The 57,671-nt window shown below is 67.4% G+C and carries 47 protein-coding genes and 1 riboswitch (1 of these 48 running past the window's edge); of the genes, 35 read left to right on the top strand and 12 right to left on the bottom strand.

Annotated features, from left to right (window positions below; all coding sequences use genetic code 11):
- A protein-coding gene (locus BT98_RS24745; RefSeq protein ID WP_019461821.1) for an HPr kinase/phosphorylase crosses the window boundary here: on the bottom strand, positions 1-460 show its 5' portion. It extends 95 nt beyond the left edge of the window; only the first 460 of its 555 coding nucleotides appear in the window; the start codon lies at positions 458-460; its stop codon lies beyond the left edge, outside the window.
- A gap of 174 nt (positions 461-634) precedes the next feature.
- Here BT98_RS24745 and BT98_RS0116415 point away from each other — a divergent pair, with 174 nt between their 5' ends.
- The 5 genes from BT98_RS0116415 (at position 635) to BT98_RS0116395 (ending at position 7,620) form a co-directional block, all read left to right on the top strand.
- A complete protein-coding gene (locus BT98_RS0116415; RefSeq protein ID WP_019461820.1) occupies positions 635-1,231 on the top strand; it encodes a DedA family protein in 597 nt (198 codons plus the stop codon).
- Positions 1,232-1,396: 165 nt separating this feature from the next.
- Positions 1,397-3,496: a YjbH domain-containing protein gene (locus BT98_RS0116410; protein ID WP_115359291.1), complete on the top strand. Its 2,100-nt coding sequence runs from the start codon at positions 1,397-1,399 to the stop codon at positions 3,494-3,496.
- A gap of 99 nt (positions 3,497-3,595) precedes the next feature.
- A complete protein-coding gene (locus tag BT98_RS0116405; protein WP_019461818.1) occupies positions 3,596-4,417 on the top strand; it encodes a formate/nitrite transporter family protein in 822 nt (273 codons plus the stop codon).
- A gap of 135 nt (positions 4,418-4,552) precedes the next feature.
- Entirely contained in the window at positions 4,553-6,253 is a 1,701-nt protein-coding gene (gene ade, locus BT98_RS0116400) for an adenine deaminase (RefSeq protein ID WP_115359289.1), read from the top strand.
- A 116-nt stretch (positions 6,254-6,369) separates the two neighbouring features.
- Positions 6,370-7,620, top strand: coding sequence for a D-amino acid dehydrogenase (locus BT98_RS0116395; RefSeq protein WP_019461816.1), 1,251 nt, complete (start codon positions 6,370-6,372; stop codon positions 7,618-7,620).
- 18 nt (positions 7,621-7,638) lie between these two features.
- On the opposite strand, the gene BT98_RS0116390 is transcribed toward BT98_RS0116395, so the two are convergent.
- From BT98_RS0116390 to BT98_RS26230, 3 genes are all read right to left on the bottom strand, one after another.
- Positions 7,639-8,106 (bottom strand): hypothetical protein, encoded by a 468-nt coding sequence (locus tag BT98_RS0116390; protein WP_019461815.1) that lies wholly within the window; start codon positions 8,104-8,106, stop codon positions 7,639-7,641.
- 204 nt (positions 8,107-8,310) lie between these two features.
- Positions 8,311-8,742 carry a fluoride efflux transporter CrcB gene (gene crcB, locus BT98_RS0116385; RefSeq protein ID WP_019461814.1) on the bottom strand — a complete coding sequence of 144 codons (432 nt, stop codon included), beginning with the start codon at positions 8,740-8,742 and terminating at the stop codon, positions 8,311-8,313.
- 82 nt (positions 8,743-8,824) lie between these two features.
- A riboswitch (Fluoride riboswitch) is annotated at positions 8,825-8,887 on the bottom strand.
- A 65-nt stretch (positions 8,888-8,952) separates the two neighbouring features.
- Positions 8,953-9,684 (bottom strand): GntR family transcriptional regulator, encoded by a 732-nt coding sequence (locus BT98_RS26230; RefSeq protein WP_019461813.1) that lies wholly within the window; start codon positions 9,682-9,684, stop codon positions 8,953-8,955.
- A gap of 197 nt (positions 9,685-9,881) precedes the next feature.
- Here BT98_RS26230 and BT98_RS0116375 point away from each other — a divergent pair, with 197 nt between their 5' ends.
- Genes BT98_RS0116375 through BT98_RS0116350 form a run of 6 tightly spaced genes read left to right on the top strand, consistent with a single transcriptional unit; the run spans position 9,882 to position 16,396 of the window.
- Entirely contained in the window at positions 9,882-11,441 is a 1,560-nt protein-coding gene (locus tag BT98_RS0116375) for an ABC transporter substrate-binding protein (RefSeq protein ID WP_027297299.1), read from the top strand.
- A gap of 4 nt (positions 11,442-11,445) precedes the next feature.
- The gene (locus BT98_RS0116370) at positions 11,446-12,405 is read left to right on the top strand and encodes an ABC transporter permease (protein ID WP_081798628.1); all 960 of its coding nucleotides are present in this window, start codon (positions 11,446-11,448) and stop codon (positions 12,403-12,405) included.
- Positions 12,405-13,235 (top strand): ABC transporter permease, encoded by an 831-nt coding sequence (locus tag BT98_RS24735; RefSeq protein WP_019461810.1) that lies wholly within the window; start codon positions 12,405-12,407, stop codon positions 13,233-13,235. Before BT98_RS0116370 ends, BT98_RS24735 begins: the two co-directional genes overlap by 1 nt.
- Positions 13,232-14,236 (top strand): ABC transporter ATP-binding protein, encoded by a 1,005-nt coding sequence (locus tag BT98_RS0116360; RefSeq protein ID WP_079253416.1) that lies wholly within the window; start codon positions 13,232-13,234, stop codon positions 14,234-14,236. The genes BT98_RS24735 and BT98_RS0116360 overlap by 4 nt, the downstream gene beginning before the upstream one ends.
- Positions 14,229-15,038: an ATP-binding cassette domain-containing protein gene (locus tag BT98_RS24730; RefSeq protein ID WP_115359181.1), complete on the top strand. Its 810-nt coding sequence runs from the start codon at positions 14,229-14,231 to the stop codon at positions 15,036-15,038. Before BT98_RS0116360 ends, BT98_RS24730 begins: the two co-directional genes overlap by 8 nt.
- A gap of 11 nt (positions 15,039-15,049) precedes the next feature.
- Positions 15,050-16,396, top strand: coding sequence for an LLM class flavin-dependent oxidoreductase (locus BT98_RS0116350; protein WP_019461807.1), 1,347 nt, complete (start codon positions 15,050-15,052; stop codon positions 16,394-16,396).
- A 73-nt stretch (positions 16,397-16,469) separates the two neighbouring features.
- Here BT98_RS0116350 and BT98_RS0116345 read toward each other — a convergent pair whose 3' ends face one another.
- Positions 16,470-17,375, bottom strand: a complete 906-nt coding sequence (locus BT98_RS0116345; RefSeq protein WP_019461806.1) for a LysR family transcriptional regulator — start codon at positions 17,373-17,375, stop codon at positions 16,470-16,472.
- A gap of 385 nt (positions 17,376-17,760) precedes the next feature.
- On the opposite strand from BT98_RS0116345, the gene BT98_RS0116340 reads away from it, so the two are divergent.
- The 10 genes from BT98_RS0116340 (at position 17,761) to ligD (ending at position 28,769) form a co-directional block, all read left to right on the top strand.
- Positions 17,761-19,032 carry an ABC transporter substrate-binding protein gene (locus tag BT98_RS0116340; protein WP_019461805.1) on the top strand — a complete coding sequence of 424 codons (1,272 nt, stop codon included), beginning with the start codon at positions 17,761-17,763 and terminating at the stop codon, positions 19,030-19,032.
- Between the two features lie 12 nt (positions 19,033-19,044).
- Positions 19,045-19,920 (top strand): branched-chain amino acid ABC transporter permease, encoded by an 876-nt coding sequence (locus BT98_RS0116335; RefSeq protein WP_019461804.1) that lies wholly within the window; start codon positions 19,045-19,047, stop codon positions 19,918-19,920.
- Positions 19,920-20,954 carry a branched-chain amino acid ABC transporter permease gene (locus tag BT98_RS0116330; RefSeq protein ID WP_019461803.1) on the top strand — a complete coding sequence of 345 codons (1,035 nt, stop codon included), beginning with the start codon at positions 19,920-19,922 and terminating at the stop codon, positions 20,952-20,954. Before BT98_RS0116335 ends, BT98_RS0116330 begins: the two co-directional genes overlap by 1 nt.
- Positions 20,938-21,666 (top strand): ABC transporter ATP-binding protein, encoded by a 729-nt coding sequence (locus BT98_RS0116325; RefSeq protein ID WP_026033315.1) that lies wholly within the window; start codon positions 20,938-20,940, stop codon positions 21,664-21,666. The genes BT98_RS0116330 and BT98_RS0116325 overlap by 17 nt, the downstream gene beginning before the upstream one ends.
- Positions 21,653-22,354 carry an ABC transporter ATP-binding protein gene (locus BT98_RS0116320; RefSeq protein WP_019461801.1) on the top strand — a complete coding sequence of 234 codons (702 nt, stop codon included), beginning with the start codon at positions 21,653-21,655 and terminating at the stop codon, positions 22,352-22,354. The genes BT98_RS0116325 and BT98_RS0116320 overlap by 14 nt, the downstream gene beginning before the upstream one ends.
- Positions 22,355-22,368: 14 nt before the next feature.
- Positions 22,369-24,432: a hydantoinase/oxoprolinase family protein gene (locus BT98_RS0116315; protein WP_019461800.1), complete on the top strand. Its 2,064-nt coding sequence runs from the start codon at positions 22,369-22,371 to the stop codon at positions 24,430-24,432.
- Between the two features lie 5 nt (positions 24,433-24,437).
- Positions 24,438-26,066: a hydantoinase B/oxoprolinase family protein gene (locus BT98_RS27850; protein WP_027297297.1), complete on the top strand. Its 1,629-nt coding sequence runs from the start codon at positions 24,438-24,440 to the stop codon at positions 26,064-26,066.
- Between the two features lie 291 nt (positions 26,067-26,357).
- Positions 26,358-27,203, top strand: a complete 846-nt coding sequence (locus tag BT98_RS0116305) for a VOC family protein (protein WP_019461798.1) — start codon at positions 26,358-26,360, stop codon at positions 27,201-27,203.
- Between the two features lie 52 nt (positions 27,204-27,255).
- Complete coding sequence (locus tag BT98_RS28170) at positions 27,256-27,855, top strand: DNA polymerase ligase N-terminal domain-containing protein (protein WP_019461797.1); 600 nt, start codon at positions 27,256-27,258, stop codon at positions 27,853-27,855.
- Entirely contained in the window at positions 27,852-28,769 is a 918-nt protein-coding gene (gene ligD, locus BT98_RS28165) for a non-homologous end-joining DNA ligase (RefSeq protein ID WP_019461796.1), read from the top strand. Before BT98_RS28170 ends, ligD begins: the two co-directional genes overlap by 4 nt.
- Before the next feature lie 373 nt (positions 28,770-29,142).
- Here the strand turns inward: ligD and BT98_RS0116290 are convergent, their stop codons facing one another.
- The 3 genes from BT98_RS0116290 to BT98_RS27295 all read right to left on the bottom strand — a co-directional run bounded on the left by BT98_RS0116290 (position 29,143) and on the right by BT98_RS27295 (position 30,926).
- On the bottom strand, positions 29,143-30,039 hold the full coding sequence (locus tag BT98_RS0116290; RefSeq protein WP_027297296.1) for a DMT family transporter: 897 nt from the start codon (positions 30,037-30,039) through the stop codon (positions 29,143-29,145).
- A gap of 125 nt (positions 30,040-30,164) precedes the next feature.
- Positions 30,165-30,368, bottom strand: coding sequence for a VOC family protein (locus BT98_RS26225; protein WP_019463284.1), 204 nt, complete (start codon positions 30,366-30,368; stop codon positions 30,165-30,167).
- Positions 30,369-30,746: 378 nt separating this feature from the next.
- Entirely contained in the window at positions 30,747-30,926 is a 180-nt protein-coding gene (locus BT98_RS27295; protein WP_115359178.1) for a hypothetical protein, read from the bottom strand.
- 1,174 nt (positions 30,927-32,100) lie between these two features.
- Here BT98_RS27295 and BT98_RS0116270 point away from each other — a divergent pair.
- The 9 genes from BT98_RS0116270 (at position 32,101) to BT98_RS0116240 (ending at position 46,022) form a co-directional block, all read left to right on the top strand.
- A complete protein-coding gene (locus BT98_RS0116270) occupies positions 32,101-33,462 on the top strand; it encodes a tyrosine-type recombinase/integrase (protein WP_027297295.1) in 1,362 nt (453 codons plus the stop codon).
- Between the two features lie 117 nt (positions 33,463-33,579).
- A complete protein-coding gene (locus BT98_RS26695) occupies positions 33,580-34,173 on the top strand; it encodes a DUF6088 family protein (protein ID WP_058454399.1) in 594 nt (197 codons plus the stop codon).
- Positions 34,166-35,203, top strand: coding sequence for a nucleotidyl transferase AbiEii/AbiGii toxin family protein (locus tag BT98_RS0116265; RefSeq protein WP_027297294.1), 1,038 nt, complete (start codon positions 34,166-34,168; stop codon positions 35,201-35,203). Before BT98_RS26695 ends, BT98_RS0116265 begins: the two co-directional genes overlap by 8 nt.
- A 101-nt stretch (positions 35,204-35,304) precedes the next feature.
- The gene (locus BT98_RS24720) at positions 35,305-36,111 is read left to right on the top strand and encodes a restriction endonuclease (protein ID WP_037251215.1); all 807 of its coding nucleotides are present in this window, start codon (positions 35,305-35,307) and stop codon (positions 36,109-36,111) included.
- 15 nt (positions 36,112-36,126) lie between these two features.
- Entirely contained in the window at positions 36,127-36,906 is a 780-nt protein-coding gene (locus BT98_RS0116255) for a Hachiman antiphage defense system protein HamA (protein ID WP_027297292.1), read from the top strand.
- Positions 36,890-40,408 carry a DEAD/DEAH box helicase gene (locus BT98_RS0116250; protein ID WP_027297291.1) on the top strand — a complete coding sequence of 1,173 codons (3,519 nt, stop codon included), beginning with the start codon at positions 36,890-36,892 and terminating at the stop codon, positions 40,406-40,408. The genes BT98_RS0116255 and BT98_RS0116250 overlap by 17 nt, the downstream gene beginning before the upstream one ends.
- A gap of 157 nt (positions 40,409-40,565) precedes the next feature.
- Entirely contained in the window at positions 40,566-41,318 is a 753-nt protein-coding gene (locus BT98_RS26690) for an ImuA family protein (protein ID WP_058454232.1), read from the top strand.
- Complete coding sequence (locus BT98_RS0116245; RefSeq protein ID WP_027297290.1) at positions 41,233-42,753, top strand: Y-family DNA polymerase; 1,521 nt, start codon at positions 41,233-41,235, stop codon at positions 42,751-42,753. Before BT98_RS26690 ends, BT98_RS0116245 begins: the two co-directional genes overlap by 86 nt.
- The gene (locus BT98_RS0116240; RefSeq protein WP_027297289.1) at positions 42,750-46,022 is read left to right on the top strand and encodes an error-prone DNA polymerase; all 3,273 of its coding nucleotides are present in this window, start codon (positions 42,750-42,752) and stop codon (positions 46,020-46,022) included. Before BT98_RS0116245 ends, BT98_RS0116240 begins: the two co-directional genes overlap by 4 nt.
- A gap of 22 nt (positions 46,023-46,044) precedes the next feature.
- On the opposite strand, the gene BT98_RS0116235 is transcribed toward BT98_RS0116240, so the two are convergent.
- The 4 genes from BT98_RS0116235 to BT98_RS24715 all read right to left on the bottom strand — a co-directional run bounded on the left by BT98_RS0116235 (position 46,045) and on the right by BT98_RS24715 (position 50,071).
- Positions 46,045-46,749 carry a hypothetical protein gene (locus tag BT98_RS0116235; protein WP_027297288.1) on the bottom strand — a complete coding sequence of 235 codons (705 nt, stop codon included), beginning with the start codon at positions 46,747-46,749 and terminating at the stop codon, positions 46,045-46,047.
- Positions 46,749-47,615, bottom strand: a complete 867-nt coding sequence (locus BT98_RS0116230; protein WP_027297287.1) for a GIY-YIG nuclease family protein — start codon at positions 47,613-47,615, stop codon at positions 46,749-46,751. Before BT98_RS0116230 ends, BT98_RS0116235 begins: the two co-directional genes overlap by 1 nt.
- 3 nt (positions 47,616-47,618) lie before the next feature.
- Entirely contained in the window at positions 47,619-48,044 is a 426-nt protein-coding gene (locus BT98_RS0116225; RefSeq protein WP_027297286.1) for a hypothetical protein, read from the bottom strand.
- A gap of 152 nt (positions 48,045-48,196) precedes the next feature.
- The gene (locus BT98_RS24715) at positions 48,197-50,071 is read right to left on the bottom strand and encodes a bifunctional diguanylate cyclase/phosphodiesterase (protein WP_072492860.1); all 1,875 of its coding nucleotides are present in this window, start codon (positions 50,069-50,071) and stop codon (positions 48,197-48,199) included.
- Positions 50,072-50,331: 260 nt separating this feature from the next.
- Here BT98_RS24715 and BT98_RS24710 point away from each other — a divergent pair, with 260 nt between their 5' ends.
- The 5 genes from BT98_RS24710 (at position 50,332) to BT98_RS0116195 (ending at position 57,607) form a co-directional block, all read left to right on the top strand.
- A complete protein-coding gene (locus BT98_RS24710; protein WP_081798625.1) occupies positions 50,332-51,108 on the top strand; it encodes an ArdC family protein in 777 nt (258 codons plus the stop codon).
- 154 nt (positions 51,109-51,262) lie between these two features.
- Positions 51,263-52,654, top strand: a complete 1,392-nt coding sequence (locus BT98_RS0116210; protein WP_027297285.1) for a tyrosine-type recombinase/integrase — start codon at positions 51,263-51,265, stop codon at positions 52,652-52,654.
- The gene (locus tag BT98_RS0116205; RefSeq protein ID WP_027297284.1) at positions 52,651-54,438 is read left to right on the top strand and encodes a hypothetical protein; all 1,788 of its coding nucleotides are present in this window, start codon (positions 52,651-52,653) and stop codon (positions 54,436-54,438) included. Before BT98_RS0116210 ends, BT98_RS0116205 begins: the two co-directional genes overlap by 4 nt.
- A complete protein-coding gene (locus BT98_RS0116200; RefSeq protein WP_027297283.1) occupies positions 54,435-56,660 on the top strand; it encodes a site-specific integrase in 2,226 nt (741 codons plus the stop codon). The genes BT98_RS0116205 and BT98_RS0116200 overlap by 4 nt, the downstream gene beginning before the upstream one ends.
- Before the next feature lie 44 nt (positions 56,661-56,704).
- Complete coding sequence (locus BT98_RS0116195; RefSeq protein WP_027297282.1) at positions 56,705-57,607, top strand: ArdC family protein; 903 nt, start codon at positions 56,705-56,707, stop codon at positions 57,605-57,607.
- The last annotated feature ends 64 nt before the right edge of the window (positions 57,608-57,671 follow it).

The raw sequence follows: 57,671 nt of genomic DNA, 5'->3' as shown, positions 1-57,671 counted from the left end.
GTGCCGAGGCGTCGAGGGGATGCAGTGCCACCAGGGGCACCGCACCGCCGGGCGGGATGGCCGCGGCGGCCTGTCCGGCCACAGCGGGGGGACTGGCAGGCCTCCAGAGCCGTGGCAGCGGCAGCCGCGGCACCTGCCGACGCGGGACGCAGGCCACCGCGAGGCCGACCGTCACCTGGTCCAATGTTTCGAAGCCTTCCAGAACACCCAGCCCACGAACCTCCAGCATGCCCTTCAGGGCGGGCGGCGCCTGGGCGAGCAGGACACCGTCACGGTGACGCAGCAGAAGCTGGTCGTCGGCGACCAGCTTCCATCCTTCCCGGTCCAGGAGCCGCAGGAGAAGGTCCGACTTCCCGGCCCCAGGCGGGCCGAGCAGGAGAACCCCCATGCCCCGGTAGGCGGCGCAGCCGCCATGCTGGAGCCGCCACTCCCCATCCTCGTCCATCTGGAAGCCGATCATGGCGAAAAGGACAGGCGGCGAAAAGGGCCTCGCGGCCGGCCCGGCCCCGGTGCCCTCACCGTCGTCCCTTGTCCTCTCCTGCGGCGACCGGGAAGCGGCGGGAGGATGGGAGGATTTCCGGACAGGGCGAGGCGCCTTGCCGGCCGCCACGGCGCGGCCTAAAGCCCGCCTGGAATGGACGCGCTGATCAGCGGCTTCGAGGCCTGGATCCGGGAGAACGCCGCCTGGGCGCCCTGGGTCGCCATGCTGCTGGCCTTTTCCGAATCGCTGCCGGTGATCAGCCTCCTGGTGCCGTCCACCGCCCTGCTGCTGGGAATGGGCCTGCTGATCGGCAACGGCACGCTGCCGGCCTGGCCGGTCCTGCTGGGCATCGTGGCGGGCGGCGTGGCGGGCGATGCCGTGGGCTTCTGGGCCTTCCGCTGGCAGGGACGGCGCCTGCTGCGCCGCTGGCTGCCGCGCCGCCAGTGGCGGAACTACGCCAGCGCGGTGCTGTTCTTTCGCCGCTGGGGCTGGATGGCGGTCTTCGCCAGCCGCTTCGTCGGTCCGGCCCGGGCCTTCGCCTCCGCCATTGCCGGCCTGTCGGGGATGCGGCAGAGCCATTTCCAGGCCGCCAACCTGTGTTCCGCCATCGTCTGGGCGCCGCTGCTGGTGATGCCGGGCTACCTGCTGGATGCGCTGGGCGCCCTGTTGCTGCGTCCGGGCGCCTGGATCGTCCTGCTGCTGGTCGCCGTCCCGGCGATCGGGGGCTGGAGCCTGCTGCGGCGGCGCTGAGGCCCGCGGGCGGTGTTTCCGGGAGCGGGTCGGGATGCGGGTATCACGGGGGACGGTGCTGTGTTGAAATGGTCTCGGCCGGCGAAATTCCCGCATGAAGTGTCCGGTCGGTATTGAACTCCTTTCCGGCGTGTGCGCGTCTTCGCGGCGCCCGAAGCCTGTTCCGTGTCCCGCCTTTTCGTCTTCCTCCTCCTTCTGCTCGCCGCCACCGCCGCCGTCGCCGAGGAAGTGCCCGCCACCGGCGGGGATTTCGGCGGGGTGGGGCTGCTGGAAACACGCAATGCGCGCTTTCGCGAGGATGGGGTCCTGGAGGCGGGGACGTCGTTGCGGGCGGACCGGCGCTTCTGGTTCCTGGGCTTCCAGGCGCTGCCTTTCCTGGAAACCACCTTCCGCCTGAGCGAGCGGCTGAACGGTACGACCGGGCGGGGCACCACCACGGACCGTTCCTTCGACATGAAGCTCCGGCTGCTGCGGGAAAGCGCCTGGCTTCCGGCCGTGGCCGTCGGCCTGCAGGACATGATCGGCACGGGCATCTATGGCGGCGAGTATCTCGTCGCCTCCAAGCGCTGGCATGGCTGGGACTTCAGCCTCGGCCTTGGCTGGGGAAGGCTGGGTTCCGCCGGAGGGATACGCAACCCGCTGCGGCGGATCTCGGGCCGCTTCGACGAGCGGGAGCGCGATGTCGGGCGCGGCGGTACGCTGCGCACGGATTTCTTCCAGGGCTCGGATGTCGCGCCGTTCGGCGGCGTCGAATACAGCCTGCCGCCCCTGCCCACGCCCTGGGGCGCGGTGGAGGGGCTGCGGGCCAAGCTGGAATGGTCGGGCGACGAACTGCGCGACGAACGGGGCGGCTATCCCGGCCGGACCACCGGGCTGCGCGGCCGGGCCCGCTCGCAGCTGAACGGCGGGCTGCAATGGTCCAACGAATGGGTGGATGCGGGGCTGGCCTTCGTGAACGGGACGGACCTGCTGGCGCGGCTTTCCCTGCGCCTCGACCCGAACCGGATGCCGGTGATCCCGCTCTCCGCGCCGCCGCCGGTGCCGGGCCGCGCCGCCCGGTCCGACGGGGAGGAGGGCTTGGCCACACGGGTCTTCGCCGCCCTGGACGCGGCGGGCTTCCAGCCCCGGGCCTTCGCGCTGGAGGGCGGGGAAGCGCGGATCGCCGTGTCGGGCGGGCGGTTCCGCACCCTGCCGCAGGTGCTGGCGCGGATCACCCGCGCCACCGAGGGGCTGCTCCCGCCCGAGGTGCAGGTGCTGCGCCTGTCCTGGTGGCTGGGCGGGGCGGAGGTCGCCCGGGTGCTGGCGCCGCGCGACATCCTGGCCGACGCCGCGCGCGGCCACGTCAGCCCGGAGGAAGCCTTCGCCGCCGTGGCCATGCTGCCCGCGACCGGCGATCCCTGGTCGGGGGAAAGCCGCGCCCCGCCGCAACGGCTTTCCTATGGGCTGGAGCCCAGGCTCGGGCTGATCCTGGGCGATCCCACCCGCAGCCTGCGCTGGCAGGCGGCCATCGCCGGGACGGCGCGGCTGGAGCTGGGCTCCGGCTTCGCCCTCGCCGGGTCGGTGCAGCAGCGGCTGCTGGGCAATATCGGCGGCGGCCTGCCCTCCGACAGCCGGCTGCCGCACGTGCGGAGCGACTATGCGCGCTATGCCCGGGAGGGGGAGACCTCGATCCCGACGCTCTATGCCGAGCGCATCTGGAACCTTGCCCCCGATGTCTTCGCGCGGGGCACGGCCGGATGGCTGGAGCCGATGTTCGGCGGCGTTTCCGGCGAAGTGCTGTACCGCCCGCACGACCGCTCCTGGGCGGTGGGGCTGGACCTGAACTGGGTGCGGCAGCGCGACCATGACGGGATGCTGGGCTTCCGCGACTATGGCGTCGTGACCGGGCAGGCCTCGCTCTATGCCGACCTGCCGGTCTGGAACCTCTATGGCGTGCTGCGGGCCGGGCGCTACCTGGCCGGGGACTGGGGCGGCACGGTCGAGCTGGGCCGGCGCTTCGCCAACGGCATCGAGGTCGGCGGCTTCGCCACCTTCACCAATGTCTCCTTCGCGAAGTTCGGCGAGGGCTCCTTCGACAAGGGCCTCTATGTCCGCATCCCCTTCGACCTCCTCGGGGCGCAGACGCGCAGCACCGCCCAGACGGTGATCCGCCCGGTGCAACGCGATGGCGGACAGCGGCTGATGGTGGACAACCCCCTCTGGGGACTGACGCGGGACGGGCGGGACGAGGCCCTGGCGCGCGGCATCGGCGGCTTCGCGCACTGATCCGGGGAGGGCCCTCGGCCTTTCGCCGGGCTGGAACGTTGCAGTGTCAGCAATGCCTGGAGAAGCGAGGCTTCCCGGGGGTATTTTCGGGGGAACAGGATGGCCGACGAACAGCCGGGCGGGATGACGCGAGCCGAGGAGGAGAGCGCGGAGGAGATGGCGGCGCCCCGCTCCCGCGTCATCCATGAGGTGATCCGGCGCCAGGGGGAGGAGGAGCTGTCCCGGCCCGTCGGCTCGCTCTTCTGGTCCGGCGTCGCGGGCGGGCTGGCGATCATGACCTCGGTGATCGCCGAGGCGGCCCTGCACCACAAGCTCCCCGCCAGCATGCCCGGGCGGGAGGCGATCGCGGATCTCGGCTACAGCCTGGGCTTCCTGATGGTGGTCCTCGGGCGCATGCAGCTCTTCACGGAGCAGACGATCGTCACCGTCCTGCCGGTCATGGCGGCACCGGACTGGAAGCGGTTCGGCACCGCGGCGCGCCTCTGGGCCGTCGTCTTCGCCGCCAACATGGTGGGCACCTGCGTCGCGGCGGCGGTCAGCCTGTGGCTGCCGCTGATGGAGCCGCCGCTGCTCGCCTCGATGCTCGACATCTCGTCGGGCCTTCTGCGGAAGACGCCGCTCGATATCCTGCGGCAGGGCATCCCCGCGGGCTTCCTGATCGCGTCGTTGGCCTGGATCCGGGGCGGCATCAGCAGCGGCGATTTCTGGGTCGTGCTCGCGCTGACCTATGCCATCGCCCTCGGCGGCTTCACCCATGTGGTGGCCGGCAGCGCCGAGGCCTTCCTCCTGCTGTTCGCGGGGCAGGCCGGGCTGGCACAGGTTCTGGGCGGCATCATCCTGCCCGCGCTGATCGGCAACATCATCGGCGGGACGGGCCTCTTCGCGGTCCTGGTCCATGCCCAGGTCAGGCAGGAAATCTGATCCTGGCGGCGGGCGCGGCGCCTTGAAGCAGGGGAAGTCGGGGAGGAAAGAGGCTCCGCGCGCCAGAAGGGCAAACCGCTTGCGGAAAGCCCTGTGGTCCGGGAGCATTGGGGCGTCATGGAGGGGGCTGCGGCCATGCGGCGTGTGCTGGAGAAGCGGATCGACCAGGCGCTGGGGCGCGAGAAGGCCGATCTGGTGATCAAGGATGCCCGGATCCTCGATCTGGTGACGGGGACGATCCGGCGCGGCGACATCGCCATCTGCGGCGACCGGATCGTGGGGACGCGCGAGAGCTATGAGGGCGTGCGGGAGATCGACGCGGCCGGGCGCTTCGCCGTGCCGGGCTTCGTGGACAGCCATGTTCATTGCGAGAGCACGCTGGTCACGCCGGGGGAGTTCGACCGCTGCGTGCTGCCGCGCGGCACCACCACGGCGATCTGCGATCCGCACGAGATCTGCAACGTGCTGGGCGAGGAAGGCCTGCGCTATTTCCTCGATTCCTCGCTGGCCACGGTGATGGACCTGCGGGTGCAGCTTTCCTCCTGCGTGCCGGCGACGGAGCTGGAGACGGCGGGGGCGCGGCTCGACGCGCCGGAGCTGGTGCGGCACCGCGACCATCCGCAGGTGATCGGCCTGGCCGAGTTCATGAACGTGCCCGGCGTGCTGAACAAGGACCCCGTCTGCCTCGACAAGCTGGCGGCCTTCGCCGAGGGGCATATCGACGGGCATTCGCCGCTGCTCTCCGGCAGGGCGCTGAACGCCTATCTCTCCTGCGGCATCCGCAACTGCCACGAGACGACAGGCTACGAGGAAGGGCTGGAGAAGCTGTCCAAGGGGATGCAGGTGCTGATCCGGGAGGGCACCGTCTCCAAGGACGTGACCGCGCTGGCGCCGCTGATCGGGGAGTTCACCTCGCCCTTCCTGGGTCTCTGCACCGACGACCGCAACCCGCTCGACATTTTCGAGCAGGGGCACATGGATTATCTCGTGCGCCGGGCCATCGCGCTCGGCGCGCCGGTGACGGCGACCTATCGCGCGGCGAGCTGGTCGGCGGCGCGCGGCTTCGGGCTGCGCGACCGCGGGCTGATCGCACCGGGCTATCTCGCCGATATCCTGCTGCTGGAGGAGCTGGAAAGCTGCGCCGTCAGCTTCGTGCTGCGCAAGGGCGTGCCGGTGACGGCGGAGAGCTTCGCGGGGCGCGCCCTGCCGCCGCCGCCGGGCGGCAATTCCGTGCGCCTTGCCCCGGTGGGGCCGGAGGTGTTCCGCGTTCCGGAGAGCGCGGCGGGGTTGCCGGCGATCGGCATCATCCCCGGCAAGATCATCACCGCGCGGATCGACGATGCGCGGCCCCTGGTGCGGGGCGGGCTGTGCGAGGCCGATCCGGCCGGCGACCTGCTGAAGGTCTGCGTGCTGGAGCGTCACGGGCGCAACGGCAATGTCGGGCGCGGCTTCGTGCGCGGCTTTGGCCTGCGCGGCGGGGCGCTCGCTTCCTCGGTCGGGCATGACAGCCACAATATCTGCGTGGTGGGCGCCAGCGACGCCGACATGGCGCTCGCGGTCAACCGGCTGATCGCGCTGGGCGGCGGCTTCGTCGCGGTGCGCGACGGCGCGGTGCTGGCGGAACTCGCCCTGCCTCTGGCCGGGCTGATGAGCCTCGATCCCTTCGAGACCGTGCGGCACGCGCTGCACGGGCTGCGCGACACGGTGCAGGGGATGGGCTGCGCGCTGGAGGAACCCTTCCTGCAACTCGCCTTCCTGTCCCTGCCGGTGATCCCGCACCTGAAGATCACCGATCGCGGGCTGGTGGATGTGGACCGCTTCGCGCTGATCGGCTGAGGCGGCTCTTCCCTTTCGATTTTCCCTTCTGGTGCGGGAATGGTGGGCCGCCGTGGCTGGACAGGGGCCGCGTCAGGGCGCGAAACAGGGATGGCTGGAACGAGGAGTTTCGCGACATGCGCGTCATCCTGCTGGGGGCTGGCGTCATCGGCGTGGCCACCGCCTATTGGCTGCTGGAGGCCGGGCACGAGGTCACGGTGGTGGAGCGCCGCGAGGCCGCCGGGGTGGAGACGAGCTGGGGCAACGGCGCCATCATCCATGTCAGCTCCGTCCAGCCCTGGGCGGCACCCGGCGTGCCGATGAAGGTGCTGCGCTGGCTGGGGCAGGAGGATGCGCCGATGCTGCTGCGCCCCTCTGCCCTGCCGCGCATGTGGCGCTGGGGGCTGGGTTTCATGATGGCGGCGCGGCCGGCGCGCTACCGCGAGACCTGCCTCGCCAATCTGGAGCTGGCGCTGCTGAGCGCGCGCTGCATGGCGGAGATCCGGGCCCGCACCGGGGTCGCCTATGACGATGCCGGGCATTGCGTGCTGAAGACCTTCGCCGATGCCGCGACGCTGGAGGAAGCGGCGCTGGCGCATGAGGCGCTGGCGCCCTTCGGGCTGGAGACGGAGCGGCTGGACCGCGCCGCCTGCGTGGCGCGCGAGCCGGCGCTGGGGCCGGTGGCGGAGCGCATCGCCGGCGGCCTGTACTTCCCCCAGGACGAGATCGGTGACTGCAACAAGTTCAGCCAGGGGCTGGCCGCCTGGTGCGCGGCGCGCGGGGCGCGGTTCCACTACAACACCACGGCGAAGGACCTGTTGCTGCGCGAAGGGCGCGTGGCTGGGGTGACGACCAGCGCCGACGGGGGGAGCGGGGAGATCGCGGGCGACGCGGTGGTGGTGGCGCTGGCCAGCCAGAGCCCGATCTTCCTGCGCCGCCATGGCATTGCCTTGCCCGTCTATCCGGTGAAGGGCCTTTCGGTCACCGTGCCGCGCCGCGTCTGGCCGGAGGGGCCGCGCAACGCCATCCTCGACGACACGCGGAAATTCGCGCTGACGCCGCTGGGCGACCGCTACCGCATTGTCGGCTCGGCCGAGGTCGCCGATTACGACACGACGCCATCCCCGCTGCGGATCGGGGCGCTGATGCGTGGCGTGGCGGAGCTTTTCCCGGCGATGGCGGGCACGGAGACGGCGGAAGGCGCGGTGCGCTGGGCGGGGCTGCGGCCGATGGTGCCGGATGGGCGGCCGCGCATCGGCCCGACACGCATTCCCGGCCTGTTCCTGAACACCGGGCACGGCCATACCGGCTGGACCATGGCGGCCGGTTCCGGGCAGCGGCTGGCGGCGCTGATCGAGCGGCCGGAGCGCGTGCCCGTCGCGGCCTGAGCGCGGAAGCGCCGCGCCCTATGGGGCGGCGCCGTCCCCGCTGTCGCCCCAGGGCGTGGCGGCGCGTTCGGACAGGTTCACATAGGTGTCCTCGTGGCGATCGACATGGACCATCAGGCCCATGGCGCGCGCCGCGAGGATGAACATGCCTTCCCCCACATAGCAGTCGCCCGACGGGTCCATGGCCTTGTGGAAGCGCTCCGCGACATGCTTCCAGCCATAGGTGGAGCGCCGGCGGTTGATGCGGCGGCTGGGGGGCGCCTGCTCGATGAAGCGGGCGGCCCGGAGGAATTGGGTGACGCAGCGGGGGGAGGTCATCTCGGCACGGCGGGCGGCGTGCCGGGCGGTCGCATCGCAGTCGATCACCCGGTCGATCGGGCGGATGATGCCCTTCCAGCTCAGGAAGGGATCGGCTTCCCGCCCCTCGGCGATCACGGCCAGGGGGTCGGCCTCGAGATCGGTCAGGGTCCGCGGGCAGGCCGCCACGCATCCCGTCTCCCGCCCTTTTTGCTGTTCCGGGCCAGCCGATGGCCTTTGCCGCGTGAGCTCGTCCATCCGGGAAACCTCTAAGGGTTCCAGTGGGCCGTGACCGGGGCCGAGGTCAAGCGGCGGCATGTCCGTCTGCCGTCGCCGGAGGTCGGGCCTCGCCCCGTGCCCCGCCCCAAGCGATGGCGCATGGGGCTTCCGCCGTCATGCATCCTCCTCGATGGCGGCCTGGGCGATCTGCCGGGCGCCGCCGTTGACATGGGCCGCGATGGTGTGGCCCACGGCCACCGCCCCGATGCAGAGCAGCAGGGAGGCCACGATGTTGATCGACGCACGAAGCACGGCGCCGCTCCTCAGCAGGTCCAGCGTCTGGAGGCTGAAGGAGGAGAAGGTGGTGAAGCCGCCGCAGAGTCCGATCATCACGAAGAGGCGGATGTTCTCCGACACCGGGAAGCGGCCATGGGCCAGGGTCAGCGTGCCGAAGAAGCCGATGACAAAGGAGCCGGCGACGTTGATGAGGATGGTGCCCCAGGGCAGGTCGCGGCTGATCGGCAGCGCCAGCACGGAAACGGCATAGCGCGCCAGGGTGCCGAGGGCGCCGCCGATCATGACCAGAAGGCAGGTGGTGAATGACATGCTCGCTCCTTGCTTGCGGGGCGAGCGAAGGAACCCGCCCAGCGGCAGGCGTGGTCCGGACGCACCCCTACCGCATTCCGTGGTTGCGGTAGGAGTCATCAGCCCATCTGGGCGGTTTCGGGGGAACCCCATCCCCATCGGGAACAGGGATAGGCCCGTGGAATGCTGAAGGCAACGGGCCGGGGTGAGCAAGCTGGGGCGGGGAAAGGCTCAGGGAAGGCCGGGGTGGACCGCTCCGGAGGCTTGCAGCGTCCCTTCCGGTGATGCCTCCGGCCCGTCCTCTGGCGGCGGGGCCGGGGCCTGCCGGGGGCGGAGCATGACGACGCTGCGGATGTGGTAGCGCATCTCCGCCGCGGCGATGTCCGCTTCCCGGCGCCGCATGGCATCGAGGATGCGGCGGTGCTCGGCGACCACGCGCCCGGCCCAGTGGGGACGGCTGCCCTCCATGGCGCGCACCAGCGTCGCCTTGTCGTGCAGCATCTCCATCTGCCGCAGCAGCGCGGCATTGCCCGCGCCCTGGCCGATACGCAGGTGGAAGGCGCCGTCGAGGGCGTGGAAGGCATCGAGGTCGCCTTGCGCGAAGGCCGTCTCCTGCTGGGCGATCAGCCTTTCCAGCACCGTGGTGCAGCCCGGCTCGCGCGCCACGGCGAGGCCGACCGCCATGCATTCCAGGGCCTCGCGCAACTCACAGAAGTCGCGGATCTCGGCTTCCGTCATGCGGATGACGCGGTAGAAGCGGCCGAAGCGCTCCACCAGCCCGTCATGCAGAAGGCCCTGCAACGCTTCCCGCACGGGCGTGCGGCTGACGCCGAAGCGCTGGCCCAGCGCCACCTCCTGCAACTGCGTGCCGGGGGCGAGGCGCAGCGAGACGATCTCCGCCTTCATGGCGGTGTAGAGGTCGAGGCCGCGCGCCGTGTCGGTGCCGACCGGGAGGGTGGCCATTTCATCCACGCCCGCGTCTCCTTGGTTGCGCCGGGATTGGGTATGCCGAAATTTTCGGCTTTGTCGATCAACGCACGGGCATTTCTGGAATGCTGAGGCATTCTTGCGGTGAAAATCACCCTTGCAAAGCCTGAATGACGTAGATGTATACTGAACGGCGAAATCTTTCGCTGATCCACCCACCGGGAACCAGCATCATGACCGAGGCTTCGCTTGGCGCTGGGCTTTCCTGGCGGTCTCTCCTCGCCGCGGGTGGAATCGGGGCCCTGGCGCTGGGCGGATTTCCGCAGGCCGGCCTAGCGGCGTCCGGTATCCTGCGCGCGGCCATCTCTGGCTATGGGGTCGTCAACACACTGGACCCGGCGAAGGCGGCGCTGATCCCGGAATACTATGTGATCTGGGCCCTATACAACGGGTTGCTGAAGCTCGACGCACAGATGCGGCCGGTGCCGGATCTGGCGGAGAGCTTCCGGACCACCGAGGACGGCGCGCTGGAATTCCGCCTGCGCCAGGGCGTGAGGTTCCATGACGGCAACACGCTGACCTCGGACGACGTGAAGTTCACGCTGGAGCGCTTGCTCGACGAGAAGACACAGTCGCCCAACCGCAGCAAGGTGTCCGCGGTCAGCGCCATCGAGGTGCCGGACCCGCTGACGGTGCGGCTGCGCACCGACCAGCCCTTCGCGCCGCTGCTGACCTTTCTGTCCAACGTGCGCACCGGTACGCAGATCCTCTCGCGCGCCGCGGTTTCCGCCGATCCGGAGGGATTCGGGCGCAAGCCGGTCGGCACGGGCGCCTTCTCGCTGCGCTCCTGGGAACCGAACCAGGCTCTGAAGCTGGCCGCCTTTCCCGGCTATTTCGGTGGTGCGGCGAAGCTGTCCGAGGTCGAGATCCCGCTGATCGCCGAGGAAAGCAGCGGCGTCACTGCCCTGCTGGGCCGGCAGGTGGACCTGACCAGCACCGCGCCCTTCGCCGACATCCCGAACCTGCAGAAGCGCACCGACATCAAGGTGCTGAAGCAGCCGGGACTCAACACGCGCTTCCTTTGCCTGAACAACCGCAAGCCGCCCTTCGACGATGTGCATTTCCGCCGCGCGGTGTCCTTGGCCATCAACCGCGACGTGCTGGTGCGCGTGGTACTGTTCGGCGAGGGTGTCGCGACACCGGGGCTGATCCCGCCCTCCCTGACGGAATCCTACGACCCAAAGCCGAAGCCGCTCTCCTCCTTCAACGCGCAGCGGGCCAAGGAGGAGCTGGCGAAGTCGAAATACGGGCCGAGCACGGAGGGCGTGATCCTCACCTGGGGCTCCGGTTGGTGGAAGCGCATCGGCGAGGTCGTGGCGGCGCAGGCGAACCAGGTATTGGGCACGAAGCTCACCGTCGAGGTCAACGAGGCCAATACCGTCTTCTCCCGCATCCGCGCCGGCGACTACCAGGCGGGCACCTGGGGCTGGCTCGGGATGATCGATCCGGACGAGTATTCCTACGACCTGCTGCACAGCGAGGGCTGGCGCAACTTCACCGGCTACAGGAACCCGAAGCTCGACGAGATCCTGGTGCGCGCCCGGCGGGAGCTCGACCCCGCGAAGCGTGGGGTGCTGTACCGGGAGAGCGAGAATCTGTGGATCGAGGACATGCCGGTGATCCCGCTCTTCTGCTCCAACATCCACAACCTGCTCGCGGCCAATGTCTCCGGCTTCACGCAGCTGCCCTATTCCAATTTCGGGGACCAGTTCGCCGGCATGACGGTCGGATAGGGCATTGGGCGCCACCCACCTGCGGCGGGCCGGCCGCCGTGCCGGCATCCTGCTGCTGACCGTGCTGGCGGGGGCGCTGCTGGTCTTCCTGGCCATGAAGGCGGTGCCAGGCGATCCTGCCCTGGCCGCGCTGGGCGAGAATGCGCGGCCGGAGCTGGTGGAGGCCTTCCGCCGGACCCATGGCCTGGACCGGCCGGTCTGGTGGCAGTTCGCCTCCTGGCTGGGCGGCGCGGCGCTGGGCGATTTCGGCCGTTCCCTGACGCTCGCGGGCGGCGTGCCGGTCGGTTCGCTGATCGCCAGCCGCCTGCCGGTCACCGCCTTCGTTGGCCTCTACGCGCTGCTGCTGGCGGTGGCGATCTCGCTGGTGATCGGCACGGTGGCGGCCCTGCAGCGGGGGAGGGCGCTGGACACGGCGATGACCTCCTTCGCCGTGCTGGGCGTCTCCATGCCGGATTTCTGGCTGGGCTATGTGCTGGTCTTCTTCCTGGCGCTGAACTTCCCGATCTTCCCTTCCTACGGCTTCGTCTCGCCGGTGGAATCCCTGGGCGGGGCGCTGCTGTCCGGCTTCCTGCCGGCGCTGGCCATCGCCGCTCCCATGGCTGCCGTCTTCTCGCGCGTGCTGCGGGCCTCGCTGCTGGAGGTGATGCACCGTCCCTTCGTGCAGGTCTCGCAGTCGCTGGGCTTCTCCGGCCCCTTCGTCTTCTTCCATGCCGTGCTGCGCAACGCGCTGATCCCCTATGTCACGGTGATCGGCCTACAGGTGCGCTACCTGCTCGGCGGGGTGGTGGTGATCGAGCGCGTCTTCGGCATCCCGGGCCTTGGCTCGCTGATGGTGGATGGCGCCTTCGGGCGGGACTATCCGGTGATCCAGGCCTGCGCGCTGACCTTCCTGGTCGTGGTGCTGCTCACCAACCTGCTGGTGGACCTCGTCTGCACCCGCCTCGACCCGCGGGCACGCGCCTGATGGGGGAAATCCTGCGCAGCCGCACCCTGGCCCTCGGGCTGCTGATCACACTGGTGGTCGTGCTCGGCATCGCCATCGGCCCGATGGTCACGCCCTTTCCGGCGGAGGAGATGGATTTCGTCAACGTGCTGACGCCGCCGGATGCGACGCACTGGCTCGGCACGGATTCCTATGGCCGCGACGTGCTCTCGCGCATCCTCTCGGGCGGCCGCATCTCCTTCCTGGTCAGCTTCGCCGGGGTGCTGGGCGGTGCGGCGATCGGAACGGCGGTCGGCATGACCGCCGCCTGGCGCGGCGGGCGGTGGGAGGCGCTGCTGATGGCGGGCTGTGACCTGCTCTTCGCCTTTCCAAGCTTCGTGCTGGCGCTGTTCATGATGGTGGTGCTGGGCTTCGGCATGCAGAACGTGATCCTGGCCATCGGCCTCACCTACCTGCCAATCTTCGCGCGCCTCGCCCGCAACCTGACGCGTATGCTGATGCCCGAACCCTATGTGCAGGCGGCGCGGCTGATGGGGCAGGGGCCGGTGCGCATCCTGGTGCGGGAGATCCTGCCTAACATCCTCTCGCCGCTGATGGTGCAGGTGAGCGTCGGCGTAGCCTTCGGCATCGTGATCGAAGCGGGGCTCTCCTTTCTCGGCCTGGGCGTGCAGCCGCCGACCCCCTCGCTGGGCGTGATCCTCGCAGATGGGCGGGAATACTTCCAGAGCGCGCCCTGGGTGCTGACCCTGACCGGACTGGTGGTTTCCGTGGCGCTGCTGGGGCTGAACCTGCTGGGCGATGGGCTGCGCGACCTCGCCGATCCGCGCCTGCGCCGGGCAGCCGGGCCATGAGCGTCGCAGTGCGGGAACGCCACGCCGTGCCGCTGCCCGGGGAGGTGGCCGCGCGGCCGCTGCTGGAGGTCCGCAACCTGCGCATTCAGGCCGGGCCGCTTTCCGTGGTGCGGGGCGTGGACCTGGTGCTGCGTCCTGGCGAGACGCTTGGCATTATTGGCGAGTCCGGCTCCGGCAAGACCGTCACCGGCCTGTCCCTGCTGCGCCTCCTTCCCGAAGGGCTGCGCGCCGAGGCGGACGTGCTGGTCTGGCGCGACCGCGACCTGACCGGCTTGTCGGACCGGGAGTTCCGCCCCTATCGCGGGCGGGAGCTCGCCATGGTCTTCCAGGACCCGGTCGGCTCCTTCAACCCGGCCAAGACGATCGGCTGGCACCTGCGCACCGCGCTCGCCCGCCGCGACGAGGGGCGGAAGCCGGAGCCCTGGTATCCGCGCGCCGTGTCGCTGCTGGAGGGCGTCGGCATCCCGCGCCCGGAGGCGGTGCTGGAGCGCTATCCGCACCAGCTTTCGGGCGGCATGCTGCAGCGGGCGCTGATCGCCATGGTGGTGGCGCTGGAACCCGGACTGATCGTGGCCGACGAGCCGACCACCAACCTCGACAACATCGTCGAGCAGCAGATCCTGGCGCTGTTCCGCGACCTGCGGCACCGCCTCGCCGCGGCCTTCGTCTTCATCACCCACGACATCGGCATCGCCGGGCAGATCAGCGACCGGCTGGCAGTGATGTATGCCGGGGAAATCGTGGAGACCGGTCCGGCGGCACAGATCCTGGCTGCGCCGCGCCATCCCTATACGCGTGGCCTGATCGCCACCGCCCATGCCCTGGTGACGCGGGCGGAGCGGCTGGCCGAGATTCCCGGGCAGTTGCCGCCGCCCGGGGCACGCCCCGAGGGCTGTGTCTTCCGCCCGCGCTGCACCTGGGCGCAGGAGGGCTGCGAGGCCGTCCAGCCCCTGCGCACCGTCGCACCAGGGCGCCAGATCCGGTGCCTGCTCAATGCCTGAACCTATGCCGGGCGAGCCTCTGCTGCGTGTCGAGGACCTGGTCGTCCGCTTCCCGGACCCGCACCGCCCCGGCGGCGTGCTGACGGCGCTGGACGGCATCAGCCTGGATCTCGCGCCCGGCGAGATCCTGGGGCTGGTGGGCGAATCCGGCAGCGGCAAGACCACGCTCGGCAAGACGGTGCTGCGGCTTTACGAGCCGCAGGGCGGCCGCATCCTGCTGCACGGGCGGGACATCGCCCATGCCACGGAATCCGCGCTGCGCCCGCACCGCCGCGCCATGCAGATGGTCTTCCAGGACCCGCTCTCCTCCTTCAACCCGCGCCACACAGTGGGCAAGGCGATCGCCACGCCGCTGCGCCTGCACCGGCTCTGCCCGGAGGGCGAGGTCCCCGCTCGCGTCGCGGCGATCCTGGACGAAGTCGGCCTGCCGGCGGGCTTCGCCACCCGCTTCCCGCACCAGATGTCGGGCGGGCAGTTGCAGCGTGCGGCGATCGGCCGCGCCCTGGCCCTCTCGCCCGAGCTGATCGTGGCGGACGAGGCGGTGTCCAAGCTCGACGTCTCCGTGCGGGCGCAGGTGCTGAACCTGCTGCGCGCGGTGCAGGCGCGCAGCAACCTCGCCATGCTCTTCATCACCCATGACCTGCATGTGGCACGCTTCCTGTGCCACCGGATCGCGGTGATGCACTTCGGCAGGCTGCTGGAGATCGGCCCGACCGAGCAGGTCTTCACCCAGCCCCGCCACGACTACACACGCGCGTTGATCGGCACCCTGCACGGCGTGCCGGACCGCGGCGCCGCCTGAGGAGATCCGCCATGCCCGCCCGCAAGATGATCAGCATGGGCCTGTCGATGCGCTATCTCGGCTATCACGCCGCAGCCTGGCGCCATCCGCAGGTCGATCCGGGCGGGGCCTCGGACTTCTCCCACTTCCTGAACGTCGCGCGGCTCGCCGAGGCGGCGAAGTTCGACATGGTCTTCCTGGCCGACGGCATCGGCATCCGCGCGAAGGACGAGCCGCCGGGCTCGCTCTGCCGCTCCGCCCAGACGGCGGAGCTGGAGCCGCTGACCCTGCTCTCCGCCCTGGCGCCGATGACCACGCATATCGGCCTCGTCGCCACCGCCTCCACCACCTACAACGAACCGTACCACATCGCCCGGAAATACGCCTCGCTGGACCGGATCAGCGGCGGCCGCGCGGGATGGAACATCGTTACCTCCTGGTCGGATGCGGAGGCGCAGAACTTCAACCGCGACCAGCACCTGGACTACGGCACGCGCTACGAACGCGCCGCCGAATTCGTCGAGGTGGTGAAGGGGCTCTGGGATTCCTGGGATGCCGACGCGCTGGTCCGCGACAAGGAAAGCGGCATCTTCTTCGACGCGGCGAAGCTGCATGTGCTGAACCACCAGGGCAAGCACTTCAAGGTGAAGGGGCCGCTCAGCGTGGCGCGCAGCCCGCAGGCGCGTCCCGTCCTGGTCCAGGCCGGGGCCTCCGAGGCGGGCATGGAGATCGGGGCGGAGAGCGCCGAGGTCATCTATGCCGTGCCGCACGAGATCGACACCGGCCGCAGCTACTACCGCGACCTCAAGGAGCGCGCCGCGCGCAAGGGGCGGGACCCGGAGGGGATGAAGATCCTTCCCGGCATCACCCCCTTCATCGGCGAGACGGAGGCCGAGGCGCGCGAGAAGTACGACCTGCTGAACGCGCTGGTCGCGCCGGAGCTGGGGCTTTCCTATCTCTACGGCCAGATGGGCGACCTTTCCGCCCATTCGCTGGACGGGCCGGTGCCGGAGCCGAACGACCCCAAGGTCCGCAGCATCGCGCAGAACCTGCTGAAGCTGGCGCGCCGCGACAACCTCACCATCCGGCAGCTCTACACCACCATCGCGGCGGGCTTCGGCTCGCGCATCCTGATCGGCACCGCGAAGCAGATCGCCGACGAGATGGAGGCCTGGGTGGAGGCCGAGGCGGCGGACGGCTTCAACATCTGCCCCGCCGCCCTGCCCGTGGGGCTGGAGGATTTCGCGGCGCAGGTGGTGCCGGAACTGCAGCGGCGCGGGATGTTCCGCACGGAATACGCCTCCCGCACCCTGCGCGGGAACCTGGGTGTGCCGGTGCCGGCGAGCCGCTACGGCGGGGCAGTCGTTCCCGCGCGCTGACGCGGGCGCCCGGGCGCTACGCCCGGCGTTGCTCTGGCCCCCAGGTGCGGGGCGCTCGGCAACGGCGGCGCCTTCAGATGAAGCCGTGCTGCTGTGCATAGGCATGCGCCACGCTGACCGCGATCCCCGCCAGCTTGGGCACCAGGACGGCATCGGGTGCCGGGCGGTAGCTTGCGGTGAAGCGGGCCAGCGGCAGGCGCAGCGGTGTCTCGATCAGGCGCAGCTCGCCGCGCGCGATCTCGTTCTGCGCGACCACGGGGGGGATGGCGGCGATGCCGATGCCGTCCACCGCCATGCGGATCATGGTGGCGAGCGAGGCGCTGGCATGGATGCGGGGCGCGCCCAGGCCCAGCGCCTGGAAGGCCTGGCGCAGGTCGCGGTGGTTGACGGTGTTCTTGGGGAAGGTGATGAGCGGGTGCCGGCGCAGCGCCTCCGGCGGCACCGGCTCCTCCTCGAAGCGCGTGCGGCGGCCGGCCAGGAAGCGGATCGGGTAGGAGATCAGCTCCAGGTCCATGAGCTCCGGCTCCGAGAGCGGGCCGGTCACGAAGGCGAGGTCCATCTCCTGCCGCAGCAGCGCCTGCTTGAGGTCCGGGGTGATGGCGACCTCGATCTCGAAGGTGACGGTCGGGTGGCGCGTGTTCACCTGCTCGATGAAGTCCGACAGCCAGGTCTGCACGATGGTTTCGGCGACGCCGAGGCGCACCACGCCGCCGAGCTGCTCCCCGGCGGCGATGGTCTGCACCATCTCCGTGTGCAGCCGCAGCAGGCGCTCGGCATAGCCCAGCAGGTGGCGCCCCTTGGGCGTCAGGTGGATCGAGCGTCCGGAGCGCTCGAAGAGCCTGTGGCCGAGTTCCGTCTCCAGCCCCGCCACGCGCTGGGAAACGGCGGGCTGCGTGGTGTAGAGCCGCTCCGCCGCCCGGCCGAAGCTTTCCAGCGTCGCGACCCAGTAGAAGATCTCCAGGCTTCGCAGGTCGATCATGGTCCTCGCTGGCGGCCACCTCCGGCTGGAGGGGACTATGCGGGATGCGCCGGCGCCTTGCCCATCCGGCGCGCCGGGCGGGCGATGCGGAATATGGGGTCCCGGCGCCGGAAGCGGCCTTCCGGTGCGCCAGGACCTTGCGATGACGCCGCGCAACTGCCCGGTATTTCGGCATTCTCTCATAAGCCTGGCTGATGGCATCCGGTTGTGAAAGCCAATTGGACAGAATGGATGCGTCTCGCCGATCCTTCCGTCCTGAGCTTTGGACCCGTCCGGTGGCCGCCAGCGCCCCCGCGAGCCTTCCCGGCGGCCAAGCCGTCCATGCCTCGGACGAACTCTGCCGGTGCCGGCGGAGCCGCATCCGTTCCATCGCCAGAGAGGGTCCATGCTCACTCGCCGTGCCGCGCTCCGTGCCTCCGCCCTGGGGGCCGCCCTGGGGTCCGCCAGCCTCCCGCTCGTGAACATCCGCCGCGCCCACGCCGCCGAGGAGGTGGTGATCGGGGCCGTCTATCCGCTGACCGGCAACAGCGCCCAGATCGGGCAGGACGCCAAGGCGGTGATGGAGGTGGGCACCGAGATCATCAACGGCCAGCACGACCGCGTGCCCATGCTGCTGGGCGAGGGCGGCGGCCTGCCGAAGCTGGGCGGCGCGAAGCTCCGCCTGGTCTTCGCCGACCACCAGAACGACCCGCAGAAGGCCCGCGCCGAGGCCGAGCGCCTGATCACGCAGGAGAAGGTGGCGCTGATCATCGGCAGCTTCTCCTCCGCCACGGCGGCGACCATCTCCCAGGTCACCGAGCGCTACCAGATCCCCTATGTCTCCGCCGACAACTCCTCGCCCAGCCTGACGCAGCGCGGGCTGCAATGGTTCTTCCGGCCCTCGCCGAACGACGTGACCTTCACCGAGGCCATGTTCGACTTCTTCAAGGAGACGGGGGAGAAGACCGGCCGCAAGGTCGGCTCCATCTCGCTCTTCTACGAGGACAGCATCTTCGGCACGGACAGCGCCACCATCCAGCGGAAGATGGCGGAGCAGGCGGGCATCAAGGTCCTGGCCGACATCAAGTACCGCGCCAACTCGCCGAGCCTCGCCGCCGAGGCGCAGCGGCTCAAGGCGGCGGACGCGGATGTGCTGATGCCCTCCTCCTATACCAGCGACGCCATCCTGATCCTGCGCGCCATGAACGAGATCGGCTACAAGCCCAAGGCGATCATGGCCCAGGCGGCCGGCTTCCAGGAGCAGGCCTTCCTCGCCGGCGTCGGCGCCATGGCCGAGGGCGTGCTCAGCCGCTCCTCCTTCGCCATCGACGCGGGCAGCAGCCGGCCGGCGATCGAGAAGATCAACGCGCTCTACAAGGCCAGGCAGAACAAGGACCTGAACGACAACACAGCGCGCGAGTTCACCGCGCTCCAGGTGGCGGCGGACGCGATCAACCGCGCCGGCTCGACCAGGGCGGCCGACCTTCAGAAGGCCTTCCAGGCGACCGACATCGGCGGCGACCAGACCATCATGCCCTGGAAGGGCGTGAAGTTCGACAAGGCAGGCAACAACCTGCTCGGCACGCCGGTGATCCAGCAGGTGACCAAGGGCTCCTACCGGACCGTCTGGCCGTCCGACGTGGCCTCGGTGCCGCTGGTCTGGAACGTCGGCCAGTAAGCGCCGAAGGGGATGACCGTTGAACTGATCGCGCAGGCCGTGGTGAGCGGCCTGCTGATGGGCATGATCTATGCCCTCGTGGCGGCCGGGCTGTCGCTGATCTTCGGGCTGATGGACGTGGTGAACTTCGCCCATGGGGAGCTGCTGATGCTCGCCATGTTCGCGACGCTGATCCTCTACCAGTACAGCGGCCTCGACCCGATCCTGCTGCTGCCGCTGGTGGCGCTGCTGCTGTTCGGCTTCGGCATGGCGATCTACCGCCTGCTGATCGGGCGGGCTCTGTCCGTCACCTTCAACCGCGGCATGTCGCAGATCTTCGTGACCTTCGGCCTGGCGATCTTCCTGCGCGGCGCGGCGCAGTACCTGTTCGGCAGCGAGTTCCAGAGCCTCACCGGCACCTGGGTCAGCGACCGCACGGTGAACCTCGCCGGCATCTACCTGCCGCTGCCGCAGCTCGTGGCCTCGGTGGTCTGCCTGCTGGCCTTCGCCGCGCTGCTCGCCGTCTCGCGCACCGAGTTCGGCCGGGCGCTGGAGGCGACGCGCGAGGACCGCGACGCGGTGGCGCTGATCGGCATCGACCGCGACCGCATCTTCGCCATCGGCTGGGGCATGGGCGCCGCGGCGGTGGGCGTGGCGGGCGCGATGCTGGCCACCTTCTACTACGTCTCGCCCAATGTGGGCGTGAACTTCGCCACCATCGCCTACGTCACCGTGGCGCTGGGCGGCTTCGGCAGCCTGCTGGGCGCGCTGGTGGCCGGGCTGCTGGTGGGCCTCGCGGAATCCCTCACCGCCCTGGTGCTGGAACCCTCGGTCAAGCAGATCGGGATGTTCGCCCTCTATATGTTTGTGCTGGCCTTCCGCCCGCGCGGCCTGTTCGGGAAGCTGTGATGTCCACCACCCTGCAACAGGCCGCCGCCGCGCCGCCGCGCGCCAACGCCATCACCCGCCGCCGGCGGCGCGAGCTCCTGGTCGGTGCGGTGATCCTGCTCCTGCTCGCGGCGCTGCCCTTCGGCGTCTCCGACGTCTATGCGCAGAACCTGATCATCCTGACCCTGCTCTATGCCGGGCTCAGCCAGGCCTGGAACATCCTGGGCGGCTATTGCGGCCAGATCTCGCTGGGCCATGCGCTGTATTTCGGCGTGGGCGGCTATGTCTCCACCATGCTCTTCGTCCATGCGGGCGTGCCGCCGGTGCTCGGCATGGCGGCGGCGGGCATCGTGGCCGGGCTCTGCGCCCTGCTGGTCGGCTGGCCCTGCTTCCGCCTGTCCGGCCACTACTACGCCATCGCGACCGTGGTGGTGGGGGAGATCGGCTACCTGCTCTTCCTGAACTGGGACTGGGTCGGCGGCGCGATGGGCATCTATGTGCCGCTGGGGCCGGATTCCTGGCTGAACCTGCAGTTCCGCATCTCCAAGCTGCCCTGGCACTTCATCACCCTGGGCTTCGCCGCCCTGACCTGGATCGTGGCCTGGGTGATCGAGGGCTCGCGCTGGGGCTATTCCTGGCGCGCGGTGAAGGACGACGTGACGGCGGCGCGCAGCCTCGCCGTGCGGGTCTTCCCCTCCAAGATGGCGGCGGCCGCGATCAGCGGCTTCCTCACCGGCGTCGGCGGCGCGATCTACGCGCAGTATGTCGGCTATATCGACCCGGACAGCATCCTCGCGGGCTCCTTCTCCATCCTGATCGCCCTGCCGGCGGTGCTGGGCGGCGTCGGCACGCTCTGGGGGCCGCTGATCGGCGCGGCGGTGCTGATCCCGGTGTCGGAACTCTCGCGCTCCTACCTGGGTGGCTCCGGCAGCGGCGTGGACCTGATGATCTACGGGCTGCTGATCATGATCGTGGCGCTGGCCCGGCCGCAGGGGCTGGTCAGCCTGCTCGGCGTCAGGAGCCAGGCGGGAGGTGGCGATGGCCGCGCTTCTTGAAGTCCGCAACGTCAGCAAGCGCTTCGGCGGCGTGCAGGCGAACAGCGACATCACCTTCGACGTCCATCGCGGCGAGATCCTGGGCCTGATCGGGCCGAACGGCGCGGGCAAGACCTCGCTGTTCAACTCGATCTCCGGCGAGGTCACGCCCGATACCGGCGAGATCCGCATGGAGGGGCAGCGCATCTCCGGCCTCGGGCCGGTGGAATGCACGCGGCGCGGCATCGCCCGCACCTTCCAGGTGGTGCGCTCCTTCGACTCCATGACCGTGCTGGAGAACGTGATGGTGGGCGCCTTCACCCGCCACCGCACCGCGCGGGAGGCGATGGCCGCGGCCGAGCAGGTGCTGGACTTCGCCGGGCTGCTCGGGCGCATGGACCGGCCGGCCATCTCGCTGACGCCGCCCGAGAAGCGGCGGCTGGAGGTGGCGCGCGCCCTGGCGACGAAGCCGCGCATCCTGCTGCTGGACGAGATGCTGACCGGGCTGACACCCTCCGAGGCACAGTCCGGCGTGCAGCTCATCCGCGCGGTGCGCGACCAGGGCGTCACCATCATCATGGTCGAGCATGTGATGGAGGTGCTGCTGCCGCTGATCGACCGTGCCGTGGTGCTGAATCTCGGCAAGGTCCTGCTCACCGGCTCGCCGCAGGAGGTGGTGCGCGACCCGGAGATGATCCGCGCCTATCTGGGGGACCGCTATGCTGCGGCTTGAGGGCGTTTCCGCCAGCTACCGGGGCCTCAAGGCCCTGCAGGGCGTCGATCTGGAGGTCGGCCAGGGCGAGGTGGTGGCGGTGGTCGGCGCCAATGGCGCGGGCAAGAGCACGCTGCTGAAGGCCATCGCCGGCCAGGTCGCGACCGAGGGGCGGATCGCCTTCCAGGGCGAGAGCCTGCGCCGCATGCCCTCGCACCGGATCGCGCGCCTCGGCGTCAACCTTGTGCCCGAGGGGCGGCGGCTCTTTCCGCGCCTTTCGGTGGAGGACAACCTCCGCCTCGGCGCCTATGCGCGCAAGGGCGACCCGGACCGCTTCAGGCCGCTGGAACTGGTCTTCGAGCTCTTTCCCCGGCTGAAGGAACGCCTGCCGCAGCTCGCCGGCACGCTCTCGGGCGGGGAGCAGCAGATGCTGGCCATCGGCCGCGCCCTGCTGACCCAGCCGAAGCTGCTGATGCTCGACGAGCCCAGCCAGGGCATCATGCCGAAGCTGGTGGACGACATCCTGGCGGCGGTCACGCGCATCCGCGCCCTCGGCGTCACGGTGCTGCTGGTGGAGCAGCGGCTGGCCGAGGCGCTGGCCATCGCCGACCGCGCCTATGTGCTGCAGACCGGCCGGGTCGTGATGTCCGGCCCGGCCGCGGAGATCGCCGGCAACGCCGATGTGCGGCGTGCCTATCTCGGCATGTGATCAGGATTCCTCCCTTGTCCTCCCAGCGCCATATCCGGATCGGCATCGATATCGGAGGCACCTTCACCGACCTGCAGATCCTCGACGAGCGGACCGGCGGGCTGCACAGCCTCAAGACCCCGACCACGCCGGAGGACCCCTCCATCGGGCTGATGACGGGCATCGAGGCGGCGGCGGAGCGCTACGGCTTCGCCCTCGCCGACATCCGCCTGCTGCTGCACGGCACCACCATCGCCACCAACGCGGTGCTGGAGCGGCGCCTCGCGCGCGGCGTGCTGCTGACCACGGCGGGTTTCGAGGACGTGCTGGAGATCGGCCGCCACACCCGCCGCGACATCTACGGGCTGAAGCAGAAGGTGGAGCCCCCGCTGGTGCCGCGCGACCGGCGCCTCGGCGTGGCGGAGCGGCTGCGCGGCGACGGCGGGGTGGAGACGGCGCTGGACGGGGCCTCGGTCTCGGCGGTGCTGGAGCGGCTGCGCGCGCTGCGGCCCGAGGCGGTGGCGATCTGCCTGCTCAACGCCCATGTCAACGCGGCGCATGAGGAGCTGCTGGCCGGGCGCATCCGCGCCGAGTTCCCGGACCTGCCGCTCAGCCTGTCCTCCGAGGTGAGCCCGGAGATCCGCGAATACGAGCGCAGCTCGACCACCGTGCTGAACGCGCTGCTGATGCCGGTGGTGGGGCGCTACCTCGCCCGGCTGCAGCAGCGCATGGCGGAACGCGCGCTGGCGGCGCGGCTGCTGCTGGTGCAGTCCAATGGCGGCGTCTGCTCGGCGGAGATGGCGTCGCGGCAGCCGGTGCGGCTGCTGCTGTCCGGCCCCAGCGGCGGGGCGCTCGCCACCATGCGCGCCGCCGAGGCGCTGGGCCGGCCGAACCTCGTCGGCGCCGACATGGGCGGCACCTCCTTCGACATCTGCGTGGTGCAGGGCGGCCAGGTCACGCTGATGACCCAGGGCGAGATCGACGGCCTGCCGGTGCGCCTGCCGATGATCGAGATCCGCACCATCGGCTCCGGTGGCGGCTCCCTCGCGGCGGTGGATTCCGGCGGGCGGCTCACCGTCGGGCCGCGCTCGGCGGGCTCCTTCCCTGGTCCCGTCTGCTACCGCCGGGGCGGCACCGAGCCGGCGGTGACGGATGTGAACATCGCCCTCGGGCGGCTGGACGGGCGTTTCTTCCTGGGCGGCGCCATGGCGCTGGACACGGAAGGCGCCCGCGAGGCCATCGCCGCGAAGGTGGCACGGCCCCTGGGGCTGGAAACGGATGCGGCGGCGGAAGGGGTGCTGACCGTGGTCAACAACGCGCTCGCCTCGGCGGCGCGGCTCAGCCTCTTCGAGAAGGGGCTCGACCCGCGCGACTTCAGCCTGCTCTCCTTCGGCGGCGCGGGCGGGCTGCACGCCATCCCCGTGGCCGAGGAGCTGGGCATCGGCGAGGTGATCTTCCCGGCGGATGCCAGCACCTTCTCCGCCTTCGGCATCCTGCATTCCAACATCGTGCACGACGTGGCGCGCAGCCGGGTGATGCCGGCCGTGGCGGGGAACCTGCCCCGCATCGCGGAAAGCTGCGCCGCCCTGCGGGAGCAGGGCGACGCGCTGCTGGCCGCGGATGGCGTGCCGGCGGAGGCGCGCCGCTTCGCCCTTTCGGCCGACCTGCGCTATCGCGGCCAGGCCTTCGAGCTGGTGGTGCCCTGGGAGGCACCCGCGGGCGACGCCGCACCGGACGCGGCGGCGCTGGAGGCGTTGCTGGCCGGCTTCCACCGCCTGCACGAGCGCCGCTTCTCCTACAGCAATCCGGCGGCGCCGGTGGAGCTGGTGGCGCTGCGCCTGACCGCCACGGGCCTGCTGCCGCGCGCCGGGACAATGCGCCGCCCCGGCCTGGGCGCCGATCGCAGGCCGGAGGCACGGCGGATCTTCCTCGGCGGGCGCTGGCAGGAGGCCGCGGTGCACCAGCGCGAGCAGGTCGCCGCCCCGGTCGAAGGGCCGGCGCTGATCGAGGAGGAATACACCACCGCCTTCATCGCCCCCGGCTGGCGCTGCGCGCCCGGGCCGGACGGGACGCTGATCGCGCGGAAGCAGGAGGCGTGACGGTCATGCTCGGCCCTGTCGAACTGGAGGTCCTGCGCAACGGCCTGACCGCCGCCGCCGCCGAGATGGACGTGACCGTCTGGCGCACCAGCCGCTCCACCGTGGTGCGGGAGCTGCTGGACTATTCCACCGCCGTCTTCGACCGCGACGGCTACAACGTCGCGCAGTCCGCCCGCATCCCGCAGCACCTGAACTCGATGAGCGCCGGGCTGCTGACCGTGGTGCGCGACCACCTGCCGCTGGCGCAGTGGGAGGAAGGCGATGTCGTCATCACCAACGATCCCTATTGCGGCGGCCAGCACATTCCCGACATCCTGGCCTTCCGCCCGGTCTTCGCGGAGGGGGAGCGCATCGCCATCGTCGGCACGCTCTGCCACCATCTCGACATGGGCGGCATGGCGGCGGGCTCCTATGCCGCGACCGCGACCGAGATCTTCCAGGAAGGGCTGCGCCTGCCGCCGCTGAAGCTCTGCCGGCGCGGCGTGCTGAACGCCGACCTGCTGGCAGTGATGCGGCAGAACGTGCGCCAGCCGGAGATCCTCTGGGGCGACCTCCAGGCGCAGATCGCCTCGCTCGCCGTGGGCGAGGGCAACCTGCGCAAGCTGGCCGCGCGCTTCGGCGCCGCGGCGGTGGTCGCGGGCTGCGCGCAGATCCTGGACGGGTCCGAGCGCGCCATGCGGGCGATGATCGGCCGCATCCCGGATGGGCACTACGCATTCGAGGATTTCCTCGACGACGACGGCATCACCGACGCGCCCATCCGCATCCATGCCGCCATCACCGTGCGTGGCGAGGAGATGTCGGTCGATCTTTCCGGCTGCGGCCCGCAGGCGCTGGGGCCGGTGAACGCCACGCTCGCCTCGGCCCATTCCGCCGTCTCCTATGCGGTGATGGCCGTCGCCGACGAGCCGATCCCGGCCAATGCCGGATGCTACCGCCCCATCGCCGTGATCGCGCCGGAAGGCACCGTCGTCAGCGCCCGCCACCCGGCACCGGTGGCGAACCGGATCGCGGCGACGCACCGCCTCGCCACCACGCTGCTCGGCGCGCTGCACCAGGCGGTCCCGGATCGCGTGCCCGCCGCCTATTACGGCGTCAGCTACGTGTGCTCCTTCCAGACGGTGCAGGAGGACGGCGCGCGCGGCGTGCTGGTGGAGATCGAGGTCGGCGGCAGTGGCGCGCATCCGGAAGGCGACGGGCTGAGTGCCTTCACCTTCGGCATGCACAACAACTCCAACATCCCCGCCGAGATGATCGAGAGCGAGTTGCCGCTGACGATCGCGCGGTACGGGCTGCTGCCTGGTTCCGGCGGCGCGGGGCGGTATCGCGGCGGGCTCGGTCTGGTCCGCGAGTGGCGGATCGACGCACAGGAAGCCGTCCTCACCGCCAATGCCGAACGCTTCCGCTTCCGCCCCTATGGACTGGCGGGCGGCGAGCCGGGTAGTGCCGGGCGGCTTCTGCTGCTGCGCGGCGGCGAGATGCGGAGCCTGGGCTCCAAGGTCAACAACCTGCGCCTGCGTCAGGGCGACGTGATCCGGCTGGAAACCTCGGGCGGTGGCGGCTTCGGCCCGGCGGAGGAGCGGGTGGCGGAGGCCCGCGCGCGCGACCGGGCGCTGGGCTACGTGCCGGGCTGATGCGGCCTCCGGCGGGGGGGGGGGATTCCTATTGCACGGGCGAGACGCCGGCTGCACGAGAAAAAGCAGCCCGGTCGTTGCCGACCGGGCTGTAGGGAGTTTCCGACGTCTGAATGCAGGAGGCATTCGATGGGATACGGGGTAGTGGTGCCCGCGAAGAGAGGTTAAGCACGCCCAAAATTTAAATGCAAGTGATTATCATTATCCGAATGTGACTTTCCGGGGATGGACCCGGGCAGGGCGGGCGCGCGAGACTTCGCGGCCGCAATCGGGCGCCAAGGGAGCCGAACCATGAGCGATCTGTCCGCCACCATCGACCACGTGGTCATCACCGTGGGCGACCGGCTCGACGCGGCGCTGGCGCAGTACACGCGGCTCGGCTTCGACATGACCGAGCGCGGCCACCACACGCTGGGGTCGAGCAACCATCTCGCCATCTTCGGCCGGGACTACCTGGAGCTCCTCGGCTACGAACCCGGCCGGACGCCCCTTGAAGCGTCCCAGCGGGCGGACCTGCACACCGCGCCTCCGGGGCTGAGCGGCCTCGTCTTCAAGCCCGACGCCCCCGATTTCGCCGGGCGCCTGCGCGCGAAGGGCGCGCCGGTCGGCGAGGCCCGGGAATTCAGCCGCCCGGTGCGGCTGGGGGAGGAAAGCCGGGATGCGCGTTTCCGCACCGCCAGCGTCACCGACCCGGCGGTCCAGAGCGGGCGGGTGTTCTTCTGCCACCACGACACGCCGGAACTGGTCTGGCGCGAGGAATGGCGCCGGCATCCCAACGGCGTGACCGGCGTGGCGGAGTTCGTGATCGCCTCCGGGGAGCCGGAGCGGATGGGCGGCCTGTTCCGGCGCCTCTTCGGGGCGGATTCGGTGCGGGAAACCGAGGGCGGCCTCTGCCTGCCGGCCGGTTCCGGCACAGTCCTCGTGCTGCGGCCAGATGTGGTGGCGGAGCGTTTCGGCGAGGTCCCGGCGCTGGAGGAGGGGCGGGACCGGATGGTGGCGCTCAGCCTCCACTGCGCCGCGCCGGAACAGGTGGCGGTGCTGCTGGCGGGGAATGGCGTGACGGCGGTCCGGCATGGGGCGCGGCTGGTGGTGCCCCCGGCCGAGGCGGCGGGGCTGGCCCTGGCCTTCATGGACTGACCCTGCACCCCGCGGCCGAACCGGGGCGTGGCGGAAGCGTTCTCCCTTCGCCATGACAGACAGTGACCCGCTCGCCCGCTATCGCCAGAAGCGCGATTTCCGGCAGACGCCGGAACCCGAGGGGGCGATCCGCCACGGCGGGCGGCACGAGGGTCTCTTCGTGGTGCAGAAGCACGACGCCACGCGGCTGCACTACGACTTCCGCCTCGAACTGGATGGCGTGCTGAAGTCCTGGGCGGTGACGCGCGGTCCCAGCCTCGATCCGGAGGAGAAGCGCCTCGCGGTGGAGGTGGAGCACCATCCCCTCGACTATGGCGGCTTCGAGGGGGTGATCGGCAGCGGCTACGGCGCCGGTACGGTCATGCTCTGGGACCGCGGAAGCTGGGAGCCGCTTTCGGAGGACCCAGCGGCGGATCTGGCAGGGGGGCGCCTGCATTTCCGCCTGCACGGCACGCGCCTGAAGGGCGGCTGGCACCTGGTGCTGATGCGCGGACGCGGGCGTGGGACGCGCCGGAACTGGCTGCTGATCAAGGACCGCGACGAGGAGGCCCGGCCCGGCTCCGGCGATGCGCTGCTGCGCGAGGCCACGACCTCGGTCCTGTCCGGGCGCGACCTGGCGCAGATCGCGACGGGCGCGCCGGGGCGCGGATGAGCCCGTCCGGCCAGAGCGGGCGCCGCGACCCCGGCCCGGCCGTGGCGGGGGGCGCGCTGACGCATCCGGAGCGGGTCTACTGGCCCGCTTCTGGCGATGCGGGGCCGGTCACCAAGCAGGACCTCGCCCGCTACCTGGAACGCGTGGCGCCGCGTCTGCTGCCGGCCATCGCCGGGCGGCCGCTGACCCTGCTGCGGGCGCCGGAGGGGATCGGAGGCGAGCGATTCGTGCAGCGCCATGCCGCGCGTGGCCTCTCGCCGCTGGTCGGCACGGTGCGGCTGCGCGGCGAGGAGAAGCCGCTGATCCAGGTGGATACGCCCGAGGCGCTGGTCGCCCTGGCACAGTCCGGGGTGCTGGAGATTCATCCCTGGGGCGCCCGCGGCGCCCGGCTGGCGCAGCCGGACCGGATGGTGCTCGACCTCGACCCGGCGGAGGACCTGTCCTTCGATTCCGTGGTCGCGGCGGCCCTGGCGCTGCGCGAGCGCGTGCTGGCGCTGGGCCTCGCGCCCTTCTGCAAGACCACGGGCGGCAAGGGGCTGCATCTGGTGGTGCCCCTGGCCCCCGGGGCGCGGTGGGACCGGCTGCACGCGGTGGCGGCAGCGATCTGCGAGGATCTGGCGAGGGAGGCGCCGCAGCGCTTCACCACGCAATCCGCCCTGGCTGGGCGGGACGGGCGAATCTTCCTGGATTTCCAGCGCAATGCGCGTGGGGCCTCGGCGGTGGCGCCCTGGTCGCCCCGCGCCCGGCCCGGCGCCCCGGTGGCCATGCCGCTGGACTGGGCGGAGGTGACGGAAGGGCTCGACCCCCGGCGCTTCACCATTGCCACCGCCCCGGCCCGGCTGGAAACGCCGGACCCCTGGGCGGGGATGGAAGAGGCCGCGCGGCCCTTGCCGCCGGCCTCGAAGTTGCGCTGAGGTTCGGGCAGTGGCGCCGTCCCCGGGGGAAAGGCCCTGCCTTTCCCCCGGACCCCCTATCCGCCAGGACGCTGCGCGCCCTGGACCCGATGGGTTGGCCCTTGCTGGGGTCGGATCGCGCCGGAGAGCGACGCTCTCCGGCGGACTGCCGCTGCCACCAGCACGGAGACGGTGCCTTTTCTTCCTTTCGGGAGCCCTGCGTTGCCACCTGCTTCCGGGGATCAGGCCGCAGACCGACGGCAACCATGCAGAGCCAACTCGGTCCCCGGCGGAGAGGGGGTCCGGCGGGAGAGGCGGCGCCTCTCCCCCGGGAGTGGCCACAGGGCGGAACGGCAACAGGAAGCCACCGTCCGGCCGGAGGCGGGCGGGGTGCCTATTGCGGGTGGACCGGCGGCGCGCGCCGCCACCAGGTGGTGCGCTTGGTCTCGCGCAGGAAGGTGAAGAGGCCCGAGCCCACGATCACCGCCATGCCCAGGAACATCCAGCCATCCAGCCGGTCGCCGAAGACGGCATAGCCGAGTCCGACGCCCCAGAGCATCTGGCTGTACTGGGTCGGCGCCACGAGGCTGGCGGGAGCCTTGGCCGAGGCCAGCATGATCAGCACGTTGCCCCCCGCCGCCAGAAGGCCGTAGCCGGCGAGGTAGAGCCACTGCTCGCCGCTCGGCCATGCGAAGCGCGGCAGCATCAGCAGCCCGCTGACCAGGATCGGGCCGATCAGCCCGGCGCCATAGAGGGAGATCCGCTTCTCCTTTCCCCCCAGCGCCCGCAGGATGATGATCGTCACCGCGCCGGAGAAGCCGCCGACGATGGCGGCCAGATGCCCGGCGGTGAGCTCCCGGAAGCCGGGGCGCAGCACGATCAGCACGCCCAGGAAGCCGACGATCACCGCCGACCAGCGGCGCCAGCCCACCGGCTCCTTCAGGAAGACCACCGACAGGATGGTGACGAAGACCGGCAGCAGGAAGATCAGGCAGAAGGCCTCCGCCATCGGCAGGGCGGTGAAGGCGATGATGCTGGACAGGCTGCCGATCACCGCGAAGGCGCCGCGCAACAGCCACAGGCCGCGGTGGCGCGACACCACCAGATCCGTCAGCCGGTCGCCGGGGCCGAGGATGAAGGGGACCGCGCCCAGGCCCAGCACGGCGCCGAAGAAGGCGACCTCGAAGGGGTCCAGCGCGCCCTCGATCAGCTTGATCGAGGCGTCGCTCAGCGCATAGGAGGCATAGGCGAGGAAGGCGAGCAGCACGCCGTTCAGGACATGCTTATCCATGGCGGTTCGCGGGGCGTCGGCGGGCTGGGGTCATCATGGCACCGGGTGGGGCTGGCGTGGCGGGCGCGCCGGAGGCGCCCGGTCCGCCACGCAATGTCAGCCCCGTCGCCCTGGGACCACCCCTGTCACGGGAAATTCTTCGTGGCGCTGCCCCGGGGGGCGCCCGTTTCAGCCCGGGCGAAAGACGCGCAGGCGGGGCCATCCGGGTCCTGCGCGGTGAAGCAGCGGCCGAAATCCATGTCCTTTGGCGGCTGTAGGATGGTGACGCCGGCCGCTGCCCGTTCCGCATGAACGGCATCGACATCCGTGGCGAGGCGGACGACTCGCATAGCCGTGCCTGAGCAGTGCTTCATCGAAGGCTCGTGGATCTTGCGTGCCACTAGATAGCGTCCTACCTTCTGGCTGAGCGGAAGTGGGAAGAGTGCCGCCCCACCTGAGCCGACAGTCGCGCATCCGGTGCCGGCTCAGGCCGGCCTTGTCCAAGCGGCGGGCAAGCCGGTTGCCGGAGTAGCGCCCGGCCCGCTCGACGCCCCGGCCGCCGTGGGCAGCAGCACGACCCCAACCAGGACAGCCGCGGCTATCAGCCCAGCCGGCGTGGCCCGTGCGGTGGCCTGGAGCGACACGGCATCACCGATCCGGAGACTGGCGGCGGCCCGCATCTCCTCGGGATGGACCTCCGGTCTAGATAACGGTGTCGCTCATGAGGGCTATCCTTTGACGGCGGGATCCAGCGGCTCAGGCAGCCGATCCTCTGAATTATTAGGTTCTGTTAGCTCGGCCAGCTCGGCAGCCTTCTGGTCCTGCTTTTTCTGCTCCTTGGCACGCGTCTTCGCAGCCTTGTCTCTCTCGCGCTGGGCACGTTCCTGGCTGTAGTTCGGCTTCCGCAAACTCAGTTCTCCTGATGTGACGTTTCGTCCATCGACTTCCACAGCCTCACCCCGGCCCCACCGTCGTATACGGGGATGAACTCCATGCCGGCGGCTTCGAGGGCAGTGTGGATTCCAGGCAAGGTTCGAGGCTGAAGGGCTTCCCCTCGCTCCAGGCCTGCGATGGTGTTCAGCGATATCCCAGCCATAGCTGTCGCCTCACGCACTCCTGACTGGAGGGCTACGCGAGCCATTCGGCATTGAACTGGGCTGATCGCCATATGGTAGCACCGTTACTGATGTGCTTGGCGGCCCATTAGCCGTTGATAGCCATGTTATCAGCCTGATGCAGTAGCACAAGCGAAAGCGGCTGATACCCGCGTGCTCAGCCTGACCACAGATCGAGAGGGCTTTCGGCAATGGCTGTCCGCGCCAATAGCACACTCGCGTCCAGAAGAAGACCGGCCTTCGATGCTGCCAGGGGTATCAACATTGCTCGCCCCCCCCCGTGCAGGGAGGGTTTCCGTCCCGGCGGGCGAAAAGCCCGTTCGCCCATTCTAGCGAGCGAAGTGCCGTCAGAACACTTTTCCGGGGGAAAACCTCCTGTTGCCGGCATGCTTCCATGTCCGCGCCTTGCAAGGAGATCGGGCGTGCCATCCTCAGGCGGTTAGTTTCGCGCAGGACGCGACCCTGTGTTGCGCTGGGAAGGAGCGATATCCGGCTGGTGCAGGGCGAGGCTGGCAAATCAAGTTCAGCAAGGCGAAGGCTGCCGGGAAGATCGACGATGCCACTGTGGTCGTCATGGCGATCTACCGAACGCTGGCGAGCGAGGCCGGGCCGCTGGACTATGAGCAGGAAGCGACGAGGCCGGAGGGCCTGCTCTTCGTGTGACCAAGGGCTGCTTGGTGGCACCCTGGTGACACTGGCCGCCGAGTGATGCGGCAACAACTCGCTAGTCTATTGGAAAGATTGGCGGACCCGATACGATTCGAACGTACGACCTTTGCCTTCGGAGGGAATATGGCTAGCTCCGCCAATAAGCGCAAGGAGCCGCCGATGTCCGCCTATCTCCCTGTAAACGCTAAACAATTTGCACTTCTTCTCCGCCAAAGCTACTCTTCTCCCCGCCACTGTTTTCGCCCGCGTGCTTACGTGGTGCTTACGCGAGAGGAAACGCTAGGGTCGGAGGAAGCCCATGCCTAAGCTCACGAAACGGGTCGTCGACGCCGCGGACAGTCGCGCGAAAGATTACGTCATTTGGGACGACGAACTGCCCGGCTTTGGCCTCCGAGTATTCGCATCCGGCAAGCGCAGCTATGTCATCCAGTACAGGCTCGGCAAGCGGTCGCGTCGCTTCACAATCGGATTGCACGGCGTCTGGACACCAGAGCGCGCTCGCCAAGAGGCGAAGGTCCAGTTGGGCAGGATCGCTCAAGGCGACGACCCGGCCGAAGAGAAGCAGCTCGACAGCAAGGCGATTACCGTTAAGGAACTGTGTGACCTTTACGTCGCCGATCTTAAAGCCGGCCTCATTCTTGGAAAGGGCGGGCGCCCCAAGAAAGCCAGCACCATTCTCTCCGACACGGGGCGCATCGAGCGCCACATCATTCCTCTGCTTGGTACGCACAGGGTCAAGGATCTGGTGAAAGCGGACATCACGAAGGCCCTGAAGGACATCATGGCCGGCAAGACCCGCTGCAGCGTCAAGACGAGAAAGCTTCGCGGTCGCGCTATCGTGCGAGGTGGAGCGGGCACAGCAACGCGCACCATCGGACTTTTTGGTGGAATACTGACCTATGCAGTCGAGGCTGGCATCATCGATACCAATCCAGCGCACGGTGTGAGGCGGCCGAAGGACAACGTGCGCGCACGACGGCTGAGCGAGGCCGAATATCGGTTGCTCGGCGAAATTCTCACGCAGGCTGCTGAGAATGAGAAGTATGAGCTATCGGTCGACATCATCCGCCAGCTTGCGCTGACAGGATGCCGCCGCACGGAGATGGTCACGCTTGCTTGGTCTGAAGCCGACACGAGCGCGAGCTGCCTCCGCCTCGTTGACAGCAAGGAAGGAAGCTCAATCCGTCCGATCGGCCTACCGGTCGTTGAATACCTGGAAGCTAGCCGGAGAACTCGCTCAGGAACCTACGTGTTTCCTGGACACGGCGACGACAACGCGTTCGGAAGCCTTCCTAACCACTGGGACCAGATCTTCAAAGCAACGCCGCTAGCCGACATCACACCACACGTCTTGCGGCACAGCTTTGCCAGCATTGCAAACGATCTCGGCTTTACCGAGGTCACTATCGCTGCTCTGGTCGGCCATTCGAAGGGCTCCGTCACCAGCAACTACATACACACGCTCGACACGGCGCTGATCATGGCCGCTGATACCATCTCCGGCTACATCCAAGGCCTCCTAGACGGCATTGAATTCAAACAAACTGCCTATGCCGTGGATCGGGATTCTCGGCGCGCAGCACTCGCTCGCTTCTTGCAGCAGGCTGCGGCAACGGACGCTGCCGGCGCGGCGAATGACGAGCAACGCGCCGCGGCGTAATGCTTAGCAAGTGGCGGTCGCACTCTAGACGAGGAATGCCGCCACTTGCATGTCAGAAAAACTTGCCTTATTTTCTGACATATGAAGACGCTAAACGCCTCAGTCCCCGACCGGCTCATGAAACGCGTCCGCGCCAGCGGACGTGGCAGCGTCTTCACGCCTAGCGACTTCCTCACAGTTGCCGCCCGCTCTTCTGTCGATCAGGCACTCTCCCGATTAGTGAAGGGCGGACAGCTCCGGCGGCTTGCGCGTGGGCTTTACGACTTTCCCAAGCTGCACCCGAAACTTGGGGCGTTGTCACCCGCGCCGGACGATGTCGCCCACGCTCTTGCGCGGGAGACCGGCTCGCAGGTGCAGATCTCCGGAGCGCGCGCAGCGAACGCGCTCGGCCTTTCGACCCAGGTCCCGGCACAAAGCACTTATCTGACCGACGGCCCGTCGCGGCGCGTCGTGCTGGGAAAGCGCGTCGTCGACCTTCGTCACGCCTCGCCCAAGCATCTGATCGCACCGGGCAGCCCCGCCGGGACGGTGGTTCAGGCGCTTCGTCATGTCGGCCCCGTTCGGGCGGCTGACGTCGCGCAGGTCGCGGCGCGCCGGCTTTCGGCCAACGACAAGAAGACGTTGGCCTCAACCGCCGTTCAAGCGCCCGCCTGGATGCGACCCACGCTCGTCTCGATTGCCCACGCAGCGGTGGCCGATATCGATGGATGATGTCGCCCGCCTTCCCACCGACGATCGTGCAGCTCTTTTCGGGGAGACCGGCGCCGGGCGGGGCGTCGCCAATACGATCATCGAAAAGGACTTCTGGGTATGTTGGAGCCTGAAGCGCCTGTTCGGTCTACCGAAGGGCACCACGGCAACCCTCGTTTTTAAGGGCGGCACGTCGCTCTCCAAAGCGTTCAACGCTATTCGCCGATTCTCCGAGGACATCGACTTGTCGTTCGACCGTTCCGAACTCGGATACACCGGCGAGCGCGACCCCGATAAGGAGGGGATCAGCAAGAAGCAGGCGGCTCGGCTGATCGACGACCTAGTCAGCGATGTCGAGCAGCACATCGCCGAGCGACTTCTGCCAGCGCTTCGCGCCGCGATCGTCGAACAACTCGGTGAGCCGACCGAAAGCGAGTGGTCGCTAGAGATAGACGCCGGTGACGCGCAGACCGTCAACTTCCACTATCCGACCGCGCTGCCTACCGCCGAATACGAAGGCATGGCCTACATCACGCCGCGCGTGAAATTCGAGCTCGGCGCGCGCGGCGATCCCTGGCCGACAGAGGAGAAAGTCATCCGCCCCTACGCGGCCGACGACTATCCAGACTTCTTCACCGATCCCGACACCAGCGTGACCGTGCTGTCAGCGAGGCGGACCTTCTGGGAGAAGGCGACCGCGCTCCATGCGGAGGCGCATCGCCCCGCCGGGTCACCCACGCCGCTGTATTTCTCGCGGCACTTTTATGACCTCGCCATGCTTCTCGAGACGGACGACGGCCAAGCCGCCGCTGCCGATCTCGGTTTGCTGGTGCAGGTAGCGCGCCACAAAGCCACGTTCTTTCGTTCGGGTTGGGCCAATTACGAAACGGCACGGCCAGGCACGCTCCAGCTCATGCCGGACGGCGCTCGGGCCAAAGATCTGCGAGCCGATTATCGGGCGATGATGCCGATGATGTTTGACCAGACACCGCTTTCATTCGACGACGTACTCGCGAGAATTGCCGCGCTTGAAAAAACGATCAACAGCTAACTCAAAGCTGTCCGCTGGGGAGAAAGGACATCAGTTCGATTAGATCAATAGACCTGCGCCTCATTGACGACCTCGTCGACTTCGTCCGGGGTCCCGGCTTCGTGCTGGATTTCTCCGATCCCAGCTTCTCGGACTTCTTTGCCTCAGAGCTCAAGGTCAACATAGACGATCCGAAATACTCGGCCAATGGAGGGTCAAAGGGCAAGCGCCTGCGCTATTTCTTGCAGACCTGCGACGATTCGACAGCCGTCCGCGCCTTGACCGCGCTCTGGGAGCATCGCTCCGAATATCTTGCCCGGTCGGGCGGAGCTGACCCCGTCGCGAATGCGGAGGCGCGGTATCAGGGACTGATAAACCGCCTTTCTGGCGGCGCCTCACCCCAACGTCCTGCGGCGAGCCCTTCGCCTCCCCCTGTCGATCGGCAAGCGGTCGCGAAGATTAAGTCCGACCTCCTTCGCGTCACCACGCTCGCACCTCATGCGCGCGGCTATGCCTTCGAAGGATTCCTGAAAGGCCTGTTCGACGCCTTTGGCCTCGCGGCCCAAGAGCCTTTTCGGCTGCGGGGAGAGCAGATCGACGGGAGCTTCCAACTCGGAAGCGAGACCTACCTTGTCGAGGCAAAGTGGCACGGCCAGCCGATGGGCGTCGCCGAGCTGCACACCTTCCATGGCAAGATCGAGCAAAAGGCCGCCTGGACCCGCGGCCTGTTCGTCAGCAACAGCGGCTTCACTGAAGAGGGCCTTTCGGCCTTCGGGCGCGGCAAGCGCGTCATCTGCATGGACGGGCTCGATCTCTACGAGATGCTCGACCGTGAACTCCCACTCACCCAAGTTCTCGAACGCAAGGTGCGCCGTGCCGCTGAAACCGGCTCGCCGTTCATGCGCGTCCGCGACCTCTTTCCTCAATGACCGGGAGGGACGAGGATGGCGCAGTTCAATGACTGGTGCGTCTCTGTCGATGGGCCGGTAGGGACACACCATCGCCGGGTGATGACCGGACAGGCGGCGAGCCTCGCCACCGGCATTCAAGCGACTGCCGCCATCGTACCCGCGCACTACGCCTCGGAAGAACAATTGGCGCGCGCGCTCGCCAGGCTCGGCAAGCCCGCGGCTGCGGCGCTGATCGAAGGCAAACTGCCGACGACCAAGCAAATCCGGTCTGGCGACCTTGGCGAGATCTACGCGACCGAATGGATCGACGCGCATAGCGGCGGCTACCGAGCTCCGATCAAGCGCCTGCGTTGGAAGGACCATCGCAACATGGCGATGCGCGGCGACGACGTGATCGGAATCCTGCAGGACGCCCAGTCGCAGCGCCTGCATTTCCTAAAGACCGAAGCGAAGAGCCGTGCCACGCTCACCGGCCAGGTCCTGACCGACGCGCGTGCTGGCCTAGACAAGGACGGCGGACTGCCTTCGGCGCACGCCCTGTCCTTTATCTCGGCCCGCTTGCTTGAACTCGATAATCTGCCGCTGGCGGATGCGATCGACGACGCGCTACTCAAGCACGGTATTCCGCCGCAGAGCGTCAAGCATTTGCTATTCACATTTTCCGGCAACGCGCCCGAGGCGCTGCTGACCGCTTCCCTTCAAGCCTATCCCGGCGCCATCAACCAATGGGGCATTGGGCTATACATCGACGGGCACGCCGCCTTCATCGGCGCGGTTTATGATCGAGTGATCGCCGATGCCAACAACCCCTGAAGCGATCGCGGCCGACATCGCCGAAGCGGCGACCGCCGGCTTCCGGGGGCGGCTGATCGCACGCGGCCAGGCCCGCGCGATCATCTGGCGCGATGGCACTCTTCCGGCCGACGCACCGGCCTTCGCGCCCCAACTGAGCTACGATCTTCATTCTTACGCTTATGCCTTGCTGGGCCTTGGCTTGCGCCTTCGCGACTTTGGCGGCGACGCTGCCCAGGCGCGCACCGCCTTCGAGCAGGCGGCCACGGCGCTTGAAGCCGTGATGGCCAAGGGCGACCGCCAGGAGGTCGATCGCGACTTCCATTTCGTCATGGCCGCTGGGGCCTATCACCTCGCCCATCTGTCGGCACGCGCATATTCGCTGCTCGCCATCGTCGAGACCGACGAGAACTTTTCGCCGGTCGAGCGGGCCCTCGCGCAGTTGATGCGCCGCAATTTCGGCGCCCTGCGCTCCAGCGTCCTCGACTATCGCGCCTCCGGCCAAGGCAGCGACGCACGCATCGCCGCAGACATCCAAGCTCAGCTCGATCAGGCCGAAGCCGTTGCCGCCCCGCCCGAGGACGGCAACGACTTCCTTTTCGACGGTCTCGATATCGCGCTCACCGATGCCTTCATGGCCGCCATGTCGCTCTTCCTGCTCGCTCTCGAACGGGGCGAGCGGCCGCTGATCGACCAAGCGCTCGAACGGCTTCGCACCAGCCTCGCGATCTGCAGCGAGATGAACATGCTGCCGCAATGGTGGGCGCATCGCGTCGCGATCCACCTCCTCTCGGATCTCTGGTCAAGCACCTTTCACGAGAGGGTTCCGCTTCAGCCGGTCGGTGGTGCCGCAGCCGACTGGCAGCCGCTGCGCGAGCTGTTCATCGCATTACTGCAGCGTCGCCCGAAAGCGGAAATCGACCTCTGGCCGTCGCAGACGGAGGCGGCCGCTCGGGCGGCCGACCAGTCCGACGACCTGGTCGTGTCGCTGCCGACAAGCGCCGGCAAGACCCGCATCGCCGAACTCTGCATTCTAAGGTGCCTAGCGGGCGGCAAGCGGGTGGTCTTCGTCACCCCGCTGCGCGCGCTGTCGGCACAGACCGAGACCACGTTGCAGCGGACCTTCGGCCCGCTCGGCAAGACCATCTCGGCCCTATATGGCAGCATCGGCGTCAGCGGCTTCGACGAGGACGCCATCCGCGAGCGCAACATCGTGGTCGCGACGCCGGAGAAGCTCGACTTCGCCCTGCGCAACGACCCCTCGCTCCTTGACGATGTCGGTCTGCTGGTCTTCGACGAAGGGCATATGATCGGCCCCAACGAGCGTGAGGTCCGTTACGAGGTACAGATCCAGCGGCTTCTTCGTCGCCCGGACGCGCAGGAGCGACGGATCGTCTGCCTTTCGGCGATCCTGCCAGATGGCGACCAGCTCGACGACTTTGCCGCCTGGTTGCGGCGCGATCACCCGGGCGGGCTGATCAAGAACGATTGGCGGCCGACCCGGCTGCGGTTCGGTGAAGTGGTTTGGACGTCTCCAACGGCGCGGCTCAACCTGCGGGTTGGCGACGAGCGGCCCTGGGTCCAGCGGTTTCTCACCGGTGCGGCCCCACCCAACTGGATTCCGCCGAAGCGCCGGCGCACCCGTCTCTTTCCCGACGACCAGCGCGAACTCTGCCTTGCGACGGCCTGGCGGCTAGTCGATGATGGTCAGACGGTCCTGATCTTCTGCCCCGAGCGGCGCAGCGTCGAGCCGTTTGCGGACGTCATCGTCGATTTGCATGAGCGCGGCGCCCTGCGCTCTTTGCTCGAGGCCGACCCGAACCTTCTGAACACGGCGATTGCGCTTGGTGAGGAATGGCTGGGCGCCGATAGCGCAATCCTGAAATGCCTTCGCCTCGGTGTCGCCCTTCACCATGGCGCACTCCCCACCGCCTATCGAAAGGAGGTCGAGCGCCTGCTACGCGAGAATGTTCTCAAGGTCACGATCTCATCTCCGACCTTGGCGCAGGGCCTCAACCTCTCCGCCACCGCCGTCGTCATGTATTCCCTTCACCGGGCTGGCGAGCGCATTGAGATCAGCGAGTTCAAGAACGTCATCGGCCGCGCGGGCCGCGCTTATGTCGATGTCGAGGGCATCGTTCTCTTCCCCATGTTCGACGAGATCGCCAAGAAGCGGCGCAACTGGGAAGCCCTCATCACCGACCTCGGCGCGCGCGAGATGGAAAGCGGCCTCGTGCGGCTTGTCGCGATGCTGTTGACGCGAATGCGCTCGCGCATCGGCGGCGACCTCAATCAGCTGGTCGAGTACGTCGTCAACAACGCGGCCGCCTGGACTTTCCCGGAAGTCGCAAACGAGAAGCCCGAAGAACGCGAACGCGCGCTCGCCGATTGGGAACGACATGTCGCAACGCTCGATACGGCGATCTTGAGCCTCATCGGGGAAAACGACATTCCCGATGAGGGCATCGAGACGGCCCTCGACGACATCCTCCAATCCTCACTGTGGCACCGCCGTCTGCAGCGCCAGGACCTGCAGGTTCGACAGGTGCTGAAGGCCGGCCTCGTGTCCCGCAGCCGACTCATTTGGAGTCAGTCGACGGCCGCCGGACGACGCGGCTACTTCCTCGCGGGGGTTGGGCTGACGACAGGCCATGCGCTCGATGCCATCGCCGCCGACGCCAATCTTCTCCTGATCCAAGCTAATGGCGCGATCCTCGAAGGAGACACCGAGGGGGCGATCACTGCGATCGCCGGCCTCGCCGAACGGGTTTTCTCCTTCTATCCCTTCACCCCCGATCCCCTGCCGGCGAACTGGCGCGACATCCTGCGCGCATGGCTGCTTGGCCAACCGCTCGCGGCGCTGGGCGCAGCGCAGGCCTCTGAGACCCTGCAATTTGTAGAGGGCGGCCTCGTCTATCGCCTGCCTTGGGCGATGGAGGCGATCCGCGTTCGGGCGGCCGCCAACGGTGACACGGTCGGCGTTTTCGATCTTCTACTGGAGGATCACGAACTTGGCGCAGCAGTTCCTGCGGTGGAGACCGGCACGCTCAATCGGTCAGCCTCGATCCTGATCCAAGCCGGCTTCAACTCGCGGCTTGCCGCGATCAAGGCAGTCACCGACACCGCAGCGACCTTCACGACGGGACAGGAGCTGCGGGAATGGCTCAATTCGGACGCCGTCGCCGCCTGGAGCGCTCTGCCCGACTGGCCTACCGCAGAGACGAAGGCGATCTGGACGGAGTTCACAAACAGCTTCATGCCCGCTGACAACCGCACCTGGGCTGATCGGCGTTATTGGGCGTCGGTTAACTGGCTTGGAGCGCCGCCGCCTCCGGGCACACCGGTCCAAGTTCATTACTGGGGCGGGCAACCCCGCGTACTTTCTGCCGACGCCGCGCCGCTTGGCACCCTCCAGGCTGCGCTTAATCCAGACCGGATCGGTTTGCTCCGGGCTGTGGTAGCCACGGATGTCAGCAAGATCGACATCGCCTATCTAGGACCGGCGGATATCTCGCCGCCGTAGCGGTCCACGTCTTTTTCACCGGACCGGCTACGCGCGTCCTCTTTCAAGATTGGCTAAAACTCTTCCTGTCCAGAAAACCGGCTTGACTCTCACACGCGCAAGATAGAACAAATAGAGAACATGATGACGAACCCTTATCCGGAGGTCAACTGGAAGCGTGCGGCCCGAACCCGCCATAGAGTCTTTGCGCGCGCAGATCGAGAAGATCGAAGGCCGGAGTCGGCGCGCCAAATCGGTTCTCCCGTTTGGGATTGCCGACGTCGACTCACGACTCCCCGGTGGCGGGTTGGCGCTTGGCGCGCTGCATGAGATTGCAGGCGGTGGGAATGGCGCGGTCGATGGTGCTGCAGCAGCCTTGTTCAGCGCGGGCGTCGCGGCTCGAACCAAGGGCAAGATCCTCTGGTGTATCACCCGTCCGGACCTGTTCGCGCCGGCGATCGCCCAGGCAGGTCTTGCGTCCGATCGCGTAATCTATCTCGAAGCCGGCGATGACAAGACCGTGCTGGCCTGCATGGAGGAAGGGTTGCGCCATGGTGGTCTAGGGGCGGTTCTCGGTGAGGTGGCCCGGCTTTCCATGACAGCCTCGCGCCGCCTGCAGTTGGCAGCCGAGGGCAGCGGATCGATCGGTATCGCGCTGCGGCGTTGGCGACGACAGACCGAAGCCACTGATTTCGGCCAACCCACCGCCGCGATGACACGCTGGCGCGTGTCTATGGTGCCATCGACACCTCTGCCTGTTCCGGGCGTAGGGCGTGCCCGCTGGCTGGTCGAACTGATCCGCGCACGCGCGGGCGAGAGTGCAGATTTCGAGTTGGAGGCGTGCGATGACACGGGTCGTCTCGCTCTTCCTGCCGAGCTGGTCCACCGACCGGCTTCGGCGGAAGGCTGGCGACGCGGCGCCTCCGGCTGAGGCGCCGCTCGTCCTGATTGGCCGGGAAGGAAACAGGCGGGTGGTGCTGGCGGCGAATGCTGCTGCCGTGGCCGCCGGCCTTCGCCCCGGCATGCCTGTGACCAAGGCTCAGGTCCTGGTGCCAGACCTCATCGTGCAAGATGCCGAGCCGGCAGCCGATGTGGAGGCACTTGATCGGCTCGCCACCTGGCTCCTGCGCTACGCGCCTGTCGTGGCCCCTGATCCTCCAGACGGGATCATCATCGACTCGACCGGAGCCGATCACCTTCACGGCGGCGAAGCTGTCATGCTGGAGGGCCTGATCGGTAGGCTGGCCATGTCCGGTATCGCCGCTCGCGGTGCGATCGCCGACAGCTGGGGCGCGGCCCACGCCTTGGCCCGGTTTGCAGCCCGCGCGACGATAATCGCTCCTGAACGTCATGATGCATCGCTGTTGGAACCGCTTCCGCTGGCCGCGCTGCGCATCGACGCTTCGATAGTCGCGGCGCTGCGGACGCTTGGCTTTGAAACCATCGGAGATATCCTCGCGCAGCCGCGCGCGCCGCTCACCCTGCGCTTCGGTCCAGCGATCGGCCGCCGTATCGATCAGGCGCTTGGCGATCTGTCAGAGCCGATCGATCCGATTCGACCCGCCGACCTGATCGAAGTGCGCAGGTCGTTCGCGGAACCGATTGGCGCGGCGGAGACCATCGCCCGCTACATCGCCAAGCTCGTCGATCAGCTCTGCGACCGCCTCGAGGCAGCGGGTCTCGGCGCACGACGCCTCGACCTTATCTGCCACCGTGTCGACAGTCGCTCACAGGCGGTCCGGGTTGGAATGGCAACGCCGGTCCGGGATGCAAAGCGCCTGACGCGCCTCCTATGCGACAAGATTGAGACGATCGAGCCCGGCTTCGGAATCGAGGTGATGACGCTTGCGGCCAGCGTCGCTGAGCCGATCGAGCGTCGGCAGACCGTCAGTTCGTTGATCGAGGAGAGTGTGCCGGACGTCTCGGACCTGATCGATACGCTTATGAACCGGGTGGGTGAGCAGGCGCTCTATCGGCTGGCGCCGGTTGCGAGCGACGTTCCGGAACGCTCCGTTGGCCGCATTCCGGCGATGGCCGCCGATACGGGCGCAGCATGGCCCGGCCATTGGCCGCGGCCCTCGCGTCTGCTGGCCCATCCGGAGCAGGTCGAGACTGTAGCGCTCTTGCCTGATCATCCGCCCGTTTCATTCACCTGGCGCGGCGTGCGTCGCCGACTCCGCCGGGGTGATGGACCGGAGCGCGTGTTCGGAGAGTGGTGGAAACGCGACGCCGAATTGGTCGCCGTCCGAGACTATTTTCGGGTCGAGGACGACGCCGGCGAACGCTACTGGCTTTATCGTGCCGGTGACGGCGAAGACACGGCGACGGGGTCGCACCGCTGGTTCATCCACGGGGTCTTCGGATGAGCTCACCTCGCTACGTCGAACTGCAGGTCACCTCACACTTCAGCTTCCTGCGCGGCGCGTCCTCCTGCGAGGAACTGTTTGCGCAAGCGGCCTTGGCTGGGATCGAGGCCGTCGCCATCGTCGATCGGAATTCGCTCGCCGGCGTCGTCCGTGCTCATGAAGCGGCCAAGACGACCGGCGTTCGCCTGATTGTCGGTTGCCGGCTCGACCTCGCTGACGGGACATCCGTGCTGGTCTATCCGACGGATCGACCCGCTTATTCGCGCCTCTGCCGTCTTCTGTCCCTCGGCAAAAAGCGAGGGGGCAAGGCCCGGTGCGTCCTCGAATGGCCTGATCTCGTCGCGTATGGCGAAGGCCTGATCGTCACGCTCGTACCCGACTTGGCGGATGACGAGTGCGCGTTCCGGCTGCGGCGATTGCGGGACGCTTTCGGCGACAGAGTCTATCTCGCGCTCACCTTGCGCCGCCGGCCAAACGATCAGCTCCGACTGCATGAGCTTTCGAACATGGCCACACAGATGCGCGTGCCCACCGTGGTGACGAACGACGTCCTCTTCCACGAGCCGGCCCGGCGGATCCTGCAGGACGTGGTCACGTGCATCCGTCACAACGTCACGATCGATACGCTTGGCGATCGGCGAGAGCGACATGCCGATCGCTACATCAAGCCGCCGGACGAAATGCATCGTCTGTTCAACCGCTATCCCGAGGCCCTTGCCCGGACGCTGCAGATCGCGGACCGCTGCCGCTTCAGCCTCGACGAACTTGCATACCAGTATCCGGAAGAGCGAGACGATCCCGCGCTTACGCCCCAGCAGACATTGTCAAAGCTCACCTGGGAGGGGGCCGCTGAACGGTATCCCGAGGGCGTACCCGAAAGCGTGACCGCCGCCCTCCAGCATGAGTTGCGGTTGATCGAGAAACTGGAATACGCGCCTTATTTCCTCACCGTGAACTCCATCGTTCGCTTCGCGCGGTCAAAGGACATTCTGTGTCAGGGTCGCGGATCGGCCGCCAACTCCGCCGTCTGTTACGTTCTTGGCATCACCTCGATCGATCCGGGCCGCAACGACCTGCTGTTCGAGAGATTCATCTCCGAGGAACGGCGCGAGCCGCCCGACATCGACGTCGATTTCGAGCATGAGAGGCGCGAGATCGTCATGCAGTGGGTGTTCGAGACCTATGGCCGAGAGCATGCAGCGTTGTGCTCGACCGTCATCCGGTATCGCACCAAGGGCGCGCTGAGGGACGTCGGCAAGGCGCTCGGCCTGCCCGAAGACCTGATCGGCACTCTGTCGTCGCAGGTCTGGGCTTGGTCGGAAGAAGGCGTCGAGAAGCGTCACGTCGAGGAGTTGAACCTCAACCTCGCCGATCGGCGCCTTCGGATGACGCTCGACCTTGCCCGGCAGCTGATGGGCGCTCCCCGCCATCTCAGCCAGCACCCTGGCGGCTTCGTGCTCACCCATGACCGCCTCGACGATCTCGTGCCGATCGAGCCCGCGTCGATGGTCGATCGCCAGGTCATCGAATGGGACAAGGACGATATCGACGCTCTCAAGTTCATGAAGGTCGACGTCCTGGCGCTCGGCATGTTGACCTGCATGAAGAAGGGCCTCGATCTGCTCGCCGAGCACAAGGGCGTAAACCTCGATCTGGCGACCATCCCGGCGGAGGATCCTCGCACCTATGCGATGATCCGGAAGGCCGATACGCTCGGCACCTTCCAGATCGAAAGCCGCGCGCAGATGTCCATGCTGCCGCGCTTGAAACCGCGTACCTATTATGACCTCGTCGTTCAGGTCGCCATCGTCCGGCCTGGGCCGATCCAAGGCGACATGGTTCACCCCTATCTTCGGCGCCGGGAGGGGCTAGAGCCTGTCCACTATCCGAAGCCGGAGCTCGAAAAGGTCCTGGGAAAGACCCTCGGCGTTCCCCTGTTCCAGGAGCAGGCGATGCGCGTCGCAATCGAATGCGCCGGGTTCACGCCCGGGGAAGCCGACATGCTGCGCAAGTCGATGGCGACCTTCAAGTTCACCGGGGGTGTATCGCATTTCCGGGACAAGCTGATCGCCGGCATGGTGGCCAATGGCTACGACGCTGCCTTCGCCGAGCAGACCTTCAAGCAACTCGAAGGCTTCGGCTCTTACGGCTTTCCGGAAAGCCACGCAGCCTCTTTTGCGCTTATCGCCTACGCGTCGGCCTGGCTGAAGTGCTGGCACCCCGACGTTTTCTGCGCAGCGCTCCTGAACAGCCAGCCCATGGGGTTCTACGCGCCGGCCCAGATCGTGCGTGATGCGCGAGATCATGGCATCGAGGTGCGACCGGTGTGCGCCAATGCGTCCCGTTGGGACTGCACGCTCGAGCCGATCGATGATGACGGCCGATTTGCTGTTCGGCTCGGTCTGCGCATGGTCAAGGGTCTGGCGAACGCCCATGGCGCAGCGATCGTCGCTGCCCGGGCGGGACATCCCTTCATGTCGGTGGACGATCTCTGGCGCCGAGCTGGCGTGCCCGTGGGCGCGTTGACGCACATCGCTGAGGCAGACGGTTTCCGGCCGCCCTTTGGTCTTGCTCGTCGGGAAGCGCTCTGGGCGATCAAAGCCCTTCGGGATGAGCCATTGCCGCTCTTTGCTGCGGCCTCGGCCCGCGAAACGGAAATCGTGCCCGAGATTGCCGAACCGGCCATCGTCCTCCGACCCATGACGGCCGGTGGCGATGTCGTCGAAGACTACCGCCACGTCAGCCTCTCTCTACGGGATCACCCCGTATCCTTCCTAAGGCACGACCTGCGGCGACGCCGAATGGTCACCTGCCTCGAAGCTATGGAGGCGCGTGACGGCCGGTGGCTCGAAGCGGCCGGCATCGTGCTGGTCCGACAGCGGCCAGGGTCTGCTAAGGGCGTCATGTTCATAACGCTAGAAGACGAAAGCGGCATTGCGAACCTCGTGATCTGGCCAAAGGTCTTCGAGCAGAACCGTCGCACGATCCTGTCCGCGGGTATGATCGCGGTGCGCGGTCGCGTTCAGCGCGAGGGTGAAGTGGTCCATCTCGTCGCCCAGCGGCTCACGGACCTCTCCGCCGATCTGGCGAGCGTCGGCGATCGAGAGACCGCCTTCCCGTTACCGCATGGTCGCGGCGACGAGTTTCACCATGGCTCGCCGACGCCCGATCCACGTGGCTTGCCGCCCCGGACCGTTCGGCCGCGCGACATTTTCATCCCAGACCTCCATCTGGACACGATCAAGGTGAGGACGAGAGACTTTCGTTGAGCGCAGACTTGGCACTGAGTCGTCAATCTCTGGCCTTCGCGGCCACCGTCCGAGCTCGCCACTCCCATACGGCTTCGTCGTTCCGATGCACCCAGTCAGCCAACTTCTCCACCTCGTCGATGGCCGCCATCAGCTTTTCCCGACTGACTTCGATCGTGAGGCGTCGCCATCCCCCCAGGTCCTCCTCGTCGACAGGCTCTGCGGGATTCGTGAAGAACGGGTTCGGATGCTTCTCGACCGTTCGTTCATTGTGCGTGGTTTGGAACGAGACGAAATCCTGGCCATGGGCGAAGTCGTTACGGGCCAGGATCACCTGTTCGATGACGTCGAACCTGACGGGGCACATGCTGAACGTCTCGCCCATCACATGCTCGATGATCTGGCGATAGGCCTCGACCTTCCCTAGTTTGAACAAGGCTACACGTTCTTTCGGGTCAACAAAGGCGATGCCGATCTCGCGCTCAAGCTCGGCGAAGTAGAGGCTCAACGTATCGACGAGCAGCGATACCGCGACCATCCCGACCAGTTCGCGAGTTTGGTCCGCCTGCATCCATTCGGCGAGGAACGGTGGCTCCGGGTCGTCGGTTTCCGGATTGAAGTAAGGTGGCTCCCATGGCCGGACCTCTTCCTCGATATCCCGCTTCAACTGCTCGAAGGGCACGCGGCCTTTGTCATAGAACAGCCGGATGATGTCGGTGCGTTGCCGCATCCAGTAGGACAGATCCATCAGTCCTCCTGGACGATGTCGAGAAAGGCGCGAGCCCAAACCGATTGCAAATCGGCTTGGGCGCAATGCACGCGCTCAAAGCCCTTGCGCTTCGCATCCAGCAACGTGAGGACGCGTTGCTCCATCTTGTAGGCGGCTTCGCGGTTCTTCATCCGCTGTCGGAATTTCACAGTCCATTGCTCCAGTCCGCCGAGTTCAATGGGAATGTGCTGATTTACGGCGGCGCAGCGTTCGTCGATGTCGTCGGCCCACCCGATCTTCCAAACGTTGCGGCTGCCAAACTGCAATGCATAAGCCCAGGCCTCGCCGTCCGTGCCTGAGCGATCGACGTTATAGCTGGCATCGGTGGGGCGCGGACCGGTGGTGTTCCTAAGCGCGTCATTCAGGCGCCGCATCCGTGCGAGAACCGGCAGCGGGGGCAAATCGATCTCAACGGCGTTCAGTGCGAGGACAGCGGCGACATCGGCTGGATCGTCGATCTCCTCCACGCCTGCGGTTGCAACCATCGTCAGTTGTCGAGACAACAGCTGGGTCAAGACTGGCGCGGGTTCGAACTGCCAGACGCGAGTGGTCGCGACGGCATGCGGAAACTTGAAGTTGCCGGCAGCGTCGAAGTCCCTCGGATCGAGCGCCTCGCGCTCGACGAGATCGAGCGTGCGCAAGGGCTCGAATCCTATCTCAGCCATCCCCAGGATGCGGCCCTGATGCTCCGGTGCGGTCCGCTCCGTCTGTGTTCCCACGAACACCAGCCGGTCGCCGCGCTTTGCCAGGGTCAGCAGCCGCCCGAGATTGCCTTTGACGCCGAAGGTCGCAAGAGGCAGCCGCGCGAAGCCAAAACCCCATACTCTCGTGGCGAAGAGCTTCATTCGCTATTCCGCCACTGCCGCCGAGCGGATTTTACGCAGCGTCCCGGTGGTCGGCACCCTTACAGCAAACCAGTCAGTCGTCATGGCGTCTGCTTGTTCCTGCTGCCACGTCCGCCCCCGGCGCGTGACGACATGATCTCCGGGTGCGTTGAGCCGGTCATTGATGACGATGCAGTTCAGCGCCGGCAGGTCATTGGCCACACAAATGTCGCCGACCACTCCAAGTTGCCGGTTGAGCGTGATACCGGCCCGGCGATCCATCCCCATGGCCTCGGCAAGATCGCCGTAGGTGATGACGGTCGGGCGACGCGGATTGCGCGCGGACGACATGACTGTAGACACCAGGATCAGCCAGACCTGCTGAGCCCTTACGTGAACGGAATCTCCGGTCTTGAAGTAGCGAAGGGGTGGGGCAACATCATCGGGCATCGTGCGCTCCTGCATTGATCGTGCAAATTTGCACGCTGGAGGCGGCATTGCAAGAGTCGTGTCGTTTCGATCGACCAAGACGGCGAGAGCTCGCCGCAACCCTCTTTTCAGGAGTTACGCTTCCGCGGGAATAAGTGTTTCTGGCGCGCCTCTTACGCCACCGAAGTACGGCGCTTCGAAACGCGCCCATTCGGACGAGACAATGGTCGATCGGCATAGAGAGGAGACGTTCCGGCGCCGGACGCTGCATGCCGGTAGAGCAACGTGCCCGTCGCATCGCGATCGGCGGGGTATGCGAATGCGTAGCCCTGACCAAGCCCACAGCCCATCGCCCAAAGCTGACTCGCCTGAACCTCGGTCTCGATGCCGACTGCGACCACTGCGACGCCGAGACGGCGGGCGATCTCGATTAACCCTTCCACGATGATGGTGCTCGGATCGTCAGGCCACAGCCGGGCGACGAATGCCCGGTCGATCTTGATGATATCGACCGGCACATTCACCAGATGCGTCAGCGAGGCGTAGCCCGTGCCGAAGTCGTCGAGGGCGACGCGCACCCCGGCCGCACGCAACACCTCGATCTCCCGCGCTACGACGCGATCATTCCGCCCGAGATAGACGTCCTCGCTTATCTCCAACACGATCTTGTTCAGCCCGATGCCGGCTTTTGAGAAGGTCTCGGAGACCTTCTTGGCGAGGCTGCCTGTGTAGAAATCCGCTGTCGACACGTTCAGGCTGACCTGCTCGACGAGCAGTCCCGCGTTTTGCCAATGACCTATGTCGGCAGCGACAATCGCCATCATGCGGGCCGTCAACTCGGAGGCGACATGAGCGTCAGTCGTTGCTTCCTGGAAAGAGCCGGCAGGAAGAAGATCGCCGCTTCGCGATCGCAGTCGGCACAGGGCTTCGAGCCCCACGATGAGGCCGGTGTCCAGCCTCAGGATCGGCTGGTAGTGCGCCTCGATACGATTTTCGGCCAAGGCTTCCGAGACATCACGGATCGCGGCGCGCCGGCTCGTAATCCGCGAGCCGATGCCAGGCCAGTAGCGAACGAAGCCGCCACGGCCTGTCTCCTTCGCATGGTAGAGCGCAAAATCGGCCGCTTCTCCGACGCTCGTCGCCGTGCGTTCGGTCTTGCTCAATGTCGCGCCGCCGATGGTCGCGCGAGGTACGACGGTGTGTCCGTCGCAGTCCGCCGCCACCTCAAGCTCGTCGAATACGCGTTCGGCCGCAGCATTCAGGTCGGCGACATTTGCCGGCTGTTGGAGGATGACCGCGAATTCGTCGCCTCCTATCCGATAGGTGACGTCCGGCGCCATCGCGCGAGCGATACGCGCCGACGCGGCACGGATCAGAGCGTCACCCGCCAGATGCCCGAACGTGTCGTTGACGATCTTGAGGTTGTCGAGGTCGATGATGAACAGTGCCCACGACCCGACATCGTCGCAGCGAAGCTGGGCCATCGCGCCGTTATAGGCTGCCCTGTTGGCCAGACCGGTCAGTGCATCGACATTCGCTCGACGATCCCGATCGAGCGTACTCTCGTGTCTGCGGAAGGCTGTCTCGCAGAGCTCCACGCAGGCTTCAGCCACCTCTCGCTCGACATCCGCGACCTGACGCGCGCCGTGAAAATAGAGGTTCATCACCGCTAGAGTATCGCCCGCTGCCCCAAGCACAGGCAGTGACCAACACGCCGATACGCCAAGTCCATGAATGATCGCCGCACTAGGGGAGGCGCGAGGGTCGGACGCGAGTTCCTCCAGGAGCACTGGCTTGCGCGAAGACGCGGCTCGCCCGGGTGCATCGGTGTCGGGCCCGATCGCAACCCCGTCATGCGCCTGGCTATAGGCTTCCGGGAAGCTCGGTGCCGCTAACGGTCGCATGACGCCGGTTCGATCGATGGCGAACACCGAACAGAGCACACCGGGCCATGTCTTTTCGACCCGCAAGCAAAGTTGCCGCATCGTGTCGAAGAGCGGCTCACCGTTCGCGATCATCCGTAGAATTTCGTTCTGAAAGCGCAGCAACGACGGGTCACCCAGGAACACACTTCGCCAACGCTGATGGTAATCGCAGTTTGCTTAACGGCTGACCTCTGAACACGATAAACATTTCATTATCCTACGAGGGGGGAAGGCCTTCCCCTGCGGCCGAGCCCAAGGTCTCTGCCGACCCCTTCTGCGGGGAGACCCCGCAACGCCCCCTGAGAGTGAGAGTGCGGACCGGATTGCCGTGACGGGTTTAGGGCTGGGAGAGAGGCTTCCGGCGCCCGTCGCGGAGATCTGAGATGTCCAGACGAACTGCTTCGCCACGCCCAGGCCAAGACCGTGCCAGCCTTTACGACGAGATCACTGACAAGATCGTCGCCGAGTTGGAGGCCGGGCGCGTGCCTTGGGTCCAACCGTGGGGAACGACGGCCGCGAAGGCCCCGCTTGCCATGCCGAAAAACGCTTCCACCGGCCGGCACTATTCGGGCATCAACATCCTGATCCTTTGGGGCGCAGTGGTCGAACACGGCTTTCCGGGTCAAAGCTGGCTCACCTTCCGTCAAGCACTCTCGCTCGGCGGCAATGTCCGCAAGGGCGCGCGCGGTACGACCGTCGTATATGCGGACCGCTTCACGCCAGAAGGCGAGAAGCGCCGCGCCCGCGAGAGCGGTGAGGACGCGCAGGCGATCCCGTTCCTCAAGCGCTTCACCGTCTTCAACGCAGCCCAGTGCGAGGGCCTGCCGGAGGACGTCACGGTCAATGCGCCCCCGCCGCCGCAGGAGATGATCGAACCACAGGTCGAAGCGCTGATCCGCGCCTCAGGCATAGACTTTCGCATCGCCGGTGATCGGGCGTTCTACGTGCCTGCGCTCGACTATGTGCAGGTCCCTCCGCCACAAGCCTATTTCGAGCCGATCAACTGGCACCGCACGGCCCTGCATGAACTCGGACACGCGACTGGTCACTCGAGCCGAGTGGGCCGCGACCTGACCGGCGGCTTCGGCACCAAGAAATACGCGTTCGAGGAATTGGTCGCCTTATCTGGACAGTCTGCACCGTGCCTGACGCACCATTGAACGGTATGTTCTTGGCACAACGCAGGGGGTCATCAGGCCGGATGAAGCGCTATCCATAAGCTGGCGTAGTCCGGCCTGATGGCCACCGTCCCGCAGGCGCGCAAGGTGTGCGATCTGGATTCGGGAGGGGGTCCGGGGGAGGGACTGGCAAGCTGTGGATACTTCAGACACGTCGATCGTCATTCAGGAACGCCGGGCGGCGGATGGCCTGGACTCCTACATCCCAATGATCCTGCAAGGTGGAGAGATCTACGATCCAGACCTCGACCGCTACTTCCTCGATCTGCCGTTGAACGGGGCGCGTTCGCGCCATTCGCTGCGCGCTCACGGCTATGATGTTCTGGTCTGGGTTCGCTTCCTCGCCTCCGCGCGCGGCAAGTCTGTCTGGCAAGCCGATACCGATGATGTCAGTGCCTATCATCGTGCCCGGCGGCGCAGCGATGCTGAGTTTCGGGTTTCGGCGTCGACGTGGAACCGGGCGATTGCCTCGCTCGACAAGCTTTACCGATGGGCCGAGCGGGAGGGCCTGATCGAGCGCACACCATTTACCCACCGTCAGGTCTGGCGAAGTTCGCACGGAGGGCGTCGAGCGGCCGTCACGGGCCGCAACGACGCCTATGAACGCGCGGCCCGTCGGTCCGATGTCCGCTTCATCGATCTCACCGATTACCGCGCCTTCCGAGAGGTCGGATTGCGCGGCCTGACCATAGAAGGGACCGAGCGTCCTGGAGCACGTGACCGGAATGGCGCGCGCAACGCGCTGTTCGCCGATCTGCTGGTCACCACCGGCCTGCGCCTCGAAGAGGCATCCCACCTGCTCACTGCCCAGATTCCGGTTGGCGATGCCCGCGCGGAACGGCAGCGGCGGGTAGAGCTTCCGGCGGCACTCACCAAGGGGGACAGGGGGCGTAGCATGTTGCTGCCGCGCCGTTTGTTGCCGGTGTTTGACGCCTATATCGCCGTTGAGCGAGCCGAAGCCGTCGCCAAGTTCGCAAGACGCCGTGGCTGGGAAGCCATCGACCGCCCGATCTTCATCCACTGCCCCTCATTCGGGCCGAGCGCATTGCATCTCGTTGGCGGTGGCACGATGGACATGGAGGTCGTCACACCGGATGAACGCGCCAGGCTCGTCATTTGCGATGACGACGGAACGCCCTGCGAAGCAGCGGTGCTCTGGCTGACCGAGGTCGGGCAACCGGTGCTCCCCAACTCGTGGGAAGCGATCTTCGCGCGGGCGAGCCGCCGCTGCACGGATGCCGGCATCCCGGTCCGGGTCAGCCCCCATCAACTCCGGCATTCCTTTGCGGTCCACATGCTGGCGATGCTGATCCAGCGCCGCCTTGCCGAGGCGGCGGCACCGGTGGGCACCATGGATGGTTATCGCCAGTTGGTCGGCGATCCGCTTCAGCAGGTTCAGCGATTGCTCGGTCATTCAAGCCTCGCCACGACCTCGATCTATCTCGATCACCTCGCCACGCGTGCCGATACCGTTGATGCGGCGGTCGAAGAGCTGTTGGCACTCGTACCGGGCTATCTTCCATCATGACCGCTGCTCCACGCAAAGGACGCAAGGTCAGTTTCGAGGCCTCGGCGACTGCGCCCGAGGCCGATCCATGGTCGCAGATCAGCACGCTGCGCTTCATGATCGATCCGCCATACGGCGGTGAGTTGCTCGTGGATTTCACCAGCTTCCGGCCCCGTGGCCTGGCTCTCGCCTTTGCACGGGGCCTGTTCATGCTGGTCGCCCCGCGCGGCCCCATCATGGTGCGTTCGTCGATCAAGACATACGTCACGCAGTTGCCGAGCTTCTTTGCCTATCTTGCCGGGACAGGCGATCGGATCAACGGCCCGGCAGACCTTCGTACCCACCATATCGATGGATTCGAGAGATGGCTCGCCGCACAAGGCAAGTCGCGAGTGCACGCGCCGACCTATGTCGCCAAGATCGTTTCCATCCTGCGCCGGGTCGCCGTCGATCAACCGGATCTCTTTGACCCGGGGCTCCGCGATCGGCTTCGCTACGTGAGTTCGCATCCCTATGCCCGGTCTCGCCCTCGTGACGCGTACAGTCCGTTCGTTGCCCGCCAGCTACGCGAAGCGGCGCGCACCGATCTTGTCGGCATCGAGGCGCGCTTGCGGGCCGGCCCACGCTATGACGACGTGCCGGATCTTGAGGTGGCCGCCCACAAGGCGCACCTAGCGATAGAGGCTCGCGGTACCCTGAAGCATCGCGATGCCGAGTGGATGGCGCTTTACGCCAGACGCTGGAACCGGAGCATCGTCAGCCCGGATTTCGCCATGGCGCTGCATGGTGCCCATTACCTCACATCCGCCGATGTCGTGCCGCTACTGGTCCTTTTTTCGCTCGAGACCGGCCTCGAACTCGAGTGCTGCAAGACTCTCACCATCGATTGCCTGCGCAACGCTTCGGGCGGGACGGTGGAGATCGCATACACCAAGCTTCGCGCCCATGGTGCCGAACACAAGACCATCCGGGTCAGGGACGGCGCCTCGACAACACCGGGCGGCCTGATCCGGCGCATTATCGCGCTTACGGCCAAGGCGCGGGTACATCATGCCAGCGATTGCCTGTGGGTCTATTATCAGCACGGCGAGATCACCGCTGGTATTCGCCATCCGCGCATGACGATCGACGCCTGGACGCAGCGTCACGGCATTGTCGATGACGCCGGCCGACCGCTCTATCTGCGCCTTTCGCACCTGCGCAAGACGCACAAGGCCTTGTGGTACCTGAAGACCGAAGGGCACATGGCCCGCTTCGCCGTCGGCCATACCGCCGAGATCGCGGCACGGCACTACGCCGATATTCCGGCGCTCAGACCGCTGCACGAGCAGGCCGTGGCGGACGCCCTCGAAGCGGCGCTGCCCGGTCCCAGGGCACTTCCTCCTCCCGACGAGGAGCGACTGCGCGGCGAGTTGGCGAGCCCTACTCCGGATGATGAAGGCGTCTCGCGCGCACTTCTCGACGGCGAACAGGACGTCTGGCTTGCCAGCTGCGGCAACTTCTATTCCAGTCCCTTTGCATCTGCCGGTACCGCGTGCCCAACGCCGTTCTGGGGTTGCCTCGATTGTCGCAACGCGGTCATCACCGCGCGCAAGCTACCCGCCATCCTCGCGTTCCTCTCCTTTGTCGATGATCAGCGAGCCGGCCTGAGCGCAGCCGATTGGGCAGCCAAGTTCGGCCATGCCCGTGACCGCATTGTTCAGCAGATCCTGCCCGCCTTCGGCGACGATGTCGTGGCAAGGGCCCGGGCGCAGGTCGCGGCCGAACCTCCCATGGTTTACCTGCCACCCGAGGCCCGCGCATGACCGCTCTCCAGCTTCTGGCCGACAGCTGCAATGAACGTGACGCCCTCCCGGTGCTCATCTCCGCACCGCTCCGCCCTGGGGTCGATCGCGCGCATATCTCGCGATATGGCGATCCGGTCTGGGATCTGGCTCCCGGCGTGTTTCGCGAGAATGCCCGGCGGTGCCATGTCACGGTACATTTCGCCGTTATCCAAGACCCTTCCATCGCCGATGCCCTGCGCCAGATTCTTCATGCGCGTCTCAATGTCGATCTACCCGGCCACCGTTCACGGCTTGAGCCGGCGGGGGTGCGCGGCGAGGCCAACCGGATCTTGCGTTTTTTCGACTTCGTGAAGGCTCAGCTGGGTCATTTCGATCTTGGCCGGGTCGATCAGTCGTTGGCTGATCGCTACGCCCGCTCTTTGCGCCTTGCCGGACTGCGTCCGGTTGCGGCGGCAGCGCTGCTGCGGATAGTCTTCGACCTGCATGAGTTGCGGCACCATCTGCCGACTGCGCGCCTCTCCTTTGAACCGTGGCCGGGGCGCAGCCCTTTCTCGGTGGCGGGAGCAAAGTACGTCGCCGGAGAGAACCGGACGCCGCGCATTCCGGAAGCGATCATAACGCCGCTGCTCGCCTGGTCGCTGCGCTATGTGAACTACTACGCAGGAGATATCCTCGCCTCACGGGCGGAACTCGATCGCCTTGAAGCAAAGCGCAACCGTCTGGTTTCCGCTGAGGCGGGTCTTGATCATACGGATCGACGGTCGCGGCAACGCCAACGCCTCAACACCTATATTGCCGCCTTGCGGCGACAAGGGCGCGGGATCCCGATCTGGACCACCGCACACAACGGCACAACGCGGACAGATCCGCAAAGCGGCAAAGTCACGCCGCCGATCAACTATCATCTGATCCACCTTCACGCCGGCATCGACGCGCAGGTCGAACCTGCCATGCACCTTGGCCTGACCACCGGGGCGCCGGACCTCATCGCCGCCGCCATCGCAGAACTCGGCACCGAGATCGGCGGGATGGATACGCCCATTTCCGCCGATCTCGATACTGGCCTGCCTTGGCGCACCCGCTTCGATGCCAAGGTACTGGCTCTCGAAGAGGTCATGCTGCAGTCGGCGGCCTACGTCGTTTGTGCCTATCTCTCAGGCATGCGGGACAGCGAGATCCAGGCGATGAAGCGGGGATGCCTGTCCATCACCAGAGCAGAAGACGGTGCGATCTTGCGGCATCGCATCAAGTCCACCGCCTACAAGGGCAAGCGCGGCTGCGGCGAGGAGACCGAGTGGGTCACTATCGCACCGGTCGCCGAAGCCATTGCCGTCCTCGAACGGCTTTCCGCGCGGGCGGGGCAAGCGCGCGGGACAACGACCTTGTGGCCGGTCCTCACGCTTCGGGCTAACACCAAGACGCACGTTTCTGCCGAGATCGTCCGGCAACTCAACCGGTTTCGCGATCATCTCAACGACCGGTTCGGAACGGCGCAGGCACCGATCATTCCTGCCGGCCCCAATGGCGCGCCCTGGCGTCTGACCACACGCCAGTTTCGCCGGACCATTGCCTGGCACATCGCCAACCGGCCCTTTGGGACGATTGCCGGCATGATCCAGTACAAGCACGCCAGCGTTGCGGCGTTCGAAGGCTATGCCGGCAGCAGCCGGTCCGGATTTCGGGGAGAGATCGAAGCCCAGCGCGCGCTTGGCCAGATCGACGATATCCTCGTCTACTTCGACGATCGGCAAGGTGGTGCGCGCCTTGGCGGACCTGCCGCGAACAGGATCGGAGCCGCACTCGATACTGCCGCCCACGAGTTGGCGCCGCTACCCGCCATGATTGCCGACCGGCCACGCCTACGGACGATGCTCGGCAGTCTCGCGCGGACATTGCATGTCGGCCCGCTGGCCGATTGCTTCTTTGATCCGGCAACTGCCCTGTGCCTCAACCGCATTTCGGAACCGGGTGCGACCGGACCAATGATCGCCATGTGCGAGCCGGTCCGCTGCCCCAATGCCTGCATTGCCGAACGGCATCGCCCGGCCTGGCAGCGCGGAGCTGACGAGGCGCGGCTGTTGCTGCGCGAGAAGCGGCTTCCAGAACCGCAGCGGGTAACGCTTCAGGCCGAGGTGGCAAGGATTGAGCGTGTCCTCGAACAGATCGCGCCCGGTGCCGCCACACCTCGGACCGGTGTGGCGGGAGAGGGAGAGGAGGCCGGTTTTCGGGTGACGGGCTGAAGGAGCGGAAGAGAGTTTCCCTCCGCTCGTCGTGGAGACCCGCCATGTCCCGATCCCACCCTGCGACGCCGCGAGCCGACGTCTATTCGCGCATCACCACCGAGATTGTCTCTGCCATCGAAGCCGGTGCCGGCAATTGGCGCATGCCCTGGCACCATGATGGCGCTGCCACGACGAGGCCGCAGAACGTCACCTCCCGCCGTCGCTATCGCGGTGTCAATGTGCTGGCGCTCTGGATTGCCGCCGAAGCCAGCAGCTATTCCAGTGGTCTTTGGGGGACCTATCGCCAGTGGGCAGCTCTTGGCGGACAGGTCCGCAAGGGTGAGCGCGGAACCACCGTCGTGTTCTGGAAGCAGGCCGCATCGCGCGCCGATGATGATCATGACGACGGCGAAGCCGACCCCGGCCGCATGTTCGCCCGGGCCTTCACCGTGTTCAACCTCGCACAGGTCGAGGGCTATGAGCCCGCTCCTGTCGCAGTTCTACCCGAGGGCGAGCGGTTCGGGCACGCCGAAGCTTTCGTCGCGGCCCTCAAGATCCCGATCACCGAGGGCGCCTACGATGCGCACTACCGGATCGACCTCGATCACATCTTCATGCCGACCTTTGCCTCGTTTCGGGATGCATCAGCACAGATGGGCACGCTTTTGCATGAGGCGGCCCACGCCACAGGGGCAAAGCACCGGCTCGATCGCAACTTTGCCGAACGTTTCAAGCGGGACAGTCTGGCGATCGAGGAGATCTGCGCCGAACTGACAGCTTCGTTCGTGCTCGCCGACCTCGGGATCGCCCACCATCCGCGCGCCGATCATGCCGCATACGTCGCATCGTGGTTGCGCGTGCTGAAGGACGACCCTCGCGCCATCTTCACCGCCGCCAGCAAGGCACAGGCCGCAGCCGACTGGATGCACGCCCAGCAACCCCAGCCCGAGGAGTTGGCGGCATGATGCGCGTCCTAAAAATTGGCGTCGGAAGTCAGATTGGGGCTGGACTGTCAGGATATGTCGCCGA

The organism is Roseomonas mucosa ATCC BAA-692 (genome assembly GCF_000622225.1).
GTDB classification, from domain to species: Bacteria; Pseudomonadota; Alphaproteobacteria; order Acetobacterales; family Acetobacteraceae; genus Roseomonas; species Roseomonas mucosa.
Note: the sequence above shows the minus strand (reverse complement) of the source record. Positions and strands in the feature narration are given on the sequence as shown.

Excerpts from the sequence above, each read along its gene's own strand:
- BT98_RS0116415 (WP_019461820.1), top strand. The coding sequence starts at position 635 with ATGGACGCGCTGATCAGCGGCTTCGAGGCCTGGATCCGGGAGAACGCC.
- BT98_RS0116405 (WP_019461818.1), top strand. The coding sequence starts at position 3,596 with ATGGCCGACGAACAGCCGGGCGGGATGACGCGAGCCGAGGAGGAGAGC.
- ade (WP_115359289.1), top strand. The coding sequence starts at position 4,553 with ATGCGGCGTGTGCTGGAGAAGCGGATCGACCAGGCGCTGGGGCGCGAG.
- BT98_RS0116395 (WP_019461816.1), top strand. The coding sequence starts at position 6,370 with ATGCGCGTCATCCTGCTGGGGGCTGGCGTCATCGGCGTGGCCACCGCC.
- crcB (WP_019461814.1), bottom strand. The coding sequence starts at position 8,742 with ATGTCATTCACCACCTGCCTTCTGGTCATGATCGGCGGCGCCCTCGGC.
- BT98_RS26230 (WP_019461813.1), bottom strand. The coding sequence starts at position 9,684 with ATGGCCACCCTCCCGGTCGGCACCGACACGGCGCGCGGCCTCGACCTC.
- BT98_RS0116375 (WP_027297299.1), top strand. The coding sequence starts at position 9,882 with ATGACCGAGGCTTCGCTTGGCGCTGGGCTTTCCTGGCGGTCTCTCCTC.
- BT98_RS24735 (WP_019461810.1), top strand. The coding sequence starts at position 12,405 with ATGGGGGAAATCCTGCGCAGCCGCACCCTGGCCCTCGGGCTGCTGATC.
- BT98_RS0116360 (WP_079253416.1), top strand. The coding sequence starts at position 13,232 with ATGAGCGTCGCAGTGCGGGAACGCCACGCCGTGCCGCTGCCCGGGGAG.
- BT98_RS24730 (WP_115359181.1), top strand. The coding sequence starts at position 14,229 with ATGCCTGAACCTATGCCGGGCGAGCCTCTGCTGCGTGTCGAGGACCTG.
- BT98_RS0116350 (WP_019461807.1), top strand. The coding sequence starts at position 15,050 with ATGCCCGCCCGCAAGATGATCAGCATGGGCCTGTCGATGCGCTATCTC.
- BT98_RS0116345 (WP_019461806.1), bottom strand. The coding sequence starts at position 17,375 with ATGATCGACCTGCGAAGCCTGGAGATCTTCTACTGGGTCGCGACGCTG.
- BT98_RS0116340 (WP_019461805.1), top strand. The coding sequence starts at position 17,761 with ATGCTCACTCGCCGTGCCGCGCTCCGTGCCTCCGCCCTGGGGGCCGCC.
- BT98_RS0116335 (WP_019461804.1), top strand. The coding sequence starts at position 19,045 with ATGACCGTTGAACTGATCGCGCAGGCCGTGGTGAGCGGCCTGCTGATG.
- BT98_RS0116330 (WP_019461803.1), top strand. The coding sequence starts at position 19,920 with ATGTCCACCACCCTGCAACAGGCCGCCGCCGCGCCGCCGCGCGCCAAC.
- BT98_RS0116325 (WP_026033315.1), top strand. The coding sequence starts at position 20,938 with ATGGCCGCGCTTCTTGAAGTCCGCAACGTCAGCAAGCGCTTCGGCGGC.
- BT98_RS0116320 (WP_019461801.1), top strand. The coding sequence starts at position 21,653 with ATGCTGCGGCTTGAGGGCGTTTCCGCCAGCTACCGGGGCCTCAAGGCC.
- BT98_RS27850 (WP_027297297.1), top strand. The coding sequence starts at position 24,438 with ATGCTCGGCCCTGTCGAACTGGAGGTCCTGCGCAACGGCCTGACCGCC.
- BT98_RS0116305 (WP_019461798.1), top strand. The coding sequence starts at position 26,358 with ATGAGCGATCTGTCCGCCACCATCGACCACGTGGTCATCACCGTGGGC.
- BT98_RS28170 (WP_019461797.1), top strand. The coding sequence starts at position 27,256 with ATGACAGACAGTGACCCGCTCGCCCGCTATCGCCAGAAGCGCGATTTC.
- ligD (WP_019461796.1), top strand. The coding sequence starts at position 27,852 with ATGAGCCCGTCCGGCCAGAGCGGGCGCCGCGACCCCGGCCCGGCCGTG.
- BT98_RS0116290 (WP_027297296.1), bottom strand. The coding sequence starts at position 30,039 with ATGGATAAGCATGTCCTGAACGGCGTGCTGCTCGCCTTCCTCGCCTAT.
- BT98_RS26225 (WP_019463284.1), bottom strand. The coding sequence starts at position 30,368 with ATGCGAGTCGTCCGCCTCGCCACGGATGTCGATGCCGTTCATGCGGAA.
- BT98_RS0116270 (WP_027297295.1), top strand. The coding sequence starts at position 32,101 with ATGCCTAAGCTCACGAAACGGGTCGTCGACGCCGCGGACAGTCGCGCG.
- BT98_RS26695 (WP_058454399.1), top strand. The coding sequence starts at position 33,580 with ATGAAACGCGTCCGCGCCAGCGGACGTGGCAGCGTCTTCACGCCTAGC.
- BT98_RS0116265 (WP_027297294.1), top strand. The coding sequence starts at position 34,166 with ATGGATGATGTCGCCCGCCTTCCCACCGACGATCGTGCAGCTCTTTTC.
- BT98_RS0116255 (WP_027297292.1), top strand. The coding sequence starts at position 36,127 with ATGGCGCAGTTCAATGACTGGTGCGTCTCTGTCGATGGGCCGGTAGGG.
- BT98_RS0116250 (WP_027297291.1), top strand. The coding sequence starts at position 36,890 with ATGCCAACAACCCCTGAAGCGATCGCGGCCGACATCGCCGAAGCGGCG.
- BT98_RS0116245 (WP_027297290.1), top strand. The coding sequence starts at position 41,233 with ATGACACGGGTCGTCTCGCTCTTCCTGCCGAGCTGGTCCACCGACCGG.
- BT98_RS0116240 (WP_027297289.1), top strand. The coding sequence starts at position 42,750 with ATGAGCTCACCTCGCTACGTCGAACTGCAGGTCACCTCACACTTCAGC.
- BT98_RS0116235 (WP_027297288.1), bottom strand. The coding sequence starts at position 46,749 with ATGGATCTGTCCTACTGGATGCGGCAACGCACCGACATCATCCGGCTG.
- BT98_RS0116230 (WP_027297287.1), bottom strand. The coding sequence starts at position 47,615 with ATGAAGCTCTTCGCCACGAGAGTATGGGGTTTTGGCTTCGCGCGGCTG.
- BT98_RS0116225 (WP_027297286.1), bottom strand. The coding sequence starts at position 48,044 with ATGCCCGATGATGTTGCCCCACCCCTTCGCTACTTCAAGACCGGAGAT.
- BT98_RS24710 (WP_081798625.1), top strand. The coding sequence starts at position 50,332 with ATGTCCAGACGAACTGCTTCGCCACGCCCAGGCCAAGACCGTGCCAGC.
- BT98_RS0116205 (WP_027297284.1), top strand. The coding sequence starts at position 52,651 with ATGACCGCTGCTCCACGCAAAGGACGCAAGGTCAGTTTCGAGGCCTCG.
- BT98_RS0116200 (WP_027297283.1), top strand. The coding sequence starts at position 54,435 with ATGACCGCTCTCCAGCTTCTGGCCGACAGCTGCAATGAACGTGACGCC.
- BT98_RS0116195 (WP_027297282.1), top strand. The coding sequence starts at position 56,705 with ATGTCCCGATCCCACCCTGCGACGCCGCGAGCCGACGTCTATTCGCGC.